Here is a 57,671-nt window from a genome sequence, read left to right as displayed (position 1 = left end):
AATAATGCTAATAATGAGATTTTAGTTTTCATGTTTTCGGTTTTAAAACCGGGAGCAGCTGATCTGATCCAGATGCTCCCGATGGGGGGTAATTAAAATTTGTAAGCTACACTTACACGGTAGTTTCTTGGCGCTTCGGCTTGCCATGAATAAACAGGCTGATTATAATCAGGCGCATTCCAGTAATTGGTGTAGTAAGCGCCGCTATATAAATACTTGTCTAAAATGTTGAATATATTAGCAGTTATTTTTAACTTTTTGTTTCCCCAAAATAGGCCACCATCAAGTTTAAAATAATCCGGTAGGTTTTCGTTCGAATTTTCTCCGCTGTAAGTACCTACTGCTCTACCGGCTAAATAAGTAAAGCCACCAGAAATGCCGGCGCCTTTAAGCGGGCCATTTTGTAGGGTATAGGTTAACCAGGCATTGCTAGTATGTTTAGAAAAACCCGGTACCACCTGGCCGACAAAAACACCTGTGACACCATCGGCCACCTTGGTTACCTTACCGTCTGTATACGCATAGTTTGCAATTAGATTTAATCCTTTAGCTAACTCTCCACGGATATCAAATTCTATACCTTGCGCTCTTTTTTCGCCAATTACAATGCTGTAGGTCTCTCCAGCTTTGTTATAAGGGTCGGCGGTGATTTCATTTTGTTTGGTAATTCTGTACACTGACAGGGTGGTATTCCAGCGGCCATCAAACCAGTCTTTTTTGATGCCAAATTCTTTATTGTTACCGGTAATGGGTTTTGCGGTACCACCATCCCGAAAAAATCCGGTTTGTGGAGTAAAAGCTTCGTCGTAAACGGCGTAAACAGAGGTGTTTTTATCAACCGATACACTTAAGCCAACTCTAGGGGTAACGTGTTTGGCTTTGTCTGCAGGGCTGCCATAGGCTGATTGATTAACATAGGTATAACGGCCCGCAAGGGTTAATCGCACGATGTTATTAAAGAAACCCAGTTCATCCTGAACATATCCACTCAAGTATTTCTGATCCATTAAACCACCTGCGGCAAGTGCCCTTTCTGATAATGGTGTAATGCGATCAAATTGAGGATAGCCGTTTGATGGGAAGCCATAATTGGGATTGTATAAATTAAATGGGGAACTGGCCAGGTCTAAATTGTGAGATTGGCCCCAATCTGCCATGTAATTTTTCTTGCCACCATCAAAACCGGCTAAAATACGATGCACAATTCCACCGGTTTTAACCGTTCCGTTTACAAATAACTGTCCTAATTTCATTGAACTTTCGGCGTCCCAAATGGCCACATTACGGATAATAGTACCATTTGTATTTACAGTTGTTGGCCATGAGCTGTTTCCGGTTTGCAGATATTTGTAATAAGCTGCCTGTGCGGTGATTTTCCAGTTTTGCCCCAGTTGCTGGGTAAGGTTCAATGTTAAACTATGATCGTTGATTCGGGTAGGCTGTACCCCAGGTTGCGTTAAGGTAAAATCTCTTGGTAAGCTGGCATACCCTGCAGTATTAAAAATATAATAAGAACCCACTTCGGTCATTTTAGCATTTTGTAAAGTGTATTCTGCTGTCAATTTTGTACTCGGCGTAATCTGATAGCTTAACACAGGTGCAAAACTGTAACGGTCGTTTTTTTCATAGGGTCTGAACGATCCTTTATTTTGTGCTGCTGCATTTAATCTAAATAGGAATTTGCCATCGGCAGTTAATTTATGATCGAAATCTATAGCCGTACGGTACATATCGAAACTGCCTGCAGTAAAGGAAACCTCACCCTGGTTTAACCCGGTAGGTTTTTTGGTTACTACATTGTACATTCCACTCGGATCGCCATTGCCCAACATAAATCCGGCCGGACCTTTTACAAACTCGATATGATCAACAAAGCTCATATCTTCCGTAAGCGGCCCCCAGTATGAAGAAACCACATTAAAGCCATTGCGCATCGCCTGAATTTGTGAACCACGCATCAAAATATTAGTGTATAAATCGCCCCAATGCTCTAAGCGGACCGCACCGCTCACATTTCTGATTAAACCATCACTCATACTAATAATCTGCTGGTCTTTCAAGATTTGATTACTTACAATTTGAATGTTTTGAGGTGCTTCTAACAACGGTTCGTTTAACCGCAGCGTTGCCGATGGTAAACTCACCTTATATTTTTTGTTGATGCCGGCAACGATTACTTCTTCCAGTACCTGATCGTTTTCCTTTAATACAAAGTCTACAATAAGGGTTTGCCCGGCCGCAATAGTGATGTTTTTCTCTGATGGATCGATACCCACCGCCGATGCTTTAATGGTATAGGTACCAGCCTTAATCCGGTTAATTGTATATGAGCCGTTTTCGTTAGATGTAGTTCCTAACCCTTTTCCTTTTAATCCGATTGAGATAAAAGCTGCGGGCTTTCCATTAGAAGTGGTAACCTTGCCACTAATGGTTGCAAATTGCTGGGCAAAGCATAGTATACTGGTAAGAGTGAATAAGAAAGTAAAACTAAAAAGTTTGATTTTAAGCATTGCTGTATTTATTTGGATTAATTCTAAACAGATGCAAAATAACGTCAGAATTCTCGATAATCCAAATTATTTTGAATTATTCTAAATTAGGGAAATTGGCCTGTATTCATGCTGCTTTTTTGCCTGTTAAGGGCTAATGTACTAAAACGTTAGTTTATCGATTTAGCTACTGATAACAAAAGATTTTTTCTAAAATTTCTTATCGAAATCTGATTGCTAATTAATTAGCTTAATGTATTCTGAAAAGGGCTGAAAATAAGACTTAATTCATTGAAAAAATGCCATTATGTGATATATGGGCACATTTTGGAATTTGAAATTCTAGTGTTGAGAAAGTAAATGTTAATTAATGTTAAATTTTTAAGTTAAAATATGGTTTTATTTAGCTAAAAATTAGTTAATGGTCAGGTAAAAATGTTGATACTTTTAGCGTATTATCAAACTAACTAACTAACCATCAATGGAAAAAACTTCTACAAGACATTGCTATGTGAAATTTTTAACGGCAACATTATTCTATCTACTCATCCCCTGGCTGGCCTTTGCCCAGAAGACAATTAAGGGAACAGTTGTAGATCAAACCAATAAACCCATACCCGGGGTTTCCATTATCGAAAAGGGTACCAAGAACGGTACCGCCACCAACGCGGATGGAAAGTTTACCTTAACCGTTCAAAAAGAGGGTGCAGTTATTACTGCCAGAATTGTAGGTTATCGTTCGGTAGAGAAAACGGTTTCGGCAAGTGGCACAGTAAGTTTTTCTTTGGAAGAGGATAATAATACACTGAACGAAGTAGTTACGATCGGTTATCAAAAAATTACCAGGAAGAAAACTACAGCGGCAATCTCTAGTATCTCTGGCAAGGAACTGGCTAACTTACCTGCAGCAAGTTTTGATCAGTTGTTGCAAGGACGTTTATCAGGCGTAAACGTTCAAAACTTTACTGGCCAGCCAGGTGTGGCACCTACGGTATCGGTAAGGGGTAACTCAACAGGAAGTACAGGTTATGATCAATTTAATGTGATCAGATCACCGCTTTATGTGGTGGATGGTGTGCCTCAATCCTCTGATGATCTTGTGCCACCGGGAACCGGTACAGGAACCAACTACATGGCCGGCCTTAACCCGAACGATATCGAATCTATTGACGTGTTAAAAGATGCCTCAGCAGCAGCTATTTATGGTTCAAGAGCAGCCAATGGTGTAATTTTAATTACAACGAAAAAAGGTGTTGGTGGCGATACAAGAGTAAGCTTTAACACTTATTATGGTATGGTACAACGCCCTAACTTAAGGCAGGCTACCATGGGTACTACAGAACGCAGGCAAAAAATGGAGGTGCTGCAAAGACAGCTAAGTTACGATCAGCGTGTACAATTGCCTTTTATACTTACAGATAGTTTAAATCCAGCTTTTAATGGCCATACCGATTGGCAGGATTTATTTTATCAGACGGGTAAAATCAATGATAATAACCTCAGTATAAGCGGTGGTACTGATAATGGAACAACTTATCGTTTCAGTGGAGGTTATTATGATGAAGATGGTATTGTAAAAGGAACGGGCTTTAAACGTTATACCACACGTTTAAACCTTACCTCAAGGGCAATGAATAAAAAATTAATGATCAACCCCATATTTTATTATTCAAGTGCCAGCAGGGGCAGAGGGAACGAAGATCCAAACGATCCATCTAAGCCCACTAAAATTGGTTCTGGCAATTTACCATCTTCGTTATTCAATATATCTCCCGAAAAACTGGATTATTTTGTGAGTAAGGATGGTGAAAATTTAAACAGAAATGTGTCTAACCAATTTGGAGCTAACCTCAACCTGGCCTATGAATTTAATAAACACTTTACCTTAAATTCCCAATCTTCTTATACTAGTGATAATACCCGCAGGGATGTAAGTATGAGCAATTTGTTAAATAATGGTTTTGGTAACAGTTCTTCCAGTTTTTCTTCAAGTGCTATAGGTTTAAGAACATCGAACTATTTAGCTTATAATGGTTCTATTAAAAAACACTCTTTCAGTGCAGTAGCGGGTCAGGATATAGAGTATAGCTTATTTCAGTCTACCCAGGCATCCGGATATGGTGGCGCATCAGATAATATTCAGACAGTTACTGGTTTTAAACAACAGAATATTTATGCCTATTCAAATTACATCGCCCATGGATTGATAGCTTATTATGGTCGTTTTAATTATGATTATGACGGTAAGTACCTTTTATCAGGAACGATCAGAACGGACGGTTCATCTGGTTTTGGTGAAAATAATAAATATGGCGTGTTCCCTTCTATTTCTGCAGGTTGGCTTCTTTCAGAAGAAAACTTTATGAAAAATCTAACCAATAACCCTTTTACACTAATTAAAATAAGGGGAAGTTATGGCGTAACAGGAAATGAAGATAAAAGAAATGCTTATGTGCAATACAATAAATACCTGGTTAACAATGGTGGATTTGCGGGAAATGGTACAGCTAACGGGGTGGCATTTGGTATTCAAGGTGCTACTTCTTATAATGGTGTTACCGCTATTACCCCTAATTTTATAAATGGTGTTGCACAAAAAGATATTAGCTGGGAGAAATCGACACAATGGAATATTGGTACCGATATGGAAATTGATAATGGTAGATATGCCATTTCATTTGATGTGTACAACAAAGAAGTAAAACAAAAACTTTTTAATGTTGATTTGCCGGTTACATCAGGCTATGACAATGCTTTCACCAATGCATTTGCGGTTCGTAATGCAGGTATGGAGTTAACTTTAACCGCTAATCCTATACGTAAGGAATTTAAGTGGAATAGCTCTTTTAATATCTCTTATAATAAAAATCAGATCATGAGTTTGCCGAATGGTGGCCGTGATATTATTTTAAGTGGAGATCGTTTTGATAAAAACCACGTGCTTTCTGTAGGTAGTCCACTAAATGCTTTCTATTTATATCGTACAAAAGGCGTATTTTCTACTTCAGCAGATATTCCTCAGAATCCTTATACCGGAGAAAGGTATAGAAATAGTAACGGAACGTATAGTGCAGGTGATTTTTATCTGGCAGATTTGGATGGAGATTATTTTATAGATGTTTTTAATGATGGTATCAATCCGGATAAAGCACCAATTGGCGACCCCAATCCACGTTTTACCGGTGGTTGGACAAATAGCTTTTCTTACAAAAACTTTAGCTTAAGTATTTTTGTCAACTTTACACTTAAACGTGACGTACTAAATCTATTTGATTCAGATCGTTTTACGAACGCAACTGATGCTAATGCAGTATATAATTTTGCCAGTGTGTCTTCACCGGATTTAAGTCGCCTGAACATCTGGAGAAACCCTGGAGATCAAGCTGAATATGCAAAACTCGATTTGGGATCCTATCGATATTATTATACGGCTGCACAATCCTTTTTCCTCGAAAAAGGTGGTTATGCAAGGATCAGAAGTATCAGTCTTGGTTATGATTTCAGCCCTAAAATCGTAAGAAAATTAGGCTTAACTCAGCTGAAATTATACGCTATTGCTGATAACGTATATATGTTCCAGCAATCAAAAAAATTACCAGATGCAGAAGCTGTTAGCGGATATGGGGAGTATAATGGAACCGGATATCCTATTCCAAGAAAATATACTTTAGGTGTACAAGTTCAATTTTAATATCGTCAATAAATGAAAAATATAATCACAAAAATCGGTGTGCTTATCGCAGTGGCTACAGCGGTTGCCGTAAGTTCCTGTAAAAAATTACTATATGAGGAGCCTAAGGATGCACCTTATGAGCAAACATTCTGGCAATCATCCAGAGATGTAAGAAGTGCTATTGCCGGTAATTATGCCATGATGCGTAGTGCCATTACCTACAAAAACAATCGTTATTATATGTACGGTGATGCGATCGCCAAAAACTATTTTACGATCCAATATTCCGGAGATGGTTTAGAAGGGATTCAGGGCGGAGATTTTACCTTTCAATACAATCTGAATACACTGGCAAATTATACTTTATATTATAAAAGCATTGCCATGTCTAATCTGATTTTGAAGAAAGTTAATGCCATGAGTAATGCGCAATTGTCTGCTGAGGACGATCCTACACAGTTCCGGAATTCAGTAATTGGTCAGGCCTATTTTCTTCGTGCATTAAGTTACTTTATGATGGTAAGGGTATGGGGAGATGTACCATTGGTTACAGAAGCTTACGAAGATCCGATCAATGCGCCTCAATTGCCAAGAAGTTCAAAATCGGAGGTGATGAAAATGGTTGAAAATGATTGCCACAAAGCGATTAATTTATTAAGCTGGAATTACGCCAATACCGGAGATGCCAAAGTTACTGCAAATAAAGGTTCGGCATATGCTCTTTTAGCCCATTTATATCTTTGGAGAGCAACCATGTCGGATGTTTCGGTTGATGCGCCTAATTTGACTGACGTAAATAGTGCTGATACCACCATAAATACCCTGATCAGCAAAGGTGGTTACGCGTTAGTTGATACTGCCAACTATAAAAATACGTTCATTGGCCGCTCTTCTGAAGGAATATTTGAAATTAACATCAGCGAGAATACATTGGAAGGCTCAAATAGTTCGATAGGTTCGTATTTTCTAAATGAAAATTACATTAAAGGCTATGGAAACAGCCCACGGTTTTATACCAATCCTTCTTATCTTAAAAATCATTTCAAATCCACTACCGATATCCGTTATAAAAAGGGCTTTGACCTCACTAACCCGGATAAACCAATGAGTGTAAAGTACAGTAATGTAACGTACAGAAATCCGGGACAAAAATTAGACCCTTATCTTAGTAATAACATTATCATCTTCAGACTGAGTGACATGAAACTACTTAAGGCGGAGATTGCACTTTACAAAAAAGATGCAGCTACAGCTATTGGTATCATCAATGATTTCAGAAAAAGAAATGACCCAAATCCGGTATTAATCGCTTCGGGAAGCACTGTAGACCAGGTAATGGATGAATACGCTTATGAGCGCGGGAAAGAAATGTACCTGGAAGGACATTTGTTTTATGATTTGCTCAGAACCAGAAGATACGGCCTTGTTGTAGATTGGCTTACAGAAAGCAGGTTTAGAAGAGAAGGTTTTTATTGGCCTGTAGATCCTGCATTGTTTAGAAACAATCCGTTATTGAAACAAACACCATATTGGTTGGGTAAAGTATAAGTTGTTTTTATTAGAGATTAAAAAATATGAAAAATAATATATTAGTATATCTTTCATTAATATTACTGGCGCTAACGTCTTGTAAAAAAAATGATTATAAAAGGGATGGGGGCCCCAGTGATCCCAATGTAAATTTAAGTACTTACGATTACTTAAAGTCTAACCGCAATTTCGATTCCTTAGTGAAAGTGATAGACAGGGCAGGTTTAAAGGATGCTGTAAATGGCAATGTAACCTTTTTTGCAACTACAAATTATGGCATAGCAGAGTATGTGAAAGCCAAGAAATATCAGAAATCTCTCCAACTTGGAAAGGAAAATTTTGATTTTGGTATCAAAGATATTCCTTCACAGGAGCTGAATGATTCATTAAAGACTTATTTATTTGCGGGCAAGATCAACAGAGACCAGATTACCGTTAGCGGTAAGCTTTATAATAGTTTATTGGGGTCTGTTCCAAATATTCAATACCTGATCAAATTGAGACGTTCTTATGAATATACACAGTATGTTAATTATGTGGATTATGTAACGTATACCAAAGTAATTGGAAGCCGTGATGATCAGGAGGCAGATCAAAGCACTATTCCAGATTCACAAAAAGACAAGGCTGTGGATTGTCAAACATCAGGAATTGTTACGACCAATGGTATCGTTCATGTGTTAAGTGGCTACCACAGGTTATTTTTTAATGCACAGTCTTTGGGCAATTAATTTAATCGCAATTATGAAAATGAAATACATTTTAGGCTTATTACTCTTGTTAAGTGTAGTGGCCTGTAAAAAAATACAGAATGGTTTTCTAAGTGATTCCATTCGATACAAAGACAATAATATTTACGTGAAAAAAGGCTTGCCTCTTTTTCAATCAGATCGAATCAATGCAGATGGTTCTACACCACCTTTTACCTATAAATTACTCAATCTGAGAAAAGAAGATGGTTCTCCTGCGCCTGCAGAGTTTTTGAAGGAATATGAAATTACTGTTTTTAAAACTGGTGCCAACTTTGATCCTGAAACAGACATCACGCTGGACTTGCTAAATAAGAAAAGGGAGGTGGTTAAAAAGAAACCAATGGAGTTTAATGAATTGAGTGGACAGCTTACCTTTAACAGAGCATCTGGATTCCTACCTTTGGGAAGATATGTATATGATGTAGAAATGACCAATGGTACTGGTACCAAAGTATTCCCTAAACTAGCGACAATTAATGTAGTGGATCCCACTATAGATGACCTGTTTGAGATTACTGATAATGTAGCTAACGGCTTTAATGATGTTACGGGTGTAGCAACACCAATGAAAAACCCAATCATTACCTGTACAAAAATTTCATCTGTAGGTGCAAGAGCTATACTGAAAATGGTGGATAAAAATGGAAATGTCTTTAATCCTAAAGCAAAAGAAATTATAGCAAGGGGAGATAGGCCAATTTTTGAAAACTATGCTAAATTCAACCCGGTTATTCAAACTGATACTGCTATGATCTGCGATTTTGAGCTAGCACCGTTTCCTTTAACGAAATATGTTACACCGACTACCGACTGGGGTTTCTTAATGTATTACAGAATACCGAGTACCTTTATAAAATCAATAGATGGCTTTCCATCATCACCAGGTTTCTCTGTAAACCCAAGGTGGTCTTGGAGACTCAAATTGGAAGGTACTTATGTCATCCAGGTAAAATTTACTGATGTAACTAGAAAATAGGGCGTGCCATCTTTAACAGGGCAATACGCTTTTTAATACAATCGAAAAAGGCAATTTTCATATCGAAAATTGCCTTTTTTATGAATATGAATAAGATAATTTCTTTCTTATTTGATCATCACAACCTGTAAACTCAATGCGCGTTCTGTGTCGTTAGCAGGTGTTACCAAACCACCACAAATAATATCATAATGGTAACCAGCCGTAAAACTGGTGCTCGCAGATGTAGCTTTAACTGTGCCTGATGAAGTTTCTTTCGCATCTAATGTATAGGTTCCAGCATCTACTGCAATGAAGGCACTTGCACTTTTAAAGGCTTTATTGGTAACCAACGAGGTGGTTGCGCTGGTTTTTGCCAGGTCTAGCGCAGGGGCATCAGGCGATAAGTTGATAAAACGGATGTAGGCTTTATCAGTTGATGGAATAGAAAGATCATCTCCAATCGTATAAACATCCAGTGCGGCAGGTTTATTAATTAAATAGGATGAGTAATAGGTGCTCGCATTCAAAGTAATGTTTTTGGTTAACAAGCTCTCTGCACTGCTGGCTGTTGTAAATTTTAAACTGTAAGTGCCAGCGGCATATGAAACGTAATTAATAGCACCTCCAAATGGCAAAGCTGCTGTATTTACCATATTACCATTAAAATAAGCATTGTAAGTGGACAAAGAAGGTGATGCATTGATTACCCTTAAGTACGATATGGTAGGATCGACAGTTTCGGTTTTTTTACATGAAGTTAGGGCTGTAAAGGCAATTAGCACAATTAAAGTGATCGGTTTGAAATGAAATGACGTAAAATTCTTCATACGGTTAAAATTTGATTTATACTTAAAGAGTACCTGTAAAACGATTGTCAGCATAGATTCGCTACAGCGATGTAAATATGGAGTTAAACAGTATTAAAGAATGTTAAATGTTGTTAAGCAGATGTTAAAATTTAATCTTGAATAAGGTGAGTTGGCAAAACAAAAAAATGGATTAACTGTTGATATGAAGTTTACCTAATCGTTTAATTATTTTAATATGGAAAGGTTTTAATTACATTAATTTTAATGCACCACTAAATTTTTAAAAATGAAAACAAACATCTCAAAATTAGCAATAATTTGCGCTGGCGCATTTGCGCTCTCCTCTTGTAGCAGTTCGTCAAAAGACAAACCTGCAGATACAACCATTACCAAAACAGAAACAACGGTTACTGTTCCTGCAAAGGAAGAAAATGCACCTGACGGAACGGAGTATACAGTTGCTCCGGATAGCGCCATATTAGGAAAGTCAAAAGAAGCACTGGTTAAAGTTACTTCTGCATCATCTATCGATTTAAAGGATGCTGATGGAAAACCGACCGGGGCTGAATTAACGGTTAATTTACAGGTAACCAATAAGAGTACATTAGAAGCTAAAAAGTATTTTGCAATATCAAGTTCTGATGCAAGACTGGAACTGGATAATGGCACTTCTATAACAGGAACAGAGCGTTCCGGAAGTACAAATCCAGAGGCCGAGGCTTCGTCACAGGCTGTGTGGTCGTTCCAGCTTCCTCCGAATGCCAGTCCTAAAAAGTTAAATTTCTTTTTAGACGGAACGAGAGTTTCAGTTGGATTAACAAAGAAATAATATCAGAGCCCCACATTTGGGGCTCTTTACTTTTTACAAAAAGTGTAAAAAAATCAAAAAATATTGCGTAACTCAATTATTATTTAAACCTTTGCAGCTCAATAGAGTTAAAGCCGTTCTAATACGCAAGAAATGATTAAACAATTTTTAAGTAAACTTTCTATTTTCACAGCACAAACCGTGTCTGGAAAAGGTTTGTTTGTTAATCATTTTGAATCCGTGTTTAATTATCCCACAAGCCGGCAAAATTTCACTCCACGTATTTAGTACTCAACTAAACGTAACGAGGAATTGATCCTCTCTAAAAACCCAATTAACAAGAATACTTATAATTTTTCGTTAGAAAACGAATGGATATTAACGAATTTATAGTGCAGGTTGCACTTCCTGAACATCGTGTATTTGCAGAAGAAATTGTAACCGAGATGGCCGAATCTGCGAAAGCACGTGGTACGGGCATAGCAAAACGTTCGCCAGAATACATCTCTAATAAGATGCAAGAAGGTAAATCGGTTATTGCTTTTCACAAAGATGGTTCATGGGCAGGGTTTTGCTATATCGAAACCTGGAGTCACGGGCAATTTGTGGCCAATAGTGGTTTGGTAGTAAGTCCTAAATACCGTAAAGCCGGATTAGCAAAAGCCATTAAAAATGAAATTTTCGGCTTATCGAGAAGGTTGTATCCCAAAGCAAAAATATTTGGTTTAACAACAGGTTTAGCTGTAATGAAGATAAACTCAGACTTGGGCTACGAACCCGTAACCTACAGCGAACTCACCCAGGATGAAGAATTTTGGAAAGGCTGCCAGAGCTGCGTAAACTTCGAAATTTTAAAAATGAAGGAACGTAAAAACTGCATGTGTACGGCCATGCTTTATGATCCGGCTGAGAAAAAACACGAAGTAGCCAAGCAATTTGCCGAAGAACTGCAGAAAAAGCCCAAGTTATACGAGCGCTTTATGCGCATCAAACAACGTTTGGTTGTTAAACAAAAGCCGAAAACCGGCTTAAAAGCCCTTTTATTTTTATTTACCCTTTTATTTAAATAGCATGAAAAAAGTTGTTTTAGCATTTAGCGGAGGATTAGATACCTCATTTTGTTGTATATATCTGGCGAAAGATCGTGGATTGGAAGTTCACTCGGTAATTGTAAATACCGGTGGTTTTTCTGATGAGGAATTACAGGAAATTGAGAAAAGAGCTTATGCTTTAGGTGTAAAATCGCATGCTGTTGTTGATGAAACAGATGGGTACTATAATGATTGTATTAAATACCTGATTTTTGGCAACGTATTAAAAAATGCAACTTATCCACTTTCTGTTAGTGCAGAACGTGTAAGTCAGGCTACTGCAATCGCTAATTATGTAAAGAAAATCGGTGCAGATTATGTAGCACACGGCAGTACAGGTGCAGGTAACGATCAGGTTCGTTTTGATATGATTTTTAATATCCTGATTCCAGGTGTTGAAATCATTACACCAATCAGGGATTTAAAATTATCACGCGAAGCGGAAATCGAATATTTAGCCGGGCATGGTGTTGAATATAGTGCAGAAAAGGCAAGATATTCAATCAATAAAGGCTTATGGGGTACTTCGGTAGGCGGTAAAGAAACGTTAACCTCGAACGAAACCTTACCAGAAAGCGCCTGGCCAACCCAGGTTTCAGAAACGGAATCGCGTAAAATTGAACTTACTTTCGAAAAAGGTGAACTGGTAGCGATTGATGGTGAAACATTGGCACCTGTAAGGGCAATTCAAAAATTACAGGCCATTGCTCAGCCTTTTGGCATTGGCCGCGATATCCACGTGGGTGATACTATCATTGGTATTAAAGGTCGCGTAGGTTTTGAGGCTGCTGGTCCCATTATCATTATCAAAGCACACCACACTTTAGAAAAACATACTTTAACCAAATGGCAGTTAAGCTGGAAAGAACAATTGTCTTCTTTCTATGGAAACTGGTTGCATGAAGGTCAGTTCCATGATCCGATTATGCGGAATATTGAAGCATTCTTAGCTGATACGCAGAAATTTGTAAGCGGTAAGGTTTTCGTTGAGCTATTGCCATATCGCTTTCAGATTATCGGTATTGAATCTAACCATGATTTAATGAGCAACAAATTTGGTAGCTATGGCGAAATGAACAACGCCTGGAGCGGTGAAGATGTAAAGGGTTTTTCTAAAATCTTCGGCAACCAGGTAATGATCTGGCATAAAGTAAATAACGAGGCATAGCCTCTGTGGTTTGAGGTAAAAGGTTAAAGGCGTAAGGTTATAGCGCCAAAACCCTAGGCCTTAAACCCAAACCTTAAACCTTTTTAAATATGAAAATTAAAGCAGGAATAATTGGCGGAGCGGGTTACACTGGCGGCGAAATGCTGCGCATTTTGGTTAACCATCCACATGTTGAAATTGCTTTCGTAAATAGTACCAGTAACGCTGGAAACCTGATCTCAGATGTACATACTGATCTGATCGGTGATACAGATTTAAAATTTGTAAGTGATATTCCACAAAATATTGATGTATTGTTTTTATGCGTTGGCCATGGTGATGCTAAGAAATTTTTGGCTGCTAACCCAATCAACGAAAGCATTAAAATTATAGATTTATCTCAGGACTTTAGGTTACATGAAAAAGCTAAATTCGAAAACCGCGAATTTGTTTATGGATTGCCAGAACTGAACCGCGATAAAATTAAATCAGCGGGTAATATTGCTAACCCAGGCTGTTTTGCAACTTGTATCCAGTTGGGATTACTGCCTTTAGCTGCTAAAGGGGTGATCCAAAATGAGGTTCACATTAATGCTACTACCGGATCTACCGGCGCAGGCCAGAGCTTGGCTACAACATCTCATTTTAGCTGGAGAAACAACAATCTTTCTATTTATAAAGCATTCGAACACCAGCACCTGAATGAGATTAGCGAGAGTTTATTGCAGTTGCAACCGTCACTTACTGAAGCTTTAAGTTTTATTCCACAGCGTGGCGCATTTACCAGAGGTATTCTGGCTGCTATGTATCTGGACAGCGAACTTACTTTGGAAGAAGCCTATGCCATTTACGAAGATTATTACAGCGCGCATCCTTTTACGCATGTGAGCTGTAATAATATCGATTTAAAACAGGTAGTGAATACCAATAAAGCACTGGTGCACATCGAAAAACATGGTGGCAAATTATTTGTCATCAGTATTATCGATAACCTGTTAAAAGGAGCCAGCGGACAAGCGGTTCAGAATATGAACTTGATGTTTGGCCTGGAGGAAGATGCCGGCTTGAAGCTTAAAGCTGCTAATTTCTAGGCGGAAGGCTGGAGGGTAGAAGGCTGGAAGGCCTGGGTACAGACATACAAAATATTTATGAGTTATGAGAGATTATCAAAAATTAGATGTTTGGAAAAAGGCTCACTTATTTACTTTGCAGGTTTATAAGGAAATCCTACCTATCATGCCTGTTGAAGAAAAATTTGCTTTAACCCAACAAATTCGGCGGGCCGCCTATTCAATACCTCTAAATATTGTAGAAGGAAGTGGTAAAAACACAGATAAGGATTTTGTCCATTATCTTGATAATGCACTTGGCTCTACCAAAGAAATAGAATATGCTTTTATTCTCCTTCGCGACTTAGCTTACGTCAGTTTGGAAGTTTACGAAGCCGTAAATAAAAGCGTTAATGAAATTAAGGCGATGTTAATCGCATTTATTAAATTTTTGAGAGACGGTGGAAAAGGTTAGAGAACATCAACCTTCTGCCTTCCCGCCCTCAACCTTCAAACCTTATTAAAATATGCAACTATTCGACGTTTACCCACTTAACGATATAGAAATAACCAAAGCAGCCGGCAGCAATGTTTGGGATGCTAACGGGCAAAAATATTTAGATTTATACGGCGGACATGCTGTAATTTCTATTGGTCATACCAACCCACATTATGTAAGCCGTTTAACCGATCAATTAAGCAAAGTTGGTTTTTACTCCAACTCGGTTAAAATTCCTTTGCAGGTACAACTGGCGAAGAAACTGGGCGAAGTATCCGGCAAAAAAGATTTCCAATTGTTTTTATGTAATTCAGGAGCAGAAGCCAACGAAAATGCGCTTAAACTGGCTTCGTTTTACAACAGCAGAAAAAAGGTAATTGCTTTTACCGGTGCTTTCCACGGACGTACCTCTTTAGCCGTGGCTGTAACTGATAACCCTAAAATTGTAGCGCCTGTTAATCAGACAGAAAATGTAATCTTTTTACCCCATAATAATGAGGTGGCTTTAGAAGAAACTTTTAAAGCACAGGGCAACGAAATTTGTGCGGTAATTATAGAAGGTATTCAAGGTGTTGGCGGTATTAAAGAAGCATCAAAAAGCTTCCTGCAAAAAGTCCGCTCACTATGTAATGAGTACAATGCCGTTTACATTGCCGATTCAGTACAATGTGGCTATGGCAGAACAGGTTTATTTTACTCGCACGATTGGGCAGGTGTAGAAGCCGATGTGTATACCATGGCAAAAGGTATGGGTAACGGATTTCCGGTAGCCGGAATTGCTATTGCACCTAAATTTAAACCTTGGCATGGCGAGTTAGGTACTACTTTTGGTGGAAACCATTTGGCTTGTGCTGCAGCATTAGCCGTTTTAGAAGTGATGGAAAAAGATAACCTGATGAAAAATGCAGAAGAAGTTGGGAATTACTTAATTGCTGAATTAAAGAAATTTGAGCAGGTAAAAGAAGTTCGTGGTCGTGGTTTAATGATTGGAATTGAATTGCCAGAAGAACTGGCGCATGTTAAAAAGGAGCTTTTGTTTAAGCACTTCATTTTTACAGGCGAGGCAAAACCCAACGTAATCCGTTTATTGCCAGCGCTAAACTTAACCAGAGCGCTTGCTGATGAGTTTTTAGGTGCGTTTAAAAAATTAGTAAAATAGCTATTGTTTATCAGGTCATTCGTCATGCTGATCCGATAGCTATCGGATTTATTTCAGCATCTCTTGCATAAGAGACTCTGAAACAAGTTCAGGGTGACGGATCGGGATAATTAATTTAGAGTAAAAATGAAACTTTTCACTTCCGTACACGATGTTCCAAACATCAAGCAATTTGTAACTGATGCATTGGCATTGAAGGCAAATCCTTATGCACACCAGGATTTAGGTAAGAACAAAACCTTAGGTTTAGTTTTTATGAATCCAAGCTTACGTACCCGTTTAAGCACACAGAAAGCAGCCTTAAACCTAGGGATGAATGTAATGGTGATGAACCTGGATAAAGAAGGATGGGCGTTAGAAACGCAGGATGGTGTGGTGATGAATGGTTCGACGGTTGAACATATTCGTGAGGCGGCTGCAGTAATGGGACAGTACTGTGATATCTTAGGTCTGCGTTCTTTCCCAAAACTAAATAACCGAGACGAAGATTATAGTGAAGATTTTTTTAACAAGTTTGTAAAATACTGTGCAGTACCGGTAGTGAGTTTGGAGAGTGCAACACGCCACCCTTTGCAAAGTTTTGCCGATATTATTACGATTCACGAAACCTGGACCAAGAAACCCGATGGCCGCAAACCCAAAGTAGTTTTAGCTTGGGCACCTCATGTTAAGGCATTGCCACAGGCCGTTCCTAACTCATTCGCAGAGTGGATGTGTAAAGCTCAGGCAGAAGGAATGATTGATTTTACTATTGCCCAGCCAGAGGGGTATGAACTTGCAGAAGATTTTACACCAGGGGCCGATATTCAATATAATATAGAAGAAGCGTTGGTTGGTGCAGATTATGTGTATGTAAAAAACTGGAGCAGTTATAAAGAATATGGGAAGGTGTTAACTTATCCGGATGGCTGGATGATGAACAACGAAAAGTTAAAAATCACCAATGATGCAAAGGTGATGCACTGTTTACCGGTTCGCCGTGATCTGGAATTGTCATCAGAGATTTTGGATGGTCCAAATTCACTGGTAATCCACGAAGCCGGAAACCGTTTATGGGCTGCACAAGCGGTTATTAAAGCGGTGCTGGAGGAATTGAAATAATAGTTTTTGCTCAAATTAACCGCAGATAAAAAGGATGAACACAGATGTTTTTTATTTTTCTGATCTGTGTTTATCTGTGCAAATCTTTGGTTAAATACTAAATATATTACAGCCTCGGTTCGTGTCCTCACGAACCGAATTATTAAAAAAATAGGTTCATGGAGACATGAATCATGGCAAGCATAAATTATGAAACAACTCACGATTATAAAAATTGGCGGAAACGTAATCGACAATTCAGAAAACCTGCATCGGTTTTTACTGGATTTTACGGCGCTGCCAGGAGATAAGATTTTGATACACGGCGGTGGTAAAATTGCAACCGAACTGGGCGAATCGCTGGGTATTGAAGCCAAAATGATTGAGGGCAGAAGAATTACTGATATCGAGACCCTCCGCATTGTAACCATGGTTTATGCTGGATTGATCAACAAAAACATGGTTGCCCAATTACAGGCTAAAGGCAGCAATGCCATTGGTTTAAGTGGTGCTGATGGTAATGTGATCAAAGCAAAAAAACGGCCGGTGAGTACCAAAACGTATGGTGCTGAAGGTGGACCAATGGCTGGGGCTGTAATTGATTATGGTTTTGTGGGCGATTTGGATGAAAACTCGGTTTCTAAAACAACTTTAGATAGCCTGTTAAAAGCTGGCCTAGTACCGGTATTGTGCGCCATTACACATGATGGAGAAACCCAACTGTTAAACACCAATGCCGACACCATTGCTTCATCTGTTGCGGTGGCAATGTCTGCTTTATATGAAACAAGGTTAGTATATTGTTTCGAGAAAAAAGGTGTACTAAGGGATGTGAATGATGATGGTTCTGTGGTGAGAGAAATTAAAGCGGATGAATTTGAGGGCTTAAAAGCAGATGGAACGGTAGCAGGTGGAATGATCCCAAAATTACACAATGCTTTTGAAGCCATCAAAAAAGGTGTTTCAGCAGTGTACATTGGAAAAGCTGATGAGCTGGCTGAATTGGCTTCAGGTACTTTTGGTACCAAAATGCTAAAATAAGGCGGAAGGTAATAAGGTTGAAGGTAGAGGGTGAGACATTGCATGGAAAAGTAACCGATAATATACTGTTATTGCCCTATAAACCTGATAGTAGCGAACACGGAGTGCAACGAAGTAAAGCGGATAGCAGGAAATGCCTTTAAATAGCATTACTGAAGTTGCTTTCCAGAAAATGAAAAAGTGGTATTAACAATCTGAAACAAACTTTAATCAACCATGAATAAAAAAATAGCCATTATTGGTAGCGGAAATATCGGTTTATCTTTAGCGAAAGGTTTGGTGAAGGCCAACTTTGCCCAAGCTGCCGACATTACACTTACCCGTAGAAATACCGAACATTTAAAATCTTTTGCTGAAGCTGGTTTTAAGGTTAGTAATAACAATAAACAAGCTGTGGTTGATGCAGATATTGTAATTTTGGCCGTTCTGCCCCAACAGTTGAACACGGTTTTAGATGAAATTCAAACTTCAATTATTCAGGCTAAGCATTTGGTTATTTCGGTAATCTCGGGTGTGAGTTGTGCTGCTGTAAGAGAAAAATTAGGGGAGAGTGTAGAAGTGGTTCATGTAATGCCAAATACGGCAATTGCCATTGGTCAATCTATGACTTGCATGGCCAGCGATAATGCATCAGCAGAAAATATGGCTGACGTAACCAAAATGTTTGAAACTGTTGGATCTGTTGTAAAGATTAACGAAGATTTAATGACTTCTGCAACAGCACTTTGTGCATGTGGTATCGCTTTCTTCTTAAGGGCCATCAGGGCTGCATCGCAAGGTGGCGTAGAAATTGGTTTCCACGCAGATGAGGCATTAAAAATGGCGGTGCAAACGGCCAAAGGTGCGGCCGATTTGCTTTTATTACATGGAACACACCCAGAATCAGAAATAGATAAGGTAACTTCGCCAAAAGGTTGTACCATTGCCGGCTTAAATGAAATGGAACATAATGGTTTCAGTTCATCACTGATAAAAGGCATTAAACTTTCGGCCTTAAAAGCTGGGAATTTGTACACAAACGAAGGTTAAAGGTGTAAGGTAGAAGGTGTAGGGTTTTAACGCTATCCTGATACTTGATACTAACTACTAAATACTATGTTGTTAGAAAATATACAAAAGGAATGCTTAGACTTATTGCGTCAATTAATCCGCATACAGTCTTTCAGTAAAGAAGAAGACCGGACCGCTAATTTAATAGCCCAGTTTTTGGAAGAAAGAGGGATTAAGACCCAGCGTAAAATGAATAATGTTTGGGCTTATAACAAGCATTTCGATGCCAGTAAGCCAACTTTATTGTTAAACTCTCACCATGATACGGTTAAGCCGAATTCGGGTTATACCCGTGATCCATACGATGCTGCAATTGAAGGGGATAAGCTTTTTGGCCTGGGGAGTAATGATGCTGGCGGTTGTCTGGTTTCGTTAATCGGAACATTTTTGTACTACTACGAGCAAGAAAATTTAAAATACAACATCTGTTTGGCCGCCACTGCCGAGGAAGAAATTTCGGGTAATAATGGCTTAGAACTGGTGCTGCCTGATTTAGGTGAGCTTGAATTTGGTATTGTAGGCGAACCTACCGAAATGAATTTAGCTATTGCTGAACGTGGCTTGCTAGTGCTTGATTGTGTATCGCACGGAAAAGCAGGGCATGCTGCCCGAGAAGAAGGGGAAAATGCCATTTACAAAGCGTTGAACGATATTGAATGGTTTAGAAATTATCAGTTTCCTAAAGTATCGGAAGTTTTCGGTCCGCTGAAAATGACGGTAACCATCATCAATGCGGGTTCACAGCATAATGTGGTGCCAGCCAATTGTACTTTTACGGTTGATGTACGTGTAACCGATGCATATACTAACGAAGAGGTATTGGAAATTATCCGTGCAAACGTGGATTGTGATGTTACACCACGTTCTATCCGTTTAAAACCATCATCTATTGATAAAAACCACCCGGTTGTGCAGGCTGGGCTAGCATTGGGAAGAACAACTTATGGTTCGCCAACTACTTCCGATCAGGCTTTATTGGATATTCCATCGGTAAAATGTGGCCCGGGTTTTTCAGGTCGTTCGCACATGGCTGATGAATTTTTATATGTTAGAGAAGTAGCAGAAGGGGTAGAAGGATATGTGAATATGTTGAAACCAGTGATTCAAGGTTAAACTAAACTAAAGCGTCATTGCGAGGCACGAAGCAATCTAATTTGCAAATGTTAAGCTTTGAGTTTTAAAACCAAAAGGATTGCTTCGTACCCTGTAATAAGGGAGTTGAATTATAAAAGAGCTTTGTGTGCTTTGCGAAAAACTTAGCGCCCTTCGCGGTTAAATAGATTATAATGAAGATTTGGCAAAAAAATGTTGATGTAAACCAGTTTGTAGAGCACTTTACTGTGGGTAAAGACCGCGAACTTGATCTGCAAATGGCAAAGTTTGATGTGTTGGGCTCCCTGGCCCATACAGAAATGTTGGAAACGATAAATTTGCTTACTGCAGAGGAGTTAAAAACCGTTCAGCAGGAATTGAAAAATATTTACGCCGAAATTGAGGCCGGTAACTTTACGATTGAAGATACGGTTGAAGATGTACATTCGCAGGTAGAGTGGTTGTTAACCCAACGTATTGGCGAGGCTGGCAAAAAAATCCACAGTGGACGTTCGCGCAATGATCAGGTTTTGGTAGATTTAAAACTGTTTTTCAGGGCATGTATCGAAGATATGGTTAACCAGACTTCTATTCTGTTTAATCAGTTAATCGAGCTGAGCAATACCCATAAAGATAAATTATTGCCAGGTTATACGCATTTACAGATTGCCATGCCTTCATCATTCGGTTTGTGGTTTGGTGCTTATGCAGAAAGCCTTGCCGATGATATGGAACTGATGTTGGCCGCCTGGAAAATTACCAATAAAAATCCATTGGGCTCTGCAGCAGGCTACGGCTCATCATTTCCACTGAACAGAACTTTAACCACCAGATTGCTGGGTTTTGAAACCTTAAACTACAATGTGGTTTATGCACAAATGGGTCGTGGTAAAACCGAAAGAATTTTAGCACAGGCCATGAGCGCCGTTGCAGCTACTTTAGCTAAAATGGCTATGGATGTTTGCCTTTTCATTAACCAGAATTTCGGCTTTATTAGTTTTCCTCCCGAATTGACAACAGGTTCGAGCATTATGCCACATAAAAAAAATCCTGATGTTTTCGAACTGATCCGTTCACGTTGCAATAAAATTCAGGCTTTGCCAAATGAAATTGCCATGATGATTACCAACCTGCCATCTGGCTATCACCGAGATTTGCAGTTATTAAAAGAAAATCTTTTTCCAGCCATTACTTCGCTTAATGAATGTCTGGAAATTGCCACCTTTATGTTTCAGAACATCACCATAAAGGATGATATTTTAAAGGATAAAAAGTACGATTACCTGTTTAGCGTTGAAGTGGTTAACGAGCTTGCCCTACAGGGTGTTCCTTTTAGAGAAGCTTACAAAATAGTTGGTGAGCAGATTGAAAGTGGTACATTTGCACCATCGAACCAAATACATCATACCCACGAGGGAAGTATAGGCAATCTTTGTAACGAGCAGATTACTGATACAATGAACGCTGTAATCGCGCAGTTTGGTTTCGAAAAAGTGAATAAAGCAATAGCAGATTTAATAGCATAATATGAAAGTTTCAGTAATAGCCAACTCATTAATAGGCTCAGAGATTATAAAAATTGGTAACGAAGTTAACGAAATGAAGCGCAAAGGCGCATCAATTGCTAACCTGACCATTGGCGATTTCGATTCGAATATTTACCCAATACCGGCTGAGTTAAAAGCCGGGATTGTGGAAGCCTACAATGCCAACCAAACCAATTATCCGCCTGCTGATGGTGTTTTGCCTTTACGTGAAACCGTTTCGGAATTGTTGAAAGATAGGTTCGGACTAGAATACGATACGAACAGCATTTTGGTTTCAGGCGGTTCGCGTCCTTTAATTTATGCTACTTTTCTGGCACTAATTGATCCGGGTGATACGGTAGTTTTTCCTGCTCCATCATGGAATAATAATCATTATTGCCATTTAACATCGGCAAATGCTATTGCCGTTGAAACCGATGCAGCCCATAATTTTATGCCAACTGCAGCACAGTTAAAACCGCATTTAAAAGGTGCAACTCTATTGGCATTATGTTCGCCTTTAAATCCAACAGGAACCATGTTCGATGCTGATGCTTTGGCTGAGATTTGTGATGCTGTTTTGGAAGAAAATGCAACCAGAGGTGCTGATGAAAAACCACTTTACCTGATGTACGATCAGATTTATTCGCTTTTAACTTTTGATAAAGAACATGTAAATCCAGTTTCACTACGCCCGGAAATGAAGCCTTTTACCATTTTTGTAGATGGTAGTTCTAAATGCCTTGCTGCAACAGGCGTACGTGTAGGCTGGGGATTTGGTCCGGAAGATATTGTAAACCGTATGAAAGCACTGGTAGGCCATATGGGCGCCTGGGCGCCAAAAGCGGAGCAGGTTGCCATGGCTAACTATTTTAATAACAAGCCACAGGTTGATACTTTTTTAACCAGCTTTAAAGCACAGATACAAGACAGCTTAAACGCGCTTTATAATGGCTTTAATGCTTTGAAAGCCGAAGGTTTTAATGTAGATGCAGTAGAACCGATGGGCGCCATTTACTTGACCATTAAAATAGATTATATTGGTAAAACTACCGAAGATGGTCAGCTTTTAAAAGATAGTGCCGATGTTAACTTCTATTTGATTAAAGAAGCAGGCGCAGCACTTGTACCATTCTCGGCATTCGGAAACGAACACAGTATGCCATGGTTCAGGGCATCGGTGGGCGCTTGTACACTACAAGACATTAAAGACATGCTGCCTAGGATAAAAACAGCTTTGAGCAAATTGAAATAGAGAATTTGAACACTCCATCAAACAAATTGCATGATGGAGTGTTCAAATAAAAAATCTCATTTCACGCTTTATGGAACCCAAATATAGGCCTCAAGGTTACGCCTCGCCGTCAGCTATTCTTACTACACTTGCCATTGGTATTTTGGCGTCTTTTATTCTTCCACTTTTTTACATTATCCTCGGAAGGCTTATTCCTAATATTTGGTTCATCGCTATTATCGCTTTGCTTTTAGGCTTGGGTTTAGGATTTTTTATTGATCTTGGTGTTAAGATCGGAAAAGTCAGGAATAAAAAGATCGTTGCAATTATTGCCGTCTTCTGTGGACTGTTTGCCTTTTATATTCAATGGGTTTTCTTCGATACCCTAGCCTACAGTAAAAAGGGCTTTACTTTTAACCTGAATGGTGAAGATTTAAAGTTTTTGGCTCAAGATTTCTTTTTCCTTTTTACGCATCCTAATGTTTTGATTCAGGAAATTATTAATCTGAATGAAATAGGTACATTTCGCATCGAAAGTACAGGTACCGTTAGCGGTGTATTATTGTGGGTTATTTGGGCGGGCGAGTTTATCGTTATACTTGGAGGAGCCATTCTTGCTGTTCTGAATGGTCAGGTAAGCATGCCATACTCTGAAATAAACGACCAGTGGATGAAAAAACGTAAAATCCATAACCATATTCCTGTAGTTGTAAACAAAGAAGAGATTTTAAGTGAACTTGGTGAAAGAAATTTTACTCTTTTGAATGATCATCCTTCCTTGCATAGCGAAACAAATTATGCTGAAGTAATTGTTTTCGAATCAACCGGAGATCCGACAAAATATATCAATATAATTAACGTGACCAACCTAACCGGTAAACCAAAAGATAAAAAAGTGAAAAGTGTAGTTAAATATTATCCGCTTCAGAATGCGAATATTTAATTGCAAAAATTTTTAAGAAGAGATTTCAAAAAGCTGGCGTCACCCTGAATTTATTTCAGGGTCTATTCCGGATAAAAGGATGCTGAAATAAATTCAGCATGACGCGACGCCTAGCCTAGAAGTGATAAAAAGTAGATACTTGCTACAAATAATAGCAATCGAATTCAGGTTAATAATCTTTAAGTTTGTATATTAGTTTAAAATCACGTTGATATGGGAACTTACCTTATACACTCAGATAAAATGCAAGAAAAAGCTTTAAAGGCATTTCTTAAAGCATATCAGGGAAGGATTAATTAAAAAGCTTTCTTCTGTATTTTATGAGGTTAAATCCGAGAGAATTGAAGTTCTTTTCTTTTGGGACAACAGGCAAGAACCAATTTTTTTCTATTTTTTTTATTCGAAATAACATAAAAAACCTCGCAGGTTTTAAAACCAACGAGGTTTTTTTAGACTTTAAACTTAGGACTCCAAACTCCCAACTCAACACTAATCCTCCCTGCTCCCGTCATCAGCCATTCTTACCATTTTAGGCTCGAATTTAGCCACCACATCAACCAGTTCGGTTTGTGCAGCCATTACTTTATGGATGTCTTTATAAGCCATTGGGGCTTCGTCTAACCCTGCACCAATTAAGGTTACATTATGATCTTTCAAAATCGCTTTCATATCCGATTTGGTAATCGATTGGATCGCTTTCGTCCTGCTCATTTGCCTACCGGCACCATGCGATGCCGAATTGATGGCGCTGGTTTCACCTTTTCCGCGTACTAAAAAACCTGGTGCAGTCATACTGCCGGGGATAATCCCCATCACGCCCATACCGGCAGGCGTAGCACCTTTACGGTGAACAATTACTTCCTCCCCATTGATCAACTCCTTCCAGGCAAAGTTATGGTGATTTTCTACCTTGGCTAAAACTTTGGCGCCAATGGCTTTGGTTAATCTTTTATGAATCACCTCATGACAGGCAGAGGCATAATCGCCAGCCAAATTCATGGCAATCCAATATTCTTGTCCTTCAGCAGTATTCAGATCTAAATAAGCCAGGTTTGCGGCCTCTTTAGGAAGTTTACAAATGTCTTTTGCCAGTTTGGTATAATGACCGGCAATGGTAGCACCTAAGCCGCGCGAACCGGAGTGGGTTAATAAAGCCACGTAACGGCCCTTATCAATATTTAAAACCTCATCACGTTCGGCAAAATCAATAATTCCCCATTCTGCAAAATGGTTACCCCCACCTGAAGTACCCAATTGTGCCCATGCTTTTCCGTGTAAGTTTTTAAGAAAAGGAGTGGAATTGAAAGCTTCGTTTTCTAAAACCTCATGATCAGCTTTTTCATTACCTGTAAAATTTTGCCCGGCACCAAATTTGGTAAAAGCAATCAACTCGCGCTTGTACATGGCATCTTTACCGAAATAATGTTTTTCGGGAATATCGAAAATGCTAAGTGCCATTCGGCAACCAATATCAACACCTACACCGTAGGGAATAATAGCATTCCTGGTGGCCAGCACACCGCCAATAGGCAAGCCATAACCTTGGTGTGCATCGGGCATTAAAGCGCCCGCTACAGATACCGGCAATTTCATGGCAATATCCATTTGGTTTCTGGCGCCCTCTTCAATGTAATCAGGGCCAAATACTGCATAGGTTTTCGCATTATTTACGAGCGCGATGGTTTCGTCTTTTGGTGCATTGGCTTCTTCAATCATGGCTGTTGCCAATGTATTTAAAACCGGATCATCCAAAAAACTTTCCGGGTAATCTTTTACTTTTTTAAATAAGGCCAATAATTCTTTTTCTTCAATATCCGCAAAATTTTCTTTCACGATAGCTAAAGTCAAGCCTACTATTTTTCCTTCGGTATAACCGATTTCGATCAGGTTGTTACCTGTTATGTTGTTTTTCATTGTAATCTTATTTATCTCTCGGACCAAATGGAGGTGTCCATTTTTTTTGCATAATTATTTTTTTTACTTCATCGTATGATAGTGGGTAAAAGTTGTGATTGTCTACGCCAACATCAAACGAGCGTGAAGTATCATCGTCCCTTAAACTTCCATGGGAGTGCCCATATAAATGCCAGGCTCCATGATGGCTTGCATTCCAAACCTTTAGTGCATAATGGAATAGTATGATATGTTTTGGACCATTGCCATCGTTGACTTTCAGCTCATAATAATCTTTTATCCATTCAAAACAATCAGCACATTCCAGCGCCGAGCTTTCATGGTTTCCTTTTATTAGATGGATTCTTCCATTTAACTGTTTTCTTATTTGTCGGGTTTTACCAGCCGAAGCCAAGGCAAAATCTCCGAGGTGGTAAACATCATCATTTTTTCCAACTTTTTCGTTCCACCGATTTATCATCTCTTGATTCATTTCTTCAACATCTGAAAAAGGTCGGTTCGTAAATCTGATAATGTTCTTGTGTCCAAAATGGTTATCGGATGTAAACCATATTTTATTTGTATTCATATTCTATTTTATAGGTAAAAGGTTTTTATCCCAATTACCAATTCTCTAATTAATCCCCGGTAGGCAACATTCACCTAACCGAGGGGTTTCTAAATTTAATTTATTTTACGAAGATCTGTTTCAATTGATCTACAATTTGTCCGCTGCCAGATAAGCTGATGTTATTGATTTTCTCCGCGATTTTCTCCACGTACTCCATCTCTTTCAACTTATACAACATGGCATTGTCTTCCATTAATTTCGCAGTGTTCAACAAACTTCTGGTCGAGGCCGTTTCTTCTCGTCGGGTAATGATATTGGCTTGGGCTCTTTTTTCGGCAACTAAAACCTGGTTCATAATTTCTTTCACATCGCCTGGCAAAACAATATCTTTAACACCACAGTTGGTTAATTTTACACCCAGGTTTTCAACCTTATCCAAGGTGATGGACATTACCATTTCTGCAATTTTTTCTTTGCTTTCCATCAATTCGTCAAAAGTCATTAAGCCGATTGATTCTCGTAAGGCTAATTGCATAATAATGTACAATTGCTTATCAAAATCTTTGTTTTCCAATAATGCTTTGATAATGTCATCAACCTTATATTGAATGCTGAAGTTTACCCTCAATTGTGCTTTATCCTTGGTTAAGATTTCTTGACCGATAATTTCCATATTCAATTGTCTCATATCGGTTTTTAAAACTTGAATGGTGGTACTGTTTTTCCAGTAAACGTAGTTTCCGGCTCCCATTACCCTTTCAAATTTGCCATCAATAAATAATAAGGCTTTTTCAAATGACTCCACTTTATAAGCCCTGATGTAATTGAATAATGGTGCTTTGTCTAATAAGTTTTTATCAATTGTTTCATCAATGTTGATGTTGCTAATATCAACCTTAACAAAGTTATATGTAGACAAACCTTTCCAGATAGCATGTCTGCCAGCCGTTAAAACATTCTTGAAATTGTTGTTTTGATAAACTAAAGCCAATTCGTTATCGGCAACGTTTACCATGTGAATTAAATTCGCAAAATCTGTGTTTTCCAGTAAGATATCCAATTCGGCAACTGTATAAAAATATTCTTTGCTCATATCGTACAAAGTGATATCTTCTCCAAAGCCCAACCAGTAAGTTCCTGCTGTTAATACGTTTTTTAATTTTCCTCTTTTAAACACCAATCCAACATAATTGGTGTTAATGGTTACTCTTTTCATGTTTTTGATGTTAAGATTTATAATTATTTAATTTATTTGCTTACAAAGCCTTGTAAAAGCACATTCATCTGGTATTTGCGGAAATAAATAGAATCCTGATGTTTTTAAGAATGAAATTATTTTTCAGTTAGATAAAATCCGGGGATTGGTTCTAACGTTTAAAATAATCTGATTTTTAAATCAGTTCGTTCATCGCTTTATTTTCAAAGCAAAAGCAAATTTGCTTGTCAGGTACATAAAAGAACCGTTAAGCAGAATGCGGTTTTACAAGGTGGTTTTTTGAGCATTTTGAAAAGTTACTCTTCTTTTTTGTTTTGGATTTTGAGCCCTAAACGCTTACCAATTAGCTATTCCAAGTGACGGTTGGAAGCAGGATTCGAACCTGCATGTTTTGTTGTTATTCTACCCCTGAATTATCCCGAGTATATCGGAAGTGGGATTCGAACCCACGACACACAACGTGTTTAGACAATCCTATCACCATCCTGACCAGTATATTCCATGCAACTGCACAAATACTTTGGGGCTATACCGAAACCCTCAACCGGGATCAGTTTGATGTAGTGTTGCCATTCCGGTTATTAGCCGGAATTTCTTTATATATACTGATTTACCTAAACTGTTCAATTACTTACCGTTAACCCTGTCCCGCAGATCCGGAACAGGGGCTTCGTATTAAGGTACTGCCCGGAAAATGAGCAGCACCGGGAGAGCGCGTATTCTTGAAATAGGTTACTTTTGCTGTAAATCAGTTATTTGTTATTGATGTTTTCAAAGAACTTAATTATCGACTAGCGACATTACAAAGATGCCATCACCCCTGCGCGGAGGAATTGCGCAGTTGAAGTTATTTCAATATTTTTTAATTAAGGTGCTGATTTTTAGTTAAATAAAATTTTATTTATTATAAAAAAAGTGTTTTTGGTACTCAATTGCGCAATTGTATTGCGTAGTTAAGTGAAACTTATTTATCTTTATAAGAGGCTTAAATGCCAAATTTTTAAACTACAAGCAAAAAACCTGAAAATGGCCATCAACAAATTAGCCCTCATTCGCTACAAAACCATCGACGATTGTTTGAAAAACCGTTTCCGAAAATGGACGCTAGATGATCTAATTGAAAAGGTTGCCGAAACCCTTTATGAGCTTGAAGGTATTACCAGTGGCGTAAGTAAGCGCACTATCCAGGCTGATATTCAGCTGATGCGAAGTGATAAACTTGGTTACAATGCGCCGATTGTGGTGAAAGATAAACGCTTTTATGCTTATGAGGATCCTAATTTCAGTATTACCAAAGCACCGATCAATAATGCTGATGTAGATAAAATGAAAGAAATTGTTGGTGTATTGAAACAGTTCAACGCCTTTAATTATTTCGACGAAATGAGCGATATGATTGCCCGATTGGAAAATAACCTCTACAAATCGACCAAACTGAGTGGCAATAATATTCAGTTAGAAAGTAATAAACTGGTAAAAGGACTGGAATGTATTCCATCGCTTTATCAGGCTGTTCTAAATAAACGATCGTTGTTGATTGAATATAAATCGTTCAAAGCACTGCAGGCCCAGCAAGGCATTTATTATCCATACCTTTTAAAAGAGTACCGAAACCGTTGGTTTTTGATCTGTAAGGCCAAGAAACGACCTGGGATCTTAAATTTGGCTCTGGATCGTATTGTAGAATTTCAGGAATTACCAAATGAAACTTTTGTTGCTTATGAAGGGGTAGATTTTGATCGTTATTACGATGATTTGATTGGGGTAACCAAAAGCGAAAGAGACCGACCACAAAAAGTTATTTTGGAATTTACGAACGATCATGCCCCTTATGTGGTAACTAAACCCATGCATCAATCGCAGGTGGTAATAAGTAAGAACGAAAAAACAACAACTTTTAGAATCGATGTGGTATTGAATTACGAACTGGAGCGCGAAATATTAGGTTTTGGGGAGTGTGTTAAAGTGCTTTCACCACGATTGTTGATTTCGAAAATTAAAAGACGTTTGGCACAAACGCATAAGCTGTACGAAAGCGTTGATGAAGAAAAAAAATCAAGACCTTAAGAAACTCGGGTTAAACGTTTTAGTAATTAAATTCTTATTTGTAATTTGAATTTAATTATGTTTAAGACCAAATATATTCTAGCTTTTCTAATGTGCTGTTCGGTAAGCATTTTCGCTCAACAGCCTACGCCTCAATGGAGGCCGAGTTATCATTTTACTGCACCAGCCAATTGGCTTAACGATCCTAATGGATTGATTTATCTCAATGGTGAATACCATTTGTATTACCAGCATAATCCGTTCGAAAATAAATGGGGACACATGAGCTGGGGGCATGCAAAAAGTAAAGACCTGGTTAATTGGGGGCACCTTCCCGTAGCCATTCCTGAGAAGATCACTAAAGATACCACTACCATGATTTTCTCTGGCTCGGCGGTTTTAGATAAACAAAATGTAAGTGGTTTGGGCAAAGCCAAAGCGCCCATTCTTGCTTTTTATACTGCCGATTTACCTAAGCAGCATAACGAATCGCAATACATGGCCTACAGCAATGATGGTGGTTTAACTTTTGCCAATGATGTAAAAAATCCCATTATCGATTTAAATAAAAAAGATTTTCGCGATCCGAATGTGTGGTGGCATGAAGCTTCTAAACAATGGATCATGACTGTTGCGATGGTTGATGAACACCAGGCCAGGTTTTATGGTTCAAAAAACCTGAAGGACTGGACCATGCTGAGCGATTTTGGCAAGCAAGGCAATCAGGGCAGTGGCTGGGAATGCCCTTTTATTATTCCTTTGGCGGTAGATGGAAATAAGAACAATACAAAGTGGGTGCTGATGATTTCGCTATTTGGGCCAAAAGGCCCAACCATGCAATATTTTGTGGGTGATTTTGATGGCAAAACTTTTAAAAATAACAACGATGGGCAGTTAACCTTACTCGTAGATGATGGCGATTCATTTTATGCTGCCATTCCCTGGAACAATGTGCCAAATGATAAGCGTATCCTATTGGGCTGGTTGCAGCCGGGTGGCAAAGAAACCTTCCCATGGAAAGGGCAGATGTCTATCCCGAGGGATTTAGCTTTAAAAACTACACCTGAGGGAGTAAGGTTGTTTCAGCAACCGAGTTCGGTCATCGCGGATAATCTTAAAAAACTTGCCCAAAACCGGGTAGTTTCCAAACAAGGTCTGCTTGTTGATGGTGAACTGAAACTGGATAATATTAGCAATGCAAACTGGATTGAAGCCGAATTTGAGCTAAGTAATTCAAAAAATGCAGGTTTTAAACTGGCACAATTGAAAGATGGGGAAGGAAAAGTAGTTAAAGAAATTGAAGTGGGTTACCAAGCTGATAAAAATGAGCTTTATGTCGATTGTTCGCGCTCAGAAAATGGTATTAAAAACGCTAAGAACATTGTTCAAACTGCAAAAATAAATCCTATTGATGGCAAAGTCAAAATTCAGATCCTGATTGATAAATCATCACTTGAAGTTTTTGGGAATGGTGGTGAAAAGGTTATTTCTACCATGATTTTTCCGGATGAAAAGGCTACCGGAATTACGGTATTTTCGGAAGGCGGAAAAAGTACGCTAAGCAGTTTAAAGATCTGGGATTTGAATAGGGAATGATAATTAGCACTGATCGTCATTGCGAGGGGGAAAGACGAAGCAATCTTTCAAGCTAACGATTGTTCCTGTAAAGATTGCTTCGTCGGCTGAAAAAGCCTTCTCGCAATGACGGAAGTCTGCTCCAGACTCCGGACTAAAACTAACTCTTAAACTCGCTTGTTTTATGGAATTCAATATCCGGATAATCCTGTTTGGTCAGATTAATCATATACTCACTATCGGCCAGGTAAACCGGATTGGCTTCTTTATCAAAGCCAATATGCTGTTGCTTCCGTTTCACAAACTCATCCAGTTTCTTCCTGTCAGTAGAAGTTACCCAGCTCGAACGGGTATAGCTCAAGGTACGGAAACGACATTTTGCACCATACTCATGCTCTAACCTGAAATTGATTACTTCAAACTGAAGTTCACCAACTGCACCGATTACTTTCCTGTTTCCGGGTTGCATCACAAACAATTGTGCTACTCCTTCGTCAGTTAACTGTTCAATGCCTTTTTCCAGCTGCTTAGTACGCATTGGGTCCATGTTTTCTACCTCTTTAAAGATAGACGGAGAGAAACTAGGGATTCCTTTAAACTGTAGTTTTTCACCTTCAGTTAAAGTATCGCCAATTTTAAAGTTGCCGCTATCGTACAAACCAACCACATCACCCGGCCAGGCCTCCTCTACAATGCTCTTCTCGTTGGCCATAAAATCCATCGGGTTAGAGAATTTCAGTTTTTTATCCTGACGGGTATGGTAATAAAATTTATTACGTTCAAATTTACCTGAGCAAATCCTCAAAAAGGCAATCCGATCGCGGTGCTTAGGATCTAGATTGGCGTGAATTTTAAATACGAAACCGCTAAAGTTTTTTTCTTCTACCAACACATCGCGCTCTTCAGCTTCACGGTGACGAGGACTAGGTGCGATATCGATAAAAGTATCAAGTAGCTCTTTTATCCCGAAATTATTAATCGCACTGCCAAAAAACACGGGTGCAACCAAACCATCAGTATATAAATCCTTATCAATTTTGCCGTAAATGCCATCAACCAGCTCCACATCGTCTTTCAACGTATTGATCTCGTTTTCTTTCAGGTAATTTAATAAAGAAGGATCATTTAAATCGCTTGCCGCCACAACCGAATCGGTTACTTTGGTTTTGTCTGAATTGAATAAATTTAAATGTTTGTTATAAATGCTATAAACACCTTTAAAAGTATGTCCCTGCCCGATAGGCCACGAAAGTGGGCATAAACTGATGTTTAGTTTTTCCTCTATTTCATCTAATAAATCGTAAGCCTCTTTACCTTCACGGTCCATTTTGTTGATGAAGATAATTACCGGAGTATTCCGCATGCGGCAAACCGACATCAGCTTCTCGGTTTGTTCCTCCACGCCTTTTACACAGTCGACCACCAAAATCACACTATCAACAGCAGACAGCGTACGGTAGGTGTCTTCGGCAAAGTCTTTGTGACCAGGTGTATCCAGAATATTAATACGTTTGCCGCTGTATTCGAAACCCATTACCGAAGTTGCAACCGAGATACCACGCTGCTTTTCAATCTCCATAAAATCGGAGGTATTGCTTTGGTTTGCCTTATTTCTTTTTACTGCACCAGCTGTATTGATGGCACCTCCAAACAGCAGAAATTTTTCTGTTAGTGTGGTTTTGCCCGCATCGGGGTGGCTAATAATGGCAAAGGTTTTACGTTTTTCTATTTCAGGGTTAAGCATAATAAAATTTTGGGTGTAAAAGATGATGAAACCTGGTTAAAGGAATTTAACAGCGATAAGATTTGAATATTGTTGTTTCATCAGGCCACAAAGATAAGAAAAAGCTTTATTATTAATTGTTAGGTTGTTGTATTGTTTTATTGTTGGGTTGGATATATGTTTTTTTGAAAAGCAGTTGTAGCACTTCTTTCGTTATTGCAGTCCTGCCATACACTATAGCTCCGATAGAAAACCTGTGAAACAAGCAAGCACACCAAAATATAACATAAACCGGTGCTTAAATCGGAGGCTGTCGTTTCTGTCAGGTTTAGGTTGCTGCTGCAGTAATTCTATTAAGGTTTTTTATTCCGCTAATCAAGAAATTATTGATTAAATAAATGTTTAGATCAAAATTATCCTCCAAAAATTAAAATTTCTCATCAATCATTCTTTAGTTTTGTGCTAAAATGTTTAGCTTTATTTATCCTCCCTGTTTAGCAAACTAAAATTTTATTGCAGATGCCTACATTAGAAGAAACTTCTATGCCCGCTGAGATCGCGGCTAAATTTGTGAATTATACCTCTAAACACGTTTTTTTAACGGGAAAAGCGGGAACGGGTAAAACAACCTTTCTACGAAAACTGATTCAGCTTACGCATAAAAAAGCGATCATTTGTGCACCAACTGGTATTGCGGCAATTAATGCTGCCGGGGTTACCATACATTCCCTTTTTCAGCTGCCTTTTGGGGCTTTTTTTCCTGATGCTGCGGGGAATATCATCAATCAACAGATTACCTTTAACTTTAATACACCGCGTACGCTGGCCAAGCATTTAAACATGCAGGGTAATAAAAGACGTCTGATTCAAGAGCTCGAACTTTTGGTAATTGATGAGGTGAGTATGCTGCGGGCAGATATGCTGGATGCTATTGATTTTGCGCTACGCTACATCAGGAGAAGCAAAAATGTACCTTTTGGAGGTGTACAGCTCTTGTTTATTGGCGATTTGCACCAGTTGCCGCCCGTGGTTAAAAACGACGAATGGCGGGTAATGGCCGGGTTTTATAAAAGTATTTATTTCTTCGATGCACTGGCGTTGCAAAATAATCCACCCGTATATATCGAGTTGGATAAAATTTATCGTCAAGACGATTCTGTGTTTATTGATTTGCTAAACAATCTCCGGAACAATAAAATTACGCCCGCAGATACCACTTTGCTCAAACAGCATTTTAAACAGGATTTTAAGCCTGCGGCTGATGAAAATTACATCACTTTAACCACACATAATCATAAGGCCGATAGCATTAACCGAGAAAGATTAACCCAACTGAAAACTAAATCTTATTTTTTTGAAGCGAAGGTAACAGGTGAATTTAATGAATATGCCTATCCAAATGATAAAAGTCTGGAACTGAAAGTTGGTGCGCAGATTATGTTTATTAAAAACGACATGACTGCCGAAAAGCGTTACTACAATGGTAAAATAGGTGTAGTGCACCATATAGAAAAAGGAGTAGTAGAAATTGAATTGCCTGAAGATAAAACAGTGATCCAGATTTCGCCTTACACCTGGGAGAACGTAAAATATAAATTAAACGAGGCTACTAATGAAATTGAAGAAAATGTAGCAGGTTCTTTTGTGCAATATCCAATCAAACTGGCCTGGGCCATTACGGTGCATAAAAGTCAAGGCTTAACCTTTGATAAAGCCATTATTGATATTGGTGAAGCTTTTGCCCCTGGACAAGCTTATGTTGCGCTTTCGCGCCTGCGTTCACTTAAAGGACTGGTGTTAACCTCGCATTTGCGCGAAAGTGGTTTGCAGCAGGACCAGAACATCCATTATTTTTCTAAAACCAAACAGCCGACCGAAGTGCTTGACCAACAGATCAGTGCAGAGAGTTACGAATTTATCAGAAGCTATCTGTTATCGGCTTTTGATCTGAATATCGTACGCTATTATTTTAAGGAGCACATGCAAACTTTTGATAAGAGTGAGGCTAAATCGACCAAACAGCGCTATGATGAATGGACGATGGATCTATATAAAGATTTTCAGAAAATTACTGCGACTGCTGATACTTTTATCAACCAGCTTAAAAACCTTTTTGCTGAACAAACTGAGCATACCCTGTTCAATGTGTCGAAGCGGGTACAGGCTGCTGTAAAATATTTCAGTCCGTTAATTAAAGCGGTATCAGATAAGTTTTTAGCGCAAATTGAAGCCATCAAAGAAGAAAAGCAAGTTAAAACCTACCTGACTGAACTACTGGAACTCGAAATCGTGATTTATGAGCAGTTGAAGAAAATCCATAAAAGTAAAGCACTGCTAGAAGCCATTATTGATGGCAAAGAGTTTAGTAAGGCCGATACCGATGCACTTTTGAACGTGGTGGAAAGAGAGGCGCAATTGAAAAAGGCAATTACCCTTAAAGGCATGGCGCTAAAAGTGAAAACTGCAATGGAAAAGAAAAAGAAAGAGCCGAAGCCTGATACTAAACTTCTGAGTTTTGAACTGTATAACGAGGGTAAAACATTAACTGAAATTGCAAAGGAGCGGGGCCTATCGCAGGGGACCATTGAGGGCCATTTAGCTTATTATGTATCAACACAACAACTTGATGTAACGAAGTTGGTTAAACCTAATAAAATCAAAAACATAACTGAAGCTGTTGAAAGTCAGAAAACAAAATCAATGGGCACGATCAGGGAGTTTTTGGGGAAAGATTATTCTTTCGGCGAGATAAAAATGGTATTGGCGTCGCTGTTCCCAACGGAGGAATAATTATTAACCGCAAAGGATCAATTTTTTTACCACAGAGAAAAAGAGGCTAAACACAGAGTACACAGAGTTTTATGGCAGAAGATTTATTAACTAGAACTATCATTGGGCTGGCAATTGATGTTCATAATGCCCTTGGGCCGGGTTTGCTTGAAAATGCCTATAAAGAATGCTTGTTTTATAAAATTGATCATGCAGGTTTTCAGGTTGAAAAAGAAAAGATGATGCCCTTGGTTTTTGAAGATGTAAAACTGGATTGTGGTTACCGAATAGATATTTTAGTGGAGAATCAGCTAGTTCTTGAGTTGAAAAGCATAGAGGCCCTCAGTGATATTCATCTAGCCCAAACTTTAACCTATATGAAACTTGGTGGTTATAGATTCGGATTATTAATGAATTTTAATGTGCTAAGATTAAAGGATGGAATAAGACGAATAGTAAATGGATACTGATGTTCTGTAATGCGTTCTAAGATTAAAATATTTAAAAGAAGCTATATAATGGTTGAAATTTCTTCGATGAATATTGTTGAAAAAATCGCTCTATTTTCTTCGTGCAAACTCAATGCACTCTGTGGTAAAAAACTAAGGTAATTTTGTTTTTTGCATTTAAAACTTTGAGCCTTTATGGTTAAATCTCAAAAATATTTATCTTAGCATTTGTGGAGAAAGTTAAAGTTTTAGCGCAGTACATGCCAGAACCAGCGGCGCCGCTAATTGCCAAGTGGATTGATTATTTTCAGTGCGAATTTAAGATTGCTAAAACCCGTTCTACCAAACTGGGTGATTACCGCCATCCTTTCCGCGATAAAGGCCACCGCATTTCGGTTAACTTTAACCTCAACCATTACGCATTCCTGGTAACTACCGTGCACGAATTTGCACATTTGTTAACCTGGAATGATTTTAAGAATAAGGTAAAGCCGCATGGGACCGAATGGAAGAAAAACTTTCAGCGGATGATGGTACCCTTTTTTGACATGAATATTTTTCCGGAAGATATCCATAAAGCGATTGATAATTACATGTCCAATCCGGCGGCATCGAGCTGCTCTGATCTGCATTTATCACGTGCATTAAAAAAGTACGATAGTCATAAAACAGAGACTTTACATTTAGAGCAATTACCCATTAACACAACTTTTAAAATTAAAGATGGCCGGCGTTTCACCAAAGGCGAAAGGATCAGGAAACGGTACCGATGTATCTGTTTAGATGATAAACGGTTGTATTTATTTAATCCCTTGGCGGAGGTTTTTGTGATAGAATAATATTGATTTGCTGTCATTCTGAATGCAATGAAGAATCTTTTGCAACATAGCTCTGCAGTTACATTTTGCGTTTGAAGATACCTTAGATAATTAGGTTAACGTCATTTGAAGTGTCAATAGTAAACAGATTCTTCGCTGCGCTCAGAATGACAAATCAGCTATACAAACTTAAACTCATCGCCATCAAATAATCCTTTATCGCTTAGTTTCAGGCGTGGAATAACCAGGAGTGCCATGAAGGAAAGCGTCATAAAAGGGGCAAGGAGGGTTGAACCTAAATCTTTTGCGAATTGATCTATAGCTGTATAGCAGGCAGCAACCTCGTAACCATTGTGATTACTCATTAAACCGGCAACAGGCAGCGGCAACACTTCTTCTTTTCCATGTCCTAAAGCTACCACACCGCCAGTTTTTTTGATTACAAGGTTTACTGCATCACAGATACTTTTGTCATCAACCCCCACGGCAATGATATTATGACTATCGTGCGCTACACTTGAGGCAATAGCGCCATTTTTTAAACCAAAATTTTTGACGAACGAAATCGCAATAGGCGCATCATAATAGCGGTTAACCACCACCATTTTGAGCACATCATTTTCAATATCACTAATGATATTGTCATTTTCAACTTTGGGTTTTGCCTGTAATTTATTGGTAATCAGCTGGCCATCCAGTGCTTCAATTACAGGAATTTCCAGCTGATCTGTATAGCGCAAAAAGAAATCTTCTTCTTTTTTTAAGCTGCAATTAAAATGATTAATGGATTCTTTACCTGCGCTGTGGTTGATCCAGTCGCCTGTCATTTTGCCGTTTTCTGCTAACAAAAGCCCGTTAATATAGGTTTGTTTTACCTTAAAATTAATCAGGTCTTCTATAACGATAAAATCAGCATCATCGTTTACCTGTAGTGCACCAACATCCAGCTTATAATGTAAGATCGGGTTGATACAAGCAGCGCGAAGTACATTAAAAATATCGATTCCTTTAGCTACTGCCCTGGCACAAATTTCGTTAATGTGGCTTTCAACTAAACTATCCGGGTGTTTATCATCACTGCAGAACATCATCATTTCGGGCCAGTCGTGAAGTAAGTCGATTAGTGCTTCGAAATTTTTGGCGGCACTGCCTTCCCTTATCAGGATTTTCATACCACGCTGCAGTTTATCCAGTGCTTCTTCGGCTGTGAAACATTCGTGGTCGGTAGAAATACCGGCATCAATATATTTTTGGACGGTATCGCCACGTAAGCCTGGCGCGTGCCCGTCAACGGGTTTACCAAGCTGGTGGGCAGCGGCAATTTTTTTTAAAACTTCTTCATCTTTGTATAGCACTCCCGGAAAATTCATCATTTCGCTGAGGTATTTAATTTCAGGTCGTGCTAAAAGCGCTTTAACATCATGGTGATTTAACTCGGCGCCTGCAGTTTCGAAGGTAGTTGCCGGTACACAGCTTGGTGCACCGAAATTAAATTTAAAGGGTACGGTATTCCCGTTTTCGATCATGAATTCAACCCCTTCCATGCCGCAAACGTTGGCAATCTCATGTGGATCGCTAATGGTAGCCACCGTGCCGTGCACCACCGCTAATCTGGCAAATTCGCTCGGAATTAGCATACTGCTTTCAATGTGCACGTGACTGTCAATAAAACCTGGAGTAATGAAGGCGCTGTTTGGGCGTTCTTCAGAAATCTTGGTAATCGATTTTATTTTTCCGGCTTCAACAGTTATTTCGCCAAAATAAATATGCTGTTCTATGATATCGACTATGTTTCCGCTGATTTTGAAAGTGCCCATGTTGCTTTAATGTTTAATCATCGTCACCCTGAATTCATTTCAGGGGCTTAATTCAGAGATGCTGAAATAAATCCGATAGCTATCGGATCAGCATGACGATAGGTTTAGTATTTTAATAATTTATTAATCGTTTCTGCTAATCTTGCTTTGGCCAGAAAATTATCTTCCAATAGCTTGCTCATCGGAATGGCCGTATCTAAACTTGCACAACGCATTACAGGTGCATCCAGATACTGAAAAAGATGCTCCCCAATCCATGCAGAAATTTCGGCACCGAAACCATTCGTCAAGGTGTCTTCATGCAAAATCAGCACTCTTCCGGTAGCTTTTACAGCTTCTTTTACCGTTTCCTGATCCCATGGCTGGAGCGTACGCAGATCAACCAGGGTGGCTTCTTGTTCAACATGACTGTTTAAATGTTCCAAAGCCCAATGTACGCCTAAACCATAAGTGATAATTGTAAACTGTTTCCCTGTTTTTATGGTAAGGGCTCTCCCTATTTCGGTAGTATAATAACCATCGGGCACCTGGGAAGTTAAGCTTCTGTACAAATATTTATGTTCAAAATAGATTACAGGATTGGGATCGGCAATGGCAGCCAAAAGCAGACCCTTGGCATCTTCGGGAAATGCTGGATAGACAATTTTTAAGCCCGGTGTCTTGGTAAACCATGCCTCGTTACTTTGTGAGTGGAAGGGACCTGCACCCGTACCTGCACCTGTAGGCATACGCACCACTACATCAGCCTTTTCGCCCCAACGGTAATGCGTTTTGGCCAGGTTGTTTACAATCTGATTAAAGCCAACGCTTACAAAATCGGCAAACTGCATTTCTACAACAGCTTTATAACCATTTATAGACAGGCCCAAACCTGCACCTACAATGGCCGATTCGCAAATAGGGGTATTGCGCACCCGGCTTCTGCCGAATTTAGCCATAAAGCCATCTGTAATTTTAAATGCGCCACCATAGTCGGCAATATCCTGTCCCATTAAAACCAGGTTAGGATATTTTTGCATAGCGAGATCGAGGGCATCGCTAATTGCATCCAGATACCGTTTTTCAGTAGCAAATTCGCCAGGCTGAACGATTTCTGACTGGTAAGGAAAGTACATATCCGTTTCTTCCTGAATCGTATCTGCAACTGGCTCTGGCTCTTCAAAAGCTTCTTCAACTGCTACTTCTATATCTTTTTTAAACTGAATTTTAATATCCGTAATGGTATTGGTTGTTAGAATACCTTGTTCAATTAAATAAGCTTCGTAATTGTTTAAAGGATCTTTCTTTTCCCATTCGTCAAAAAGTTCTTGCGGAACATATTTGGTGCCTGAAGCCTCTTCATGACCGCGCATCCTGAAAGTCATACACTCAACCAAAACCGGTCTTGGATCTTTTCTAATTTCCATGGCTAGTTGGTTAATGGTATCGTATACTTCAAGAATGTTGTTGCCATCAATTTGCCGGCCTTCAATGCCATAACCAAGAGCTTTATCAACCAGGTTTTTACACCTGTATTGTTCTGATTTTGGGGTTGACAGCCCATAACCATTATTTTCGATCAAAAAAATCACTGGCAGATTCCAGACAGCTGCGACGTTTATGGCTTCGTGGAAATCGCCTTCACTGGTGGCGCCTTCACCGGTATAAACCAAGGTGGCGCGCTGTTTATTTCCCAATAAATCAGCCAGGGCAATGCCATCGGCCAGCGCCATTTGTGGGCCCAGATGGGATATCATCCCGATAATTTTATAGTCTTGTGTGCCAAAATGAAAGGAGCGATCACGACCTTTGGTAAAGCCGGTTAACTTTCCCTGCCATTGGGCCATTAATTTCTTTAATGGAATATTACGGGAGGTAAAAACACCTAAATTACGGTGCATAGGCAAAATATACTCATTGCTTTGCATGGCTAAGGTACTGCCAACAGCAATGGCTTCCTGCCCAATACCTGAAAACCATTTACCTATACGCCCCTGACGTAATAATTTGAGCATTTTATCCTCTACCAGTCGGGGATAAAGCAGTTTTTTATATAAATTCAGTAAGAATTCGTCGTCTTTATCTCTTCGGTTAAAATGCATATTTGGTTGTTTGGCTAATGGTTTTTGATTAAGATTCCCGGTTCTTTTTCATCTCCTCAAACTGTTTGGCGAATGACTTATCGGCAACTTTTGGCATTTCGCGGTATTTGCCCCAACTCTTTTTGAAGAAGGTTTTGAGCATAAGGTTTTTAAACTTTCCGCCGAATAAATCCATCCATTTGCGTTTTTGCATCATCTTGCTGAACATGCTCCAGCCCACCTCTTCCTTTTTGCCATTTTCGTGCGCAGCTGCCGCATCCCTACGATTGAGCAATAACATTTTATGGATATCGATTTTTACCGGGCAAACCTCCGAACACTTTCCGCAGAGACTGGAAGCATAACTTAAATGCTTAAACTCTTCCATTCCCTTTAGATGCGGTGTAATTACAGAACCAATCGGGCCACTATAAGTGGTATTGTAGGTATGTCCGCCAATATTTTTATATACTGGGCAGGCGTTTAAACAGGCACCACAACGGATACAGTATAAGCCCTGTCGCTGTTCTTTTTGTGCCAGTAAATTGGTGCGGCCATTATCCAGCAGAATCACATACATTTCTTCGGGTCCATCTGTTTCATTTGCTTGGCGCGGACCACTCAGGATACTATTGTAAACCGTTAGGTTTTGTCCGGTACCGTGCGAAGCCAACAATGGCCAGAACAAATCCAAGTCGGCCATAGAAGGGATTACCTTTTCGATACCAACAATGGCAATATGTATTTTTGGAAAAGTAGTACTTAACCTGGCATTGCCTTCATTTTCGGTAATGGCAATACTGCCGGTATCAGCAATCAGGAAATTCCCACCGCTGATACCAATATCGGCATTCAAATACTTGTCCCGGAGTAGCTCCCTGGCTTTTTGTACCAGCTGCGGTGGCGTAGCATCAATGGGAGTTCCAAATTTATCATGGAATAACTTCGCAATATCAGCAGCACTTAGGTGCATGGCAGGGGTAACAATATGGTAGGGTGCCTGGCCCAATAGCTGAACAATGTATTCGCCGAGATCGCTTTCCAGCGATTCGATATTGTTTTGCTCTAGAAAGTCGTTCAGGTGAATTTCTTCGGTCGTCATTGATTTAGATTTGATGACCGTCTTCCCATTATTTCTTTTAATGATATTGAGGATTTCTTGCTGGGCTTCTGCAGCATCATTTGCCCAGATTACTTTACCACCCCGGCGTTGGAAATTTGACTCGAATTCTGGTAAGAACTTGTCAAGATTTTCCATTACCCGCCATTTAATAACGTGGGCCTTTTTTTTAGAGGCTTCGAGGTTTTCGAATTTTGATAAGCCACGTTCAACCGCTGTATTGTATTTACCAATATTGTAATTTATGGTTTTACGATGTGGTAAATCGAAAGCTTTCTCATCAGACTTTTCTAAAAATTCCTCGGCAGTTTTCATCAATGGCAATTTATTATAGGGGTAACGAAGAATAACCGCTTTTAGTTTGGTGCTACTTCGCTAAAAACCAAAGATAGGAAACCCTATTGAGTTTATTTTTTGAAAATTGAAACAAAAGAAATTATTATAATAATATAATGGAAAGGTTTTATCAGATTACTCCTTTTATATATTTTTTAGCTATTTCATCGCTTGAAATAAAATTCAAGTCTAATCCCACACTTGTTGCAATAATAATTCTATCGAAAGGATCACGGTGGAGGAATGGTAAAGATTTAAGTATTTTTAAAGTTCCTATATCTATTGGAAGAATCGTAATATTGGTTTCATTACATGATTCAATTAGTTCATCTAATGAATATTCTAATTGGAGCTTACCTAATGATTGTTTTATAGTAATCTCCCATAAACTGGCAATGCTCAGGTAGAGGTTAACTGTTGGATCTTCTAAGATTTTTCTTGCCCTGTTAGATATGCAAGGTTGTCGTCTTGCATCCAAAGTAAAACATGTGTACCAAGCAAGTATTTTTTCACTAGATGTAATCCTTGAAATCCTCTAATGGAGAATTAAAATCATCACTCATTTTCATTTTCCCCTTAAGTAAACCAAGTTTTCTATTACTTTTTTTCTCGCTTCTTTTAAGGTCTTTTTTTTGCAAAATAAAATCAATAAAGTCTTCCACCTCTTGCTGATAAGCAACAGGGATCATTTTAATTTTTTCTAAAATATGCAATTGATCCATAAACTCGCTTTTATCAAAAATAACATTTTAATCTTTAAATATAAAGTTACGATTGTCAAATTAAAACAAAAAGCCCCAACATTTCGTTGAGGCTGAGTATTTTGAAAATTATTTCTTCGGATTTCCTTTTCCATCCATGTCTACTGCCGGACGTTTAGCCCTGTTGGCAAGTTCCCACGCCGTAAAATAGGTTAGTTTTGCTCTTTTTGTGAGTAGAGGAAAGTTAATTTTACTTACTTCGTCGCCTGGTTTGTGGTAATCCTGTTGTAACATTCCATCATAATAGAAAATAATCGGAATGCCTAATTTGGCGAAGTTGTAGTGGTCTGAGCGGTAATAAATCTGCTCAGGATCTTTCGGGTCATCATATTTATAATCGAGTTTCATTTTGGTATAAGTTGCATTTACCTGCTCGCTTAAATTGGCCAGGTCACTACTTAACATCCTCGAACCTACCGAATAAATGTAGTTTGCCGAATCGGGTTTGCCCAAATATTCTTCACCTGTACGGCCAATCATATCGGTATTTAAATCAGCAATGGTGTTGGCAACAGGGAAAACAGGATGTTCCGAATACCATTCAGAACCCCAAAGGCCTTTTTCTTCACCAACAACAGTCATAAATAAGATGCTGCGTTTCGGGCCTTTACCTGCTTTTTTAGCATCAGTAAAGGCTTTTGCCATTAATAAGACACCAGTAGTACCTGATCCATCGTCGTCGGCACCGTTGTTTACTTTATCTTTCGCGTTTGGATCAGTTTCTAAACCAATATGATCGTAGTGACCGGTTAAGATTAATACTTCTTTTTTAAGTACCGGATCAGAACCCTCTAAGTAACCCAAAACATTTTCGCACCTAACCGATGCTTCGTTTTTAGCAGCACTTGCCGAGAAAGGAACATTTAACACTTGCGAAGCAGGCGTAAGGCTTTCAGAAATTTTCTTTTGTAAATCGGCTGCCGTAGTATTCACTGATTTTAACAAATCGTTTGCAAGGGCCACAGAGATGGAAATGCGCGGCGTTTCATTTTGTTTCTGAGCCTCAATAGCCGCATTTGTTTTGACCATCACACGGCCGTTATTTTGAGCTTGTTTCGTGTTTTCGGTAATTCTATCCACACCTGGATCAATCAGGATAATGGCTTTAACATTATTCTCTGCAAAATATTTTGCCCTGCTTTCTAACATGGCGCGATAAGCAGCCCTGTCAACACGGGTACCAGGCTTAATGGTTGGGTCGCCCCCGTTGAACATCATGACCACTTTACCTTTAATATCAGTTCCTGCAAAATCGTTATAGCTGTCTTTTTTGATCCCATAGCCAATAAATACAATCTGATCAGTAGAAAAAGTAAAACCGTTATCGCTGATTAAGCTTGGTGAAACAATATAATCTTTCTGATATTCTTTCGGCTGGCCATTAACGGTTACATGACTTTCCTTCAAAGTAACATTCACCAGGTTAATTTTTTGGAAATAACTGCCATTTACCGGACCTTTCAAGCCAATCGATTTAAAATAATCGCGGATATAATCTGCGGCCATCCAGGCACCTTTGGTTCCTGTTTCGCGGCCTTCATATTCATCAGATGCCAAAACCGAAAGGTGCTTATAGGCATTATCAGGATTAATGGCCTTGCTAAATTTAATAGCGTCTTTATTGGCCGGCAGTGGTTTAATCTGGCCAAAACAACTTGCTGTAACAAGCGTTGCTAAGCTTAGGGTTAAAAACTTTTTGTTCATGATAATAATTTTAGTTGAGATCTGGTTAGCAGGAAATTTTTTCAACCCGATTTTGGTGGCGGCCACCTTCAAATGCTGTAGTTAAAAAGGTTTTGGTAATTTGTTTAGCTTCGTCTACAGAAACAAAACGGGCTGGGATACAAAGTACATTAGCGTTATTATGTAGGCGTACCAGTGAAGCCACTTCGTTTTCCCAGCACAAACCTGCTCTAATGCCCTGGTGTTTGTTGGCTGTTATAGCCACACCATTGGCCGAGCCGCAAAGTAAAATACCATATGTAAATTCTCCATTTTCAACAGCCCTGGCAACAGGATGTGCAAAATCAGGATAGTCGACAGAATCTGCAGTATGCGGGCCAAAATCTTTTACCTCGTAATCCTGTAAAAAATCTTTTAATAATTCTTTGTATTCGAATCCGGCATGATCCGCGCCAATGGCAATTTTAATTTTTGTACCAGACATTGTCAAATGTATAGAGAATTGTGAATTCTGTTCGTAATGTTTTTGTTAGTTAGCGTAGAATGCTGCTTCAGCCTTTTTCTTCTTTTTTTCAATGTAGGCTGAAACGAAAATACTTAGCTCATAAAGTAGGAACAATGGCGTAGCTACAATCAACATTGTCATAATATCAGGTGTTGGCGTTACAATAGCTGCGATAATTAAAATAATTACGGCGGCATACCTTCTGCTTGATCTCATCAACTTTGGTGTCATCAAACCAAGTTTAGACAGGATGAAAATAATTACCGGAAGTTCAAAAATAATCCCCGTACCTAAAGTAAGGGTTGCAACAGATGACAGGTAAGAATCGACTGTAAACGTGTTTTTAATTTCGGCACTTACCGTATAACCAGTTAAAAAGTTAACCGATAGCGGGCATACTACAAAGTAGCCGAAAAAGATCCCAATAATGAAAAGTACAGAGGCAAAGAATACAAAACCACTGGCTGATTTACGTTCATTTTCGTGCAGTGCTGGTTTAATAAAACGCCAGATTTCCCATAGCAAATAAGGGAACCCCACCACAATACCGCACATTACACAAACATTTAATTGAAGATTGAACTGGCCGGCCATCTCGGTATTGATAATTTCACCATTAATTTTGGTGATACACATATCTTTACCTAATGATGGAAAATGCTCTACCAGTTTACACATCATCCGATAGGTCCAAAAATCAGGTTTTTTAGGTCCAAAAATTATTTTATCCAGAATCTCTTCATTAAAGTAAAAAGCGATACCCGTAAAAACGGCAATGGCAATTACGGCTCTGATTAAATGTTTACGGAGAACATCCAGGTGATCGAAAAAAGACATTTCTGCCTCTAAATTGGTGCTCTTTTGACCGATAGCTTTTGTAAGTAAAGTTTTTTTAGTGTCGCTCATGTTGAAAACAAAAATACCATTCTATTTGAATAGAATGGTATTTACGTGTTAAATATAGAAATAGTTTATATTATTATGAGAAATGATTTGATATATTAACTAAGTGAATTTAAAAATTAGTTGTAATGCCCTCTCAATGAATAGATCTTAATGATTTGTTCTGTTTCCAAAACCTCATAAATAATTCTGTGTTCTGAATTAATTCTCCTAGACCACTTACCCGTAAGATTATATTTTAGTGCCTACGGTTTCCCAATGCCTTCAAATGGAGAATCCATTATAGCGATTAAAAGGTTATGTATTTTCTTTTGGATATTACTAAGGCCTGATTTCTTCCAAAAATCTAAATCATCATTTGCTCTTGGAAGAAAAACTATTTCCATAGATTTTCTAAATCAACTTTTGTGAAGTTTCCCTCTTTGAAATCTTTATCTCCTTGCAAAATTTTTTCAACAAATTCTGGATTGTAAGGTTGTTCTTTTTTTTCAAAAGAAATCTTCATGGCTTTTAAAACCTGCTTTACAGCATTTAGTTGCGCTTTGTTTTCCGGATGTACAATTAACGTTTCGATAATTCAATTTTACTGAAATAATTTTAAAGTTTTTAATAAAGAAAAATCCCATTCTGTTCTACCAAAATGGGATTTAAATTTTTATAATCGTTTATATTATTCCGTAAATTCAAACGTTTCCATAAACTTTGTAGTAAAATTTCCTGCCCTGAAGTTAGGATCTTTCATCAATTGTAAATGGAAAGGAATGGTAGTTTTAATACCTTCAATTACGAATTCGCTCAATGCACGCTCCATGGTACAGATGGCCTCTTCACGCGTTTGCGCTACGCAGATTAATTTTGCAATCATTGAATCGTAGTTAGAAGGAATTGAATATCCGGCGTAAACATGTGTGTCTACGCGAACACCGTGACCACCTGGCGAATGGAAGTTCGTGATTTTTCCTGGTGATGGACGGAAATTATTTGCAGGATCTTCAGCGTTGATGCGGCACTCTATCGCGTGCATTTCAGGTGTATAGTTTTTACCAGAAATCGGGATTCCGGCAGCAACTTTAATCTGTTCTTTGATTAAATCGAAGTTGATTACCTCTTCTGTAACCGGATGCTCTACCTGGATACGTGTATTCATCTCCATAAAGTAGAAGTTACGGTGTTTATCAACCAAAAATTCGATTGTACCAGCTCCTTCATAATTTACAGCTGTTGCTCCTTTAATTGCTGCTTCACCCATTCTCTGGCGGAGTTCATCAGTCATGAAAGGAGAAGGCGATTCTTCTACCAATTTCTGGTGACGGCGCTGGATTGAACAATCACGTTCTGATAAATGGCAGGCTTTGCCAAACTGATCGCCAATCACCTGGATTTCAATGTGGCGAGGATCTTCGATATATTTTTCTAAATACAAACCATCATTACCGAATGCCGCGCCAGATTCCTGGCGTGCACTATCCCAAGCATTTTCGAAGTCTTCATCTTTCCAAACAACGCGCATACCACGGCCACCACCACCGGCAGTTGCTTTAAGGATTACCGGATAGCCCATTTCATTGGCAATTGCAATACCTTCTTTAACACTGGCAAGCAAACCTTCCGATCCTGGAATGGTTGGAACACCGGCATTTTTCATGGTTTCTTTTGCCGAGGCTTTATCGCCCATGCCATTAATCTGCTCTGGGGTTGCACCAATAAATTTGATGTTATACTCGCGGCAGATGTTAGAAAACTTAGCATTTTCTGACAAGAAACCGTATCCTGGATGTATGGCGTCGGCGTTGGTTAATTCTGCAGCCGAGATAATATTTGGGATATTTAAATAAGAATCTTTACTAGGTGGTGGGCCAATACAAACAGCCTCGTCAGCAAAACGGACGTGTAAACTCTCGCGATCTGCAGTAGAATAAACAGCAACCGTTTTGATGCCCATTTCCTTACAGGTACGGATAATACGCAAAGCGATTTCACCCCTGTTGGCAATTAGAATTTTTTTAAACATAATTTTTTAATTTAGGATAACACAGATTTAAACGATTACACCGATTTAACGGCATGATCAAAAATCTGTGGAATCAAATTAACCTGTGAAATCAGCTTCTAAATAGGTTCTACTAAAAATAACGGTTGGTCGTACTCTACAGGTGATGCATTATCGACCAATATTTTAACGATACGGCCTGAAACTTCACTTTCAATTTCGTTGAAAAGTTTCATTGCCTCGATAATACAAACTACCTTACCTGCGCTAATTTCATCACCAACATTTACAAACATTGGTTTTTCTGGGCTAGCTGAACGGTAAAAAGTACCGATCATTGGCGATTTAATGGTAATGTATTTTGAGGTGTCTTCTGCAGCAGGTACAGCGGGTGTTGCAGCACTTGGGGCAGTAGGAGCTGTGGCAACAGGAGCTGCAGCCTGTACAAGCGGAGCCTGTGGTACGGTAGCATGCACAACGGTTGGTGCTTGGTTTGTTTTGATCGTGATTTTGAAGTTTTCTTGCTCAATAGCAACTTCATTTACTCCAGAACGAGAAACAAATTTAATCAGTTCCTGTATTTGTTTAATATCCATTTTTTAGGCTAGTTATGTAAAAAATAGTGTTTATTGAATTAACTAAGTTATACTTTTTTTGTTTTATTTTTTCTCCAAGTGTTCCGATTACTTCGGACTCCAGGCTAAAGACTTCTGACTATTTTGTGTCGTAAGCCCATTTAAGGTATACCGAACCCCAGGTAAAGCCACCACCGAATGCAGCTAAAACGATGTTATCACCTTTTTTCAATCTGCTTTCCCACTCCCATAAACATAATGGAATTGTTCCGTTGGTTGTATTCCCATAGCGTTCGATGTTGATCATCACCTTATCGGTTGTAACCCCCATGCGGTTCGCTGTGGCGTCGATAATGCGTTTGTTAGCTTGGTGGGGTACTAACCAGGCCACATCATCAGCAGTCAAGCTGTTGCGCTCCATAATTTCGGCAGCAACATCGGCCATATTGGTTACCGCAAATTTAAATACTGTCGGCCCTTCCTGATGCGCAAAATGTTCCCTGGCATCAATGGTTTCATGGGTAGCTGGTTTTACTGATCCACCGGCCTTCATGCCCAGGAAATCTCTTCCAGATCCATCTGTTCTTAAAATAGAATCCTGAATACCCAAGCCTTCTTCATTTGGTTCCAGTAAAGCGCAGCCACACCCATCGCCAAAAATGATGCAGGTGGTGCGGTCTTCATAATTGATGATTGACGACATTTTATCGCCACCAACTACTAAAACTTTTTTATGTCTGCCTGATTCGATAAATGATGCACCGGTAGATAGACCAAATAAAAATCCAGAACAAGCGGCCTGTAAATCATAACCCCAGGCATTGGTGGCGCCAACTTTATCAGCTAAAACGTTTGCTGTGGCAGGAAAAGTAAAATCTGGAGTAGTGGTGCAAAAGATAATCAGTTCAATTTCTTTTGCATCAATTCCTCTCTTTTTAAGCAAACCGTTTACAGCATGAACAGCCATATCTGAAGTGCCTAAACCTTCTCCTTTTAAAATTCTACGTTCTTTAATTCCCGTTCTGCTTGTAATCCATTCATCCGAAGTGTCAACAATGGTTTCTAACTCTGCGTTTGTAAGCACATAGTCTGGGACATAACCATTTACTGCAGTAATAGCAGCGTGAATTTTACTCATTTTAAGAATTTTATAAATTATTTAAATGCCATTCTAATTTTTTCTACCAATCCCGTAGTAATCATTTCCCTGGATTGTAGAACCATGTTTTTAACAGCCAGCGGACTAGAAATTCCATGTCCGATAACAACAGGAGCGTTAACACCTAAAACTGGGCTTCCACCGTATTGTTCATAATTAAAACGATCGAAAAACTCATCTTTCAGTCCCTTTTTGATGGTAAGCACATAAAACGATTCTGCTAATTTTAGCATTACATTTCCGGTAAAACCATCGCACACAATTACATCGGCCTTATCGTTAAATAAATCTCTACCTTCCACATTTCCAACGAAGTTGAAGAGGCTGGTTTCTTTCATTAACGGAAAAGTAGCCATGCTTAGCATATTTCCTTTTTCATCTTCTTCGCCAATATTTATCAAGGCAACTTTTGGCTCATTTATATGCAAAAGATTTTCTGCATATAAGCTGCCTAAAACACCAAATTGTAATAAAATATCAGGTTTACAGTCGGCATTTGCACCTACATCTAACAATAGGCCTGTGCCACCTTTAATTTTCGGAAGAATTGTACATAAACAGGGGCGGATAATGCCCGGAATGGTTTTGACGCTAAAAACTGCGCCAACCAACATGGCTCCAGAATTACCAGCACTTGCGAAAGAATCGATTTTACCCTCTTTTAAGAGGTTAAAACCAATAGCTATGCTCGAGTTTGGTTTCTGAACGATTGCTTTGGTGGGATGTTCGCCCATACCAATAACTTCATCAGTATGAACGTATTCAAAATGATCTGGATTGAAACCCTCTTCTGCCAGAATGGGTTTAATCTGTTCGGTATCGCCAATAAGAACTAAATGCTCTCCAGCGTTAAGCGATTGATGAGCAGCTATTGCTCCCAAAACAATTGCTTTGGGAGCATAGTCTCCGCCCATTATGTCGAGGCCTATTTTCATAGAAAAAATCTGTTTGTGTTAGTCAGGTGTAATCCTGAATTTTCAGTTGACTAAGGTATGACTAAAGCCGCTGAAAACACAAACAATTTTTTAAGAAAATTACCCTATCTGAGTATTTTCGATAACCAGTTTGCCGTTGTAGTATAAGTTACCATCAACGTTGTAAGCACGGTGAGGTACGTGGATAGCACCTGTTGCCGAGCATGTTGCTAAAGAAGGAGTAACAGCTTTATAGTGTGTTCTTCTTTTATTTTTTCTCTGTTTCGAGATTTTCCGTTTTGGATGTGCCATTGGTGTATAATCTAATTATTTTTTTAACTTATTAAGGGCTTCCCAACGTGGGTCGCTTGTTTGTTCATTTTCTTCAGCCTGGTTTTCGATCGATAATTGATTTAAACGGTCAATCATCTCCTGATCACAATCTTTACCTGCCTGTTCGCAGTTTTTGATATAAGGTACTGCAACGTTAATCATTTCGTATAAAGGACCGGATATATCAATCTCGGTTTCTTTACGGCTCAACGAAATAATTTCTTCATCATCACTCTCCAGTTCATCTTCAGCAAACTTTACAATCTGCCTTTCATACAGATTTATCGGCAACGGAAACTCAGATAAACATTTATCGCAATCTAAATTAACTGTACCGATAACTTTGAATTTTAGTAGCAACATGGTCTCTTGTTTATCAAGTTCCAGGTCTACTTTTAAATTTCCACTTTTAATTAACGAATACTCAAATGCGTTAAAAAAGCGATCATCAAGCTCATAATCAAACTGATGAGTTCCCAATTTTAAGCCGGTAAACGGTAATGAAAATTGTTTTAGTGGGTTCAAAGTACTGTAAAATTTTAGCCTGCAAATGTAGGGATAAATAATTAGATTAAAAATCTTTTTTTAAAATTGTTGCTGTTAATCGGACAGGTTTTCAGAATGTTAATTGAAATACTGAAAGACCTTACGGGTTTCTTGTTGGTCAGGATTTGTACTCGACCAACAAAAAGTCAATTGAAAGACCTTACAGGTTTTCAAAACCTTTAAGGTCAGTCTGTAAGAAAGCTAGTCAGCCAAAACCATTTCCTTGTTATTTCTGCTCCATTCGCTCCAAGAGCCTACATAAAGTTTGGGGATAGGTAAACCTGCATAATCCATAGCCAAAAGGGTATGGCAGGCGGTAATGCCTGAGCCACAATGTACAATCACATTTTCGGGCTTTACATGTGCCAGGGCTTCTTCGTATTTTTCTTTTAATATTTCAGGGGCAAGGAAAGCGCCTGATGCATCTAAATTTTCAGTAAAAGGAATGTTGGCTGCACCCGGAATATGGCCTGCAATTAAATCGATAGGCTCGGTGAGGCCGGCAAAACGATTTGCATCGCGTACATCAATTACAATATAATCGTCTGTTTTGGCTACTTTTTCAACTTCGTTGATGTCAGACAGCGGTAAATCCCATGTTTTTACGGTGTAAGGCGAAACAGATTTTGGAATTTCTATTTTATCTGTAGTTGGGAAACCTGCTTTAACAGCAGCCTGAAAGCCTCCATCAATGACCTGCACTTTCTTATGACCAATAGCCTTTAACATCCACCATAACCTTGCTGCTGCGTTACCACCATTTTTATCATCGTAAACAATAACATGGCTGTGTTCAGTAATCCCGAGTTTTTGCAATACGGCAGAAAACTGTTCAGGAGTTGGTAAAGGATGACGTCCGCCAATAGCAAAATCGCGGATGTTGGCTAAATCTTCATTTACATCGGCAAAAATTGCCCCAGCCAAATGTTGTTCATCATACCTGGCTTTTGATCCAGCGCTGGCGTCGATAATTACAATTTCATCATCCTGGTTTAACCAGGTTAATTCTTCGGGTTTTATGATGGGTGATAGAGTGGTCATTTATTTTTAATATTACTTGAAATTATAGTGATGAAGATTTCACTTTAGTTTTGATCTTCGAACATCCTATCGGACAACTGACTTTCGAACTTCCGACGCTCAACTTTAGTCTTATCACAGATTTCTCCGCTACGGCGAAAGGACAATTTTGTTAGGATTTGGTTTTTGGGCATGGTGTCCTCGGACCGCTGACTTGCGGACTTCCGGCACTTGGCTTTTGCTATTTTGCAAACCTTCAACCTTTATACCTTCAGCCTTTTACCTTAAGAAGCATCATCTTTAATATCAAACTGCGTTTCAACCACTTTTCCACCTGTGCGTAATTGATTGCTCAACATTTCTTCCTGCTCACGACGGTTTTTAACAATGTGGATGGCCGAAAACAAAGCTTCAGTAAATGAAGTCGAATCTGCTAAATTTTTTCCTGCAATATCGTAACCAGTTCCATGATCTGGAGAGGTACGAACAAAGTTTAAGCCAGCGGTATAGTTTACACCATTATGGAAAGCCAATGTTTTAAAAGGAATTAAACCCTGATCGTGGTACATGGCCAAAACGGCATCAAACTGTTTGTAGCTGCCGTTACCAAAAAAGCCATCAGCAGGATATGGACCAAAGCAAACAATACCTTTATCGTAGGCTTCCTGAATTGCTGGTGTAATCATTTCAGCCTCCTCGGCGCCCAATAAACCGTTATCGCTTGCGTGCGGGTTTAAGCCCAAAACAGCAATTTTTGGTTTTTCGATCCAGAAGTCTTTTTTTAAACTTTCGTTGATCAGTTTTAACTTGTTTACAATTTTATCTTTCGTAATGGCAGCCGGAACATCTTTCACCGGAATGTGAACGGTTACCACGCCAACACGTAAATTTTCGCTGATCAGAAACATCAGCACATCTTTGCTGCCACTCTTTTCTTGCAGATATTCGGTATGGCCCGGAAAAGCAAAAGTTTCGGATTGGATATTATGTTTATTAATTGGTGCGGTAACCAAAGCATCGATATCGCCGTTTACCAGGTCGGCTGTTGCACGTTCTAATGATAGAAGCGCATATTTGCCACCTGTTGCCGTAACCTGGCCCAATTCAATTTTTACATCTTCTTCCCAGCAATTGATCATGTTGGCCTTTTTTGGCATGGCCTGGCTGGCATGGTTAACTACGTTAAAACTAAAATCGCCCAGGTTATTCGCTTTTCTATGAAAAGATGAAACTTTGGTATGCCCATATACAATCGGAGTACAATAATTTAAAATCGCAGGATTGGATAATGTTTTAATGATTACCTCTAAACCTATGCCGTTTACGTCGCCTATACTGATGCCAATTTTAAGTTTATTGCTCATAATTACTGGAAAATTTTAGCGCAAATTACTGATTTTCGATTAAAGAGGTGCTTACCGGATAAAAATTAGTTATTTTGTACAAAATAGCGTAATCACAGAAACACTGTTTGCACGGAGAGGGGAAAGAGTTTTTCCATTTGTTGCAAAATTTTTCTGTGGTTCTGTGCCTTCGTGGCAAAATAAAGCGTAAAGATGAGTTTAGTAAAAGCAAAAAAACATTTAGGGCAACATTTTTTAACTGATAAAGGCATTGCTAACCGTATTGTTGAGGCTTTAGTGAACACCGATAAGTATCATCAGGTTTTAGAAGTTGGGCCGGGGATGGGAATCTTATCTGATTTTTTGCTGCAACGTAAAGATTTAACGACTTATCTGATTGATATTGATACGGAATCTTTCCATTTTTTGAACGAAAAATACCCGCAGCTTGGCGATCGATTGATTAATGGCGATTTTTTAAAACTCGATTTTGACGCTATTTTTCCCGGACAATTTGCCATTATTGGTAACTTCCCGTATAATATTTCGTCGCAGATCTTATTTAAGATTCTAGATAACCGCCATAAAGTAGTAGAAATGGTGGGGATGTTCCAAAAAGAGGTAGCACAGCGTTGCGCAGCACCCGCGGGAAACAAAGAGTATGGTATTTTAAGTGTGTTTCTTCAGGCTTATTATAAAATTGAGTACCTTTTTACTGTTAAGCCAGGTACATTTAATCCGCCGCCAAAAGTGCACTCAGCTGTAATCCGTTTAACCAGAAATGAGGTGGAGACTCTAGACTGCGATGAAAAATTATTCTGGCGGGTGGTTAAGGCAGGTTTTAACCAGCGAAGAAAAACCTTGCGTAATGCGGTTTCTGCAGTGATGCCAAAGGATAAAATGGATGACCATATTTATTTTGAAAAGCGCGCCGAGCAGTTAACCGTTGCCGATTTTGTAGCTTTAACACAGCATGTGAGTAAACTGATGGGAGTATAGTGATACAATCGTCATCCTGAATTTTATTTCAGGATCCTTTTGAAGCACAAATTTTAGAGATATGGAAAGCAAGTTTCTGTTGTCTTCGGTTGCAGCAGTCCCGCTTTTCATTCCAAGTCCGCACTCGTACCTCGCTTACGGGCTTTCCATTTCAATCGGGTTTATGTAATTCCTGATACTGCTTAAACTAAAGTATCATCTGGTATAAGCCCGCTTTTTCTTGCAAAATCATGATTGTTTTAATCTAATTTCTCCCTTTCTTTGCTGAATAATTTTAAACATCATGGTTAATTATAGCGAAATTTTCAGCGAACAAGGAATGGATTATCAAACCTATCGTGCATTGATTGATCAACTTCTGTTAGAGGGAAAGGCTACTGGTGATGTAACTTATGATTTGCACTACACCAAAATGAATGTGCAGCGCATGAACCGCGTAGATAAAACGATTAGCTTAAATGATGACTTGATATCAACTATTGAACAGCTTAAAGAAAATTATAAGTTTCTGGTGATTACCGAAGGCTGGTGTGGCGATGCTGCTCAGATTGTTCCGGTGTTTAACAAAATCGCGACGGCATCATTAGGTAAAATTGATCTAAAATTTGTGCTTAGAGATAAAAATCTGCCCTTAATTGATGCGCATTTAACCAATGGAGGAAGAGCAATCCCGGTTTTAATTGTATTGAATGAATCAGCAGACGAAGTTTTAGCCACCTGGGGTCCAAGGCCACAAGTTTTACAGGAACTTTTAAAAGAATGGAGGACGGAAACTACCGAAATGCCGATTTTAGCAGAAAAACTTCATGGCTGGTATGCCAAAGATAAAACTCAAACTACACAGGCGGGATTAACTGCGCTTTTGAAAGGATTGGCGAGTTGATATTTTATTTAATAGAAATGTCGTCATTGCGAGGAGGAACGACGAAGCAATCTTACAACTAGGGATTTTATAGCTATCGCATTAAGATTGCTTCGTCGGCTGAAAAAGCCTTCTCGCAATGACGATCTTTGGTAGCTTATTATCGCAATTTTATTATTTTCTAATAAACCAAGTTCAGCATGACGATTCGCGAGAGAATATCGCTATGTTTAATCAACCGAAACAGTCAAACCTTCTTGCTGTAAAATTTTACGGTATACTTCCATTTCGGTAAATGATCCCTCCAAGACCGGACATTTCCCTTCATTATGCACTTTCCATGCAATTTTTTCAGCCTGCGATTCGTTATAATCCAGGTATTTCATCATACAGTAGATCACATGATCGAAAGTATTGATATCATCATTCCACAAAATAAGGCGATGTACGGTTTTTAAGGAAGTTAAAATTTCTTCGAGCGTAAAGGTCTCTTCTTTGGTTTCTGTAGACATGGTACAAAAATAACTATTTTTATGGAAGATGTAATATGTTAAATGGAAGATGGTTGTGATTATTTTTGACTATAGACGTAGACTTTTTGGCCTTTGCATTACATTTTCGATCTTACCTCATACATCTTACATCTCTTTTAATACATTTGTTAACCAAATAATATACGAGTATGCACCAGTCTAAAATTGCAGGAATAGGCTATTACGTTCCTAAAAATGTTTATACAAATGATGATTTGAGCCGTTTTATGGATACTAACGATGCTTGGATCCAGGAACGTACGGGCATTAAAGAACGCCGTTTTGCCGATCGTAATGAGGAAACTACTACTACCATGGGTATCGAAGCGGCTAAAATTGCAATCGAAAGAGCTGGGATTACGGCTAAAGATGTGGATTTTATTGTCTTTGCTACACTTAGTCCTGATTATTATTTCCCGGGATGTGGCGTATTATTACAGCGGGAAATGGGCATGGGCGAAATTGGAGCTTTAGATATCCGCAACCAATGTTCGGGCTTTGTTTATGCCCTTTCGGTGGCCGATCAGTTTGTGAAAACCGGCATGTATAAAAATGTACTGGTGGTAGGAAGCGAGAAACATTCGTTTGCCATGGATTTTGAAACTCGTAGCCGTAATGTATCAGTAATTTTTGGGGATGGTGCCGGTGCTGTTGTATTGCAGCCTACGGATGAAGCCGGAAAAGGAATTTTAAGTACACATTTACATAGTGACGGTGCGGATGCCGAAATTCTGGCTATGTATTATCCGGGGTCGCATGCCAATAAATGGTTGAAAGATAAACCTGCCTATCCAGAACAGGAACTGGGTGGATTGTTTATGACCCAAGAAATTTTAGATAGTGGCTCGGCTCTGCCATATATGGATGGCCCTGCTGTTTTCAAAAAAGCGGTAGTGAAATTTCCCGAGGTAATTAAAGAGGCTTTAGCAGCAAATAAACTAACAGAAAAAGATATTGATCTATTGGTGCCGCACCAGGCCAACCTGCGTATCAGCCAGTATGTACAGCAATTGTTAGGCTTAAACGACGATAAGGTGTTTAACAATATTCAAAAATATGGCAATACCACAGCTGCTTCTGTGCCTATTGCCTTATGCGAAGCCTGGGAGGCGGGTAAAATCAAAGATGGCGATCTGGTTTGCCTTGCAGCATTTGGATCTGGATTTACCTGGGCCAGTGCGTTGATTAGGTGGTAACCATAGGTTCTTCATTTCGAGCGGAC

The 57,671-nt window shown here is 38.9% G+C and carries 50 protein-coding genes and 1 pseudogene (1 of these 51 running past the window's edge); 25 read left to right on the top strand and 26 right to left on the bottom strand.

What is annotated here, in order from left to right; translation table 11 throughout:
• Both OQX63_RS18920 and OQX63_RS18915 read right to left on the bottom strand, forming a co-directional pair.
• A protein-coding gene (locus OQX63_RS18920; RefSeq protein WP_265852379.1) for a DUF4198 domain-containing protein crosses the window boundary here: on the bottom strand, positions 1-32 show its 5' end (the start). The gene continues 679 nt to the left of window position 1, outside the view; the window shows 32 of its 711 coding nt (coding positions 1-32); the start codon lies at positions 30-32; its stop codon lies beyond the left edge, outside the window.
• Between the two features lie 60 nt (positions 33-92).
• A complete protein-coding gene (locus tag OQX63_RS18915) occupies positions 93-2,510 on the bottom strand; it encodes a TonB-dependent siderophore receptor (RefSeq protein ID WP_265852378.1) in 2,418 nt (805 codons plus the stop codon).
• 460 nt (positions 2,511-2,970) lie between these two features.
• Between OQX63_RS18915 and OQX63_RS18910 the strand changes: the two genes are divergently transcribed.
• Genes OQX63_RS18910 through OQX63_RS18895 form a run of 4 tightly spaced genes read left to right on the top strand, consistent with a single transcriptional unit; the run spans position 2,971 to position 9,420 of the window.
• A complete protein-coding gene (locus tag OQX63_RS18910; RefSeq protein WP_265852377.1) occupies positions 2,971-6,180 on the top strand; it encodes a SusC/RagA family TonB-linked outer membrane protein in 3,210 nt (1,069 codons plus the stop codon).
• A 12-nt stretch (positions 6,181-6,192) separates the two neighbouring features.
• Complete coding sequence (locus OQX63_RS18905; protein WP_265852376.1) at positions 6,193-7,710, top strand: RagB/SusD family nutrient uptake outer membrane protein; 1,518 nt, start codon at positions 6,193-6,195, stop codon at positions 7,708-7,710.
• 26 nt (positions 7,711-7,736) lie between these two features.
• Positions 7,737-8,423 carry a hypothetical protein gene (locus OQX63_RS18900; protein ID WP_265852375.1) on the top strand — a complete coding sequence of 229 codons (687 nt, stop codon included), beginning with the start codon at positions 7,737-7,739 and terminating at the stop codon, positions 8,421-8,423.
• A gap of 19 nt (positions 8,424-8,442) precedes the next feature.
• Complete coding sequence (locus OQX63_RS18895; protein WP_265852374.1) at positions 8,443-9,420, top strand: DUF5007 domain-containing protein; 978 nt, start codon at positions 8,443-8,445, stop codon at positions 9,418-9,420.
• A gap of 107 nt (positions 9,421-9,527) precedes the next feature.
• On the opposite strand, the gene OQX63_RS18890 is transcribed toward OQX63_RS18895, so the two are convergent.
• Positions 9,528-10,229 carry a DUF4397 domain-containing protein gene (locus tag OQX63_RS18890; protein WP_265852373.1) on the bottom strand — a complete coding sequence of 234 codons (702 nt, stop codon included), beginning with the start codon at positions 10,227-10,229 and terminating at the stop codon, positions 9,528-9,530.
• Between the two features lie 268 nt (positions 10,230-10,497).
• Between OQX63_RS18890 and OQX63_RS18885 the strand changes: the two genes are divergently transcribed.
• The 13 genes from OQX63_RS18885 (at position 10,498) to OQX63_RS18825 (ending at position 23,930) form a co-directional block, all read left to right on the top strand.
• Positions 10,498-11,040, top strand: a complete 543-nt coding sequence (locus OQX63_RS18885; RefSeq protein WP_265852372.1) for a hypothetical protein — start codon at positions 10,498-10,500, stop codon at positions 11,038-11,040.
• A 350-nt stretch (positions 11,041-11,390) separates the two neighbouring features.
• Entirely contained in the window at positions 11,391-12,089 is a 699-nt protein-coding gene (locus tag OQX63_RS18880; RefSeq protein WP_134204214.1) for a GNAT family N-acetyltransferase, read from the top strand.
• 1 nt (position 12,090) lies between these two features.
• Positions 12,091-13,278 carry an argininosuccinate synthase gene (argG, locus tag OQX63_RS18875; RefSeq protein ID WP_265852371.1) on the top strand — a complete coding sequence of 396 codons (1,188 nt, stop codon included), beginning with the start codon at positions 12,091-12,093 and terminating at the stop codon, positions 13,276-13,278.
• A gap of 89 nt (positions 13,279-13,367) precedes the next feature.
• Positions 13,368-14,348 (top strand): N-acetyl-gamma-glutamyl-phosphate reductase, encoded by a 981-nt coding sequence (gene argC, locus OQX63_RS18870; protein WP_265852370.1) that lies wholly within the window; start codon positions 13,368-13,370, stop codon positions 14,346-14,348.
• A gap of 64 nt (positions 14,349-14,412) precedes the next feature.
• A complete protein-coding gene (locus OQX63_RS18865; protein ID WP_265852369.1) occupies positions 14,413-14,781 on the top strand; it encodes a four helix bundle protein in 369 nt (122 codons plus the stop codon).
• A gap of 52 nt (positions 14,782-14,833) precedes the next feature.
• Positions 14,834-15,964 (top strand): aspartate aminotransferase family protein, encoded by a 1,131-nt coding sequence (locus OQX63_RS18860; RefSeq protein WP_265852368.1) that lies wholly within the window; start codon positions 14,834-14,836, stop codon positions 15,962-15,964.
• 126 nt (positions 15,965-16,090) lie between these two features.
• Complete coding sequence (locus tag OQX63_RS18855; RefSeq protein WP_265852367.1) at positions 16,091-17,065, top strand: acetylornithine carbamoyltransferase; 975 nt, start codon at positions 16,091-16,093, stop codon at positions 17,063-17,065.
• 189 nt (positions 17,066-17,254) lie between these two features.
• Positions 17,255-18,085 (top strand): acetylglutamate kinase, encoded by an 831-nt coding sequence (gene argB, locus OQX63_RS18850; RefSeq protein ID WP_265852366.1) that lies wholly within the window; start codon positions 17,255-17,257, stop codon positions 18,083-18,085.
• Between the two features lie 216 nt (positions 18,086-18,301).
• On the top strand, positions 18,302-19,114 hold the full coding sequence (gene proC / locus OQX63_RS18845) for a pyrroline-5-carboxylate reductase (protein WP_265852365.1): 813 nt from the start codon (positions 18,302-18,304) through the stop codon (positions 19,112-19,114).
• 66 nt (positions 19,115-19,180) lie between these two features.
• Positions 19,181-20,248, top strand: a complete 1,068-nt coding sequence (locus OQX63_RS18840) for a M20 family metallo-hydrolase (RefSeq protein ID WP_265852364.1) — start codon at positions 19,181-19,183, stop codon at positions 20,246-20,248.
• 173 nt (positions 20,249-20,421) lie between these two features.
• Positions 20,422-21,753, top strand: a complete 1,332-nt coding sequence (gene argH, locus OQX63_RS18835; RefSeq protein WP_265852363.1) for an argininosuccinate lyase — start codon at positions 20,422-20,424, stop codon at positions 21,751-21,753.
• Between the two features lies 1 nt (position 21,754).
• Positions 21,755-23,008 carry a pyridoxal phosphate-dependent aminotransferase gene (locus tag OQX63_RS18830; protein WP_265852362.1) on the top strand — a complete coding sequence of 418 codons (1,254 nt, stop codon included), beginning with the start codon at positions 21,755-21,757 and terminating at the stop codon, positions 23,006-23,008.
• 70 nt (positions 23,009-23,078) lie between these two features.
• The gene (locus OQX63_RS18825) at positions 23,079-23,930 is read left to right on the top strand and encodes a hypothetical protein (RefSeq protein ID WP_265852361.1); all 852 of its coding nucleotides are present in this window, start codon (positions 23,079-23,081) and stop codon (positions 23,928-23,930) included.
• A 489-nt stretch (positions 23,931-24,419) separates the two neighbouring features.
• Here the strand turns inward: OQX63_RS18825 and OQX63_RS18820 are convergent, their stop codons facing one another.
• The 3 genes from OQX63_RS18820 to OQX63_RS18810 form a co-directional block, all read right to left on the bottom strand.
• The gene (locus OQX63_RS18820; protein WP_265852360.1) at positions 24,420-25,844 is read right to left on the bottom strand and encodes an RtcB family protein; all 1,425 of its coding nucleotides are present in this window, start codon (positions 25,842-25,844) and stop codon (positions 24,420-24,422) included.
• Positions 25,845-25,851: 7 nt separating this feature from the next.
• Complete coding sequence (locus tag OQX63_RS18815; protein WP_265852359.1) at positions 25,852-26,412, bottom strand: hypothetical protein; 561 nt, start codon at positions 26,410-26,412, stop codon at positions 25,852-25,854.
• 100 nt (positions 26,413-26,512) lie between these two features.
• On the bottom strand, positions 26,513-27,610 hold the full coding sequence (locus OQX63_RS18810) for a slipin family protein (protein WP_265852358.1): 1,098 nt from the start codon (positions 27,608-27,610) through the stop codon (positions 26,513-26,515).
• A 1,026-nt stretch (positions 27,611-28,636) separates the two neighbouring features.
• Between OQX63_RS18810 and OQX63_RS18805 the strand changes: the two genes are divergently transcribed.
• Positions 28,637-29,677 carry a helix-turn-helix transcriptional regulator gene (locus OQX63_RS18805; RefSeq protein ID WP_265852357.1) on the top strand — a complete coding sequence of 347 codons (1,041 nt, stop codon included), beginning with the start codon at positions 28,637-28,639 and terminating at the stop codon, positions 29,675-29,677.
• A 57-nt stretch (positions 29,678-29,734) separates the two neighbouring features.
• On the top strand, positions 29,735-31,252 hold the full coding sequence (locus tag OQX63_RS18800; protein WP_265852356.1) for a glycoside hydrolase family 32 protein: 1,518 nt from the start codon (positions 29,735-29,737) through the stop codon (positions 31,250-31,252).
• Between the two features lie 139 nt (positions 31,253-31,391).
• Here OQX63_RS18800 and OQX63_RS18795 read toward each other — a convergent pair whose 3' ends face one another.
• Positions 31,392-32,975 (bottom strand): peptide chain release factor 3, encoded by a 1,584-nt coding sequence (locus OQX63_RS18795; RefSeq protein WP_056094020.1) that lies wholly within the window; start codon positions 32,973-32,975, stop codon positions 31,392-31,394.
• Positions 32,976-33,473: 498 nt separating this feature from the next.
• On the opposite strand from OQX63_RS18795, the gene OQX63_RS18790 reads away from it, so the two are divergent.
• From OQX63_RS18790 to OQX63_RS18780, 3 genes are all read left to right on the top strand, one after another.
• Positions 33,474-35,744: a helix-turn-helix domain-containing protein gene (locus OQX63_RS18790; protein WP_265852355.1), complete on the top strand. Its 2,271-nt coding sequence runs from the start codon at positions 33,474-33,476 to the stop codon at positions 35,742-35,744.
• A 71-nt stretch (positions 35,745-35,815) separates the two neighbouring features.
• A complete protein-coding gene (locus OQX63_RS18785) occupies positions 35,816-36,193 on the top strand; it encodes a GxxExxY protein (protein ID WP_205057827.1) in 378 nt (125 codons plus the stop codon).
• Positions 36,194-36,402: 209 nt separating this feature from the next.
• The gene (locus tag OQX63_RS18780; protein WP_265852354.1) at positions 36,403-37,011 is read left to right on the top strand and encodes a SprT-like domain-containing protein; all 609 of its coding nucleotides are present in this window, start codon (positions 36,403-36,405) and stop codon (positions 37,009-37,011) included.
• Between the two features lie 158 nt (positions 37,012-37,169).
• Here OQX63_RS18780 and ade read toward each other — a convergent pair whose 3' ends face one another.
• The 18 genes and pseudogenes from ade to pdxA form a co-directional block, all read right to left on the bottom strand.
• On the bottom strand, positions 37,170-38,807 hold the full coding sequence (ade, locus tag OQX63_RS18775) for an adenine deaminase (RefSeq protein ID WP_265852353.1): 1,638 nt from the start codon (positions 38,805-38,807) through the stop codon (positions 37,170-37,172).
• Between the two features lie 104 nt (positions 38,808-38,911).
• A complete protein-coding gene (locus OQX63_RS18770; protein WP_265852352.1) occupies positions 38,912-40,888 on the bottom strand; it encodes an alpha-ketoacid dehydrogenase subunit alpha/beta in 1,977 nt (658 codons plus the stop codon).
• A 28-nt stretch (positions 40,889-40,916) separates the two neighbouring features.
• Entirely contained in the window at positions 40,917-42,305 is a 1,389-nt protein-coding gene (locus OQX63_RS18765) for a LutB/LldF family L-lactate oxidation iron-sulfur protein (protein ID WP_265852351.1), read from the bottom strand.
• A gap of 148 nt (positions 42,306-42,453) precedes the next feature.
• Positions 42,454-42,801 carry a type II toxin-antitoxin system VapC family toxin gene (locus OQX63_RS18760; protein ID WP_265852350.1) on the bottom strand — a complete coding sequence of 116 codons (348 nt, stop codon included), beginning with the start codon at positions 42,799-42,801 and terminating at the stop codon, positions 42,454-42,456.
• Between the two features lie 34 nt (positions 42,802-42,835).
• Positions 42,836-43,045, bottom strand: a complete 210-nt coding sequence (locus OQX63_RS18755) for a DUF2281 domain-containing protein (protein ID WP_265852349.1) — start codon at positions 43,043-43,045, stop codon at positions 42,836-42,838.
• Positions 43,046-43,153: 108 nt separating this feature from the next.
• Positions 43,154-44,788, bottom strand: coding sequence for a M28 family peptidase (locus OQX63_RS18750; RefSeq protein ID WP_265852348.1), 1,635 nt, complete (start codon positions 44,786-44,788; stop codon positions 43,154-43,156).
• A gap of 25 nt (positions 44,789-44,813) precedes the next feature.
• The gene (gene rpiB / locus OQX63_RS18745; protein WP_322974488.1) at positions 44,814-45,251 is read right to left on the bottom strand and encodes a ribose 5-phosphate isomerase B; all 438 of its coding nucleotides are present in this window, start codon (positions 45,249-45,251) and stop codon (positions 44,814-44,816) included.
• Between the two features lie 45 nt (positions 45,252-45,296).
• Positions 45,297-46,178, bottom strand: a complete 882-nt coding sequence (gene tatC, locus OQX63_RS18740) for a twin-arginine translocase subunit TatC (protein WP_265852347.1) — start codon at positions 46,176-46,178, stop codon at positions 45,297-45,299.
• A 116-nt stretch (positions 46,179-46,294) separates the two neighbouring features.
• Positions 46,295-46,405: pseudogene (locus tag OQX63_RS23410) on the bottom strand (type II toxin-antitoxin system YoeB family toxin); the annotation flags it as partial.
• A 146-nt stretch (positions 46,406-46,551) separates the two neighbouring features.
• Positions 46,552-46,737, bottom strand: a complete 186-nt coding sequence (locus OQX63_RS18730; RefSeq protein WP_322974496.1) for a DUF2683 family protein — start codon at positions 46,735-46,737, stop codon at positions 46,552-46,554.
• 108 nt (positions 46,738-46,845) lie between these two features.
• Positions 46,846-48,186 (bottom strand): acetyl-CoA carboxylase biotin carboxylase subunit, encoded by a 1,341-nt coding sequence (gene accC, locus OQX63_RS18725; protein ID WP_265852345.1) that lies wholly within the window; start codon positions 48,184-48,186, stop codon positions 46,846-46,848.
• 98 nt (positions 48,187-48,284) lie between these two features.
• The gene (gene accB, locus OQX63_RS18720) at positions 48,285-48,761 is read right to left on the bottom strand and encodes an acetyl-CoA carboxylase biotin carboxyl carrier protein (RefSeq protein WP_265852344.1); all 477 of its coding nucleotides are present in this window, start codon (positions 48,759-48,761) and stop codon (positions 48,285-48,287) included.
• 118 nt (positions 48,762-48,879) lie between these two features.
• Positions 48,880-49,878, bottom strand: a complete 999-nt coding sequence (locus OQX63_RS18715; protein ID WP_265852343.1) for a beta-ketoacyl-ACP synthase III — start codon at positions 49,876-49,878, stop codon at positions 48,880-48,882.
• Between the two features lie 17 nt (positions 49,879-49,895).
• Positions 49,896-50,834 carry a phosphate acyltransferase PlsX gene (plsX, locus tag OQX63_RS18710; RefSeq protein ID WP_265852342.1) on the bottom strand — a complete coding sequence of 313 codons (939 nt, stop codon included), beginning with the start codon at positions 50,832-50,834 and terminating at the stop codon, positions 49,896-49,898.
• Between the two features lie 99 nt (positions 50,835-50,933).
• Positions 50,934-51,125: a 50S ribosomal protein L32 gene (gene rpmF, locus OQX63_RS23405; protein WP_025143959.1), complete on the bottom strand. Its 192-nt coding sequence runs from the start codon at positions 51,123-51,125 to the stop codon at positions 50,934-50,936.
• A 15-nt stretch (positions 51,126-51,140) separates the two neighbouring features.
• Positions 51,141-51,671: a YceD family protein gene (locus OQX63_RS18700; RefSeq protein ID WP_265852341.1), complete on the bottom strand. Its 531-nt coding sequence runs from the start codon at positions 51,669-51,671 to the stop codon at positions 51,141-51,143.
• Positions 51,672-51,893: 222 nt separating this feature from the next.
• Positions 51,894-52,733, bottom strand: a complete 840-nt coding sequence (locus OQX63_RS18695) for a sulfurtransferase (protein ID WP_265852340.1) — start codon at positions 52,731-52,733, stop codon at positions 51,894-51,896.
• Between the two features lie 263 nt (positions 52,734-52,996).
• Positions 52,997-54,076, bottom strand: coding sequence for a 4-hydroxythreonine-4-phosphate dehydrogenase PdxA (gene pdxA / locus OQX63_RS18690; protein WP_265852339.1), 1,080 nt, complete (start codon positions 54,074-54,076; stop codon positions 52,997-52,999).
• Between the two features lie 192 nt (positions 54,077-54,268).
• On the opposite strand from pdxA, the gene rsmA reads away from it, so the two are divergent.
• Together rsmA and OQX63_RS18680 are read left to right on the top strand one after the other, a co-directional pair.
• Complete coding sequence (rsmA, locus tag OQX63_RS18685) at positions 54,269-55,054, top strand: 16S rRNA (adenine(1518)-N(6)/adenine(1519)-N(6))-dimethyltransferase RsmA (protein ID WP_265852338.1); 786 nt, start codon at positions 54,269-54,271, stop codon at positions 55,052-55,054.
• A gap of 283 nt (positions 55,055-55,337) precedes the next feature.
• Positions 55,338-55,937, top strand: coding sequence for a thioredoxin family protein (locus OQX63_RS18680; protein WP_265852337.1), 600 nt, complete (start codon positions 55,338-55,340; stop codon positions 55,935-55,937).
• 209 nt (positions 55,938-56,146) lie between these two features.
• On the opposite strand, the gene OQX63_RS18675 is transcribed toward OQX63_RS18680, so the two are convergent.
• Complete coding sequence (locus OQX63_RS18675) at positions 56,147-56,428, bottom strand: ATP-dependent Clp protease adaptor ClpS (protein WP_025143968.1); 282 nt, start codon at positions 56,426-56,428, stop codon at positions 56,147-56,149.
• A gap of 170 nt (positions 56,429-56,598) precedes the next feature.
• Between OQX63_RS18675 and OQX63_RS18670 the strand changes: the two genes are divergently transcribed.
• Entirely contained in the window at positions 56,599-57,645 is a 1,047-nt protein-coding gene (locus OQX63_RS18670; RefSeq protein ID WP_265852336.1) for a 3-oxoacyl-ACP synthase III family protein, read from the top strand.
• The last annotated feature ends 26 nt before the right edge of the window (positions 57,646-57,671 follow it).

Source organism: Pedobacter sp. PF22-3, assembly GCF_026239555.1.
Lineage (GTDB): Bacteria > Bacteroidota > Bacteroidia > Sphingobacteriales > Sphingobacteriaceae > Pedobacter.
The sequence above is the reverse complement of the archived record's forward strand: the minus strand, read 5'-3'. Positions and strand labels throughout refer to the sequence as shown.

Excerpts from the sequence above, each read along its gene's own strand:
- OQX63_RS18915 (WP_265852378.1), bottom strand. The coding sequence starts at position 2,510 with ATGCTTAAAATCAAACTTTTTAGTTTTACTTTCTTATTCACTCTTACC.
- OQX63_RS18910 (WP_265852377.1), top strand. The coding sequence starts at position 2,971 with ATGGAAAAAACTTCTACAAGACATTGCTATGTGAAATTTTTAACGGCA.
- OQX63_RS18905 (WP_265852376.1), top strand. The coding sequence starts at position 6,193 with ATGAAAAATATAATCACAAAAATCGGTGTGCTTATCGCAGTGGCTACA.
- OQX63_RS18900 (WP_265852375.1), top strand. The coding sequence starts at position 7,737 with ATGAAAAATAATATATTAGTATATCTTTCATTAATATTACTGGCGCTA.
- OQX63_RS18895 (WP_265852374.1), top strand. The coding sequence starts at position 8,443 with ATGAAATACATTTTAGGCTTATTACTCTTGTTAAGTGTAGTGGCCTGT.
- OQX63_RS18890 (WP_265852373.1), bottom strand. The coding sequence starts at position 10,229 with ATGAAGAATTTTACGTCATTTCATTTCAAACCGATCACTTTAATTGTG.
- OQX63_RS18885 (WP_265852372.1), top strand. The coding sequence starts at position 10,498 with ATGAAAACAAACATCTCAAAATTAGCAATAATTTGCGCTGGCGCATTT.
- OQX63_RS18880 (WP_134204214.1), top strand. The coding sequence starts at position 11,391 with ATGGATATTAACGAATTTATAGTGCAGGTTGCACTTCCTGAACATCGT.
- argG (WP_265852371.1), top strand. The coding sequence starts at position 12,091 with ATGAAAAAAGTTGTTTTAGCATTTAGCGGAGGATTAGATACCTCATTT.
- argC (WP_265852370.1), top strand. The coding sequence starts at position 13,368 with ATGAAAATTAAAGCAGGAATAATTGGCGGAGCGGGTTACACTGGCGGC.
- OQX63_RS18865 (WP_265852369.1), top strand. The coding sequence starts at position 14,413 with ATGAGAGATTATCAAAAATTAGATGTTTGGAAAAAGGCTCACTTATTT.
- OQX63_RS18860 (WP_265852368.1), top strand. The coding sequence starts at position 14,834 with ATGCAACTATTCGACGTTTACCCACTTAACGATATAGAAATAACCAAA.
- OQX63_RS18855 (WP_265852367.1), top strand. The coding sequence starts at position 16,091 with ATGAAACTTTTCACTTCCGTACACGATGTTCCAAACATCAAGCAATTT.
- argB (WP_265852366.1), top strand. The coding sequence starts at position 17,255 with ATGAAACAACTCACGATTATAAAAATTGGCGGAAACGTAATCGACAAT.
- proC (WP_265852365.1), top strand. The coding sequence starts at position 18,302 with ATGAATAAAAAAATAGCCATTATTGGTAGCGGAAATATCGGTTTATCT.
- OQX63_RS18840 (WP_265852364.1), top strand. The coding sequence starts at position 19,181 with ATGTTGTTAGAAAATATACAAAAGGAATGCTTAGACTTATTGCGTCAA.
- argH (WP_265852363.1), top strand. The coding sequence starts at position 20,422 with ATGAAGATTTGGCAAAAAAATGTTGATGTAAACCAGTTTGTAGAGCAC.
- OQX63_RS18830 (WP_265852362.1), top strand. The coding sequence starts at position 21,755 with ATGAAAGTTTCAGTAATAGCCAACTCATTAATAGGCTCAGAGATTATA.
- OQX63_RS18825 (WP_265852361.1), top strand. The coding sequence starts at position 23,079 with ATGGAACCCAAATATAGGCCTCAAGGTTACGCCTCGCCGTCAGCTATT.
- OQX63_RS18820 (WP_265852360.1), bottom strand. The coding sequence starts at position 25,844 with ATGAAAAACAACATAACAGGTAACAACCTGATCGAAATCGGTTATACC.
- OQX63_RS18815 (WP_265852359.1), bottom strand. The coding sequence starts at position 26,412 with ATGAATACAAATAAAATATGGTTTACATCCGATAACCATTTTGGACAC.
- OQX63_RS18810 (WP_265852358.1), bottom strand. The coding sequence starts at position 27,610 with ATGAAAAGAGTAACCATTAACACCAATTATGTTGGATTGGTGTTTAAA.
- OQX63_RS18805 (WP_265852357.1), top strand. The coding sequence starts at position 28,637 with ATGGCCATCAACAAATTAGCCCTCATTCGCTACAAAACCATCGACGAT.
- OQX63_RS18800 (WP_265852356.1), top strand. The coding sequence starts at position 29,735 with ATGTTTAAGACCAAATATATTCTAGCTTTTCTAATGTGCTGTTCGGTA.
- OQX63_RS18795 (WP_056094020.1), bottom strand. The coding sequence starts at position 32,975 with ATGCTTAACCCTGAAATAGAAAAACGTAAAACCTTTGCCATTATTAGC.
- OQX63_RS18790 (WP_265852355.1), top strand. The coding sequence starts at position 33,474 with ATGCCTACATTAGAAGAAACTTCTATGCCCGCTGAGATCGCGGCTAAA.
- OQX63_RS18785 (WP_205057827.1), top strand. The coding sequence starts at position 35,816 with ATGGCAGAAGATTTATTAACTAGAACTATCATTGGGCTGGCAATTGAT.
- ade (WP_265852353.1), bottom strand. The coding sequence starts at position 38,807 with ATGGGCACTTTCAAAATCAGCGGAAACATAGTCGATATCATAGAACAG.
- OQX63_RS18770 (WP_265852352.1), bottom strand. The coding sequence starts at position 40,888 with ATGCATTTTAACCGAAGAGATAAAGACGACGAATTCTTACTGAATTTA.
- OQX63_RS18755 (WP_265852349.1), bottom strand. The coding sequence starts at position 43,045 with ATGGATCAATTGCATATTTTAGAAAAAATTAAAATGATCCCTGTTGCT.
- OQX63_RS18750 (WP_265852348.1), bottom strand. The coding sequence starts at position 44,788 with ATGAACAAAAAGTTTTTAACCCTAAGCTTAGCAACGCTTGTTACAGCA.
- rpiB (WP_322974488.1), bottom strand. The coding sequence starts at position 45,251 with ATGTCTGGTACAAAAATTAAAATTGCCATTGGCGCGGATCATGCCGGA.
- tatC (WP_265852347.1), bottom strand. The coding sequence starts at position 46,178 with ATGAGCGACACTAAAAAAACTTTACTTACAAAAGCTATCGGTCAAAAG.
- accC (WP_265852345.1), bottom strand. The coding sequence starts at position 48,186 with ATGTTTAAAAAAATTCTAATTGCCAACAGGGGTGAAATCGCTTTGCGT.
- accB (WP_265852344.1), bottom strand. The coding sequence starts at position 48,761 with ATGGATATTAAACAAATACAGGAACTGATTAAATTTGTTTCTCGTTCT.
- OQX63_RS18715 (WP_265852343.1), bottom strand. The coding sequence starts at position 49,878 with ATGAGTAAAATTCACGCTGCTATTACTGCAGTAAATGGTTATGTCCCA.
- plsX (WP_265852342.1), bottom strand. The coding sequence starts at position 50,834 with ATGAAAATAGGCCTCGACATAATGGGCGGAGACTATGCTCCCAAAGCA.
- rpmF (WP_025143959.1), bottom strand. The coding sequence starts at position 51,125 with ATGGCACATCCAAAACGGAAAATCTCGAAACAGAGAAAAAATAAAAGA.
- OQX63_RS18695 (WP_265852340.1), bottom strand. The coding sequence starts at position 52,733 with ATGACCACTCTATCACCCATCATAAAACCCGAAGAATTAACCTGGTTA.
- pdxA (WP_265852339.1), bottom strand. The coding sequence starts at position 54,076 with ATGAGCAATAAACTTAAAATTGGCATCAGTATAGGCGACGTAAACGGC.
- rsmA (WP_265852338.1), top strand. The coding sequence starts at position 54,269 with ATGAGTTTAGTAAAAGCAAAAAAACATTTAGGGCAACATTTTTTAACT.
- OQX63_RS18680 (WP_265852337.1), top strand. The coding sequence starts at position 55,338 with ATGGTTAATTATAGCGAAATTTTCAGCGAACAAGGAATGGATTATCAA.
- OQX63_RS18675 (WP_025143968.1), bottom strand. The coding sequence starts at position 56,428 with ATGTCTACAGAAACCAAAGAAGAGACCTTTACGCTCGAAGAAATTTTA.
- OQX63_RS18670 (WP_265852336.1), top strand. The coding sequence starts at position 56,599 with ATGCACCAGTCTAAAATTGCAGGAATAGGCTATTACGTTCCTAAAAAT.